The 57528-nt window shown below is 36.9% G+C and carries 62 protein-coding genes (2 of these 62 running past the window's edge); 30 read left to right on the forward strand and 32 right to left on the reverse strand.

The genetic code is table 11. The annotated features are described in order from the left end of the window. Nucleotides 1-252 carry the end of a tetratricopeptide repeat-containing sulfotransferase family protein gene (locus Q4496_RS04900; RefSeq protein ID WP_303610010.1) on the forward strand. It extends 1215 nt beyond the left edge of the window, so only the last 252 of its 1467 coding nucleotides appear in the window; its start codon lies beyond the left edge, outside the window; it ends in the stop codon at nucleotides 250-252. A gap of 125 nt (nucleotides 253-377) precedes the next feature. On the opposite strand, the gene Q4496_RS04905 is transcribed toward Q4496_RS04900, so the two are convergent. The 6 genes from Q4496_RS04905 to Q4496_RS04930 form a co-directional block, all read right to left on the reverse strand. After that, nucleotides 378-2396 carry a methyl-accepting chemotaxis protein gene (locus Q4496_RS04905; protein WP_215973117.1) on the reverse strand — a complete coding sequence of 673 codons (2019 nt, stop codon included), beginning with the start codon at nucleotides 2394-2396 and terminating at the stop codon, nucleotides 378-380. 262 nt (nucleotides 2397-2658) lie between these two features. Next, entirely contained in the window at nucleotides 2659-3510 is an 852-nt protein-coding gene (locus Q4496_RS04910) for a symmetrical bis(5'-nucleosyl)-tetraphosphatase (protein ID WP_303610011.1), read from the reverse strand. A 21-nt stretch (nucleotides 3511-3531) separates the two neighbouring features. Next, entirely contained in the window at nucleotides 3532-4419 is an 888-nt protein-coding gene (gene rsmA / locus Q4496_RS04915; RefSeq protein ID WP_303610012.1) for a 16S rRNA (adenine(1518)-N(6)/adenine(1519)-N(6))-dimethyltransferase RsmA, read from the reverse strand. A gap of 21 nt (nucleotides 4420-4440) precedes the next feature. Beyond that, complete coding sequence (gene pdxA, locus Q4496_RS04920; RefSeq protein ID WP_303610013.1) at nucleotides 4441-5433, reverse strand: 4-hydroxythreonine-4-phosphate dehydrogenase PdxA; 993 nt, start codon at nucleotides 5431-5433, stop codon at nucleotides 4441-4443. A gap of 2 nt (nucleotides 5434-5435) precedes the next feature. Then, on the reverse strand, nucleotides 5436-6743 hold the full coding sequence (gene surA, locus Q4496_RS04925; protein ID WP_215973121.1) for a peptidylprolyl isomerase SurA: 1308 nt from the start codon (nucleotides 6741-6743) through the stop codon (nucleotides 5436-5438). Nucleotides 6744-6789: 46 nt separating this feature from the next. After that, on the reverse strand, nucleotides 6790-9189 hold the full coding sequence (locus tag Q4496_RS04930) for an LPS-assembly protein LptD (RefSeq protein ID WP_215973122.1): 2400 nt from the start codon (nucleotides 9187-9189) through the stop codon (nucleotides 6790-6792). A gap of 118 nt (nucleotides 9190-9307) precedes the next feature. Between Q4496_RS04930 and djlA the strand changes: the two genes are divergently transcribed. Further along, nucleotides 9308-10129 carry a co-chaperone DjlA gene (gene djlA, locus Q4496_RS04935; RefSeq protein WP_215973123.1) on the forward strand — a complete coding sequence of 274 codons (822 nt, stop codon included), beginning with the start codon at nucleotides 9308-9310 and terminating at the stop codon, nucleotides 10127-10129. Nucleotides 10130-10259: 130 nt separating this feature from the next. Here djlA and Q4496_RS04940 read toward each other — a convergent pair whose 3' ends face one another. From Q4496_RS04940 to Q4496_RS04955, 4 genes are all read right to left on the reverse strand, one after another. Beyond that, nucleotides 10260-11252 (reverse strand): DUF3530 family protein, encoded by a 993-nt coding sequence (locus Q4496_RS04940; RefSeq protein ID WP_303495263.1) that lies wholly within the window; start codon nucleotides 11250-11252, stop codon nucleotides 10260-10262. A gap of 119 nt (nucleotides 11253-11371) precedes the next feature. Beyond that, entirely contained in the window at nucleotides 11372-12055 is a 684-nt protein-coding gene (gene rluA / locus Q4496_RS04945; protein WP_215973124.1) for a bifunctional tRNA pseudouridine(32) synthase/23S rRNA pseudouridine(746) synthase RluA, read from the reverse strand. Beyond that, nucleotides 12055-14973 carry an RNA polymerase-associated protein RapA gene (rapA, locus tag Q4496_RS04950; protein ID WP_215973125.1) on the reverse strand — a complete coding sequence of 973 codons (2919 nt, stop codon included), beginning with the start codon at nucleotides 14971-14973 and terminating at the stop codon, nucleotides 12055-12057. The genes rluA and rapA overlap by 1 nt, the downstream gene beginning before the upstream one ends. A gap of 276 nt (nucleotides 14974-15249) precedes the next feature. Then, nucleotides 15250-16161, reverse strand: coding sequence for a LysR family transcriptional regulator (locus tag Q4496_RS04955; RefSeq protein WP_303601262.1), 912 nt, complete (start codon nucleotides 16159-16161; stop codon nucleotides 15250-15252). Between the two features lie 163 nt (nucleotides 16162-16324). Here Q4496_RS04955 and Q4496_RS04960 point away from each other — a divergent pair, with 163 nt between their 5' ends. From Q4496_RS04960 to Q4496_RS04970, 3 genes are all read left to right on the forward strand, one after another. Continuing rightward, nucleotides 16325-17497 carry an MFS transporter gene (locus tag Q4496_RS04960; RefSeq protein WP_303610014.1) on the forward strand — a complete coding sequence of 391 codons (1173 nt, stop codon included), beginning with the start codon at nucleotides 16325-16327 and terminating at the stop codon, nucleotides 17495-17497. Nucleotides 17498-17609: 112 nt separating this feature from the next. Continuing rightward, complete coding sequence (locus Q4496_RS04965) at nucleotides 17610-18146, forward strand: redoxin domain-containing protein (RefSeq protein ID WP_215973128.1); 537 nt, start codon at nucleotides 17610-17612, stop codon at nucleotides 18144-18146. Nucleotides 18147-18304: 158 nt separating this feature from the next. Next, nucleotides 18305-18814 (forward strand): DUF3016 domain-containing protein, encoded by a 510-nt coding sequence (locus Q4496_RS04970; RefSeq protein WP_303601264.1) that lies wholly within the window; start codon nucleotides 18305-18307, stop codon nucleotides 18812-18814. Here Q4496_RS04970 and Q4496_RS04975 read toward each other — a convergent pair. Beyond that, nucleotides 18807-19688, reverse strand: coding sequence for a LysR substrate-binding domain-containing protein (locus Q4496_RS04975; protein WP_215973130.1), 882 nt, complete (start codon nucleotides 19686-19688; stop codon nucleotides 18807-18809). The two genes, Q4496_RS04970 and Q4496_RS04975, sit on opposite strands and share 8 nt — an antisense overlap. 129 nt (nucleotides 19689-19817) lie before the next feature. Between Q4496_RS04975 and Q4496_RS04980 the strand changes: the two genes are divergently transcribed. Beyond that, complete coding sequence (locus Q4496_RS04980) at nucleotides 19818-20885, forward strand: YeiH family protein (RefSeq protein ID WP_303610015.1); 1068 nt, start codon at nucleotides 19818-19820, stop codon at nucleotides 20883-20885. 15 nt (nucleotides 20886-20900) lie between these two features. Here the strand turns inward: Q4496_RS04980 and Q4496_RS04985 are convergent, their stop codons facing one another. Beyond that, a complete protein-coding gene (locus Q4496_RS04985; protein WP_215973132.1) occupies nucleotides 20901-21212 on the reverse strand; it encodes a hypothetical protein in 312 nt (103 codons plus the stop codon). Between the two features lie 76 nt (nucleotides 21213-21288). Beyond that, nucleotides 21289-22317, reverse strand: coding sequence for an EF-P beta-lysylation protein EpmB (gene epmB / locus Q4496_RS04990; protein WP_303610016.1), 1029 nt, complete (start codon nucleotides 22315-22317; stop codon nucleotides 21289-21291). Nucleotides 22318-22405: 88 nt separating this feature from the next. Here epmB and efp point away from each other — a divergent pair, with 88 nt between their 5' ends. Beyond that, nucleotides 22406-22978, forward strand: coding sequence for an elongation factor P (efp, locus tag Q4496_RS04995; RefSeq protein WP_215973134.1), 573 nt, complete (start codon nucleotides 22406-22408; stop codon nucleotides 22976-22978). A gap of 156 nt (nucleotides 22979-23134) precedes the next feature. Here efp and Q4496_RS05000 read toward each other — a convergent pair whose 3' ends face one another. Then, a complete protein-coding gene (locus Q4496_RS05000; protein WP_215973135.1) occupies nucleotides 23135-24121 on the reverse strand; it encodes a glucokinase in 987 nt (328 codons plus the stop codon). 425 nt (nucleotides 24122-24546) lie between these two features. Between Q4496_RS05000 and Q4496_RS05005 the strand changes: the two genes are divergently transcribed. Next, on the forward strand, nucleotides 24547-25080 hold the full coding sequence (locus tag Q4496_RS05005; RefSeq protein ID WP_215973136.1) for a DUF2780 domain-containing protein: 534 nt from the start codon (nucleotides 24547-24549) through the stop codon (nucleotides 25078-25080). 96 nt (nucleotides 25081-25176) lie between these two features. Here Q4496_RS05005 and Q4496_RS05010 read toward each other — a convergent pair whose 3' ends face one another. The 3 genes from Q4496_RS05010 to Q4496_RS05020 form a co-directional block, all read right to left on the reverse strand. Next, nucleotides 25177-26073, reverse strand: coding sequence for a mechanosensitive ion channel family protein (locus tag Q4496_RS05010; protein ID WP_303495262.1), 897 nt, complete (start codon nucleotides 26071-26073; stop codon nucleotides 25177-25179). Nucleotides 26074-26220: 147 nt separating this feature from the next. Continuing rightward, nucleotides 26221-27120, reverse strand: a complete 900-nt coding sequence (locus Q4496_RS05015; RefSeq protein WP_303610017.1) for an aldo/keto reductase family oxidoreductase — start codon at nucleotides 27118-27120, stop codon at nucleotides 26221-26223. Between the two features lie 5 nt (nucleotides 27121-27125). Further along, entirely contained in the window at nucleotides 27126-27995 is an 870-nt protein-coding gene (locus Q4496_RS05020; RefSeq protein WP_215973138.1) for a 1-acyl-sn-glycerol-3-phosphate acyltransferase, read from the reverse strand. Nucleotides 27996-28155: 160 nt separating this feature from the next. On the opposite strand from Q4496_RS05020, the gene Q4496_RS05025 reads away from it, so the two are divergent. The 4 genes from Q4496_RS05025 to panP all read left to right on the forward strand — a co-directional run bounded on the left by Q4496_RS05025 (nucleotide 28156) and on the right by panP (nucleotide 32599). Then, nucleotides 28156-29103: an ABC transporter ATP-binding protein gene (locus Q4496_RS05025; RefSeq protein WP_215973139.1), complete on the forward strand. Its 948-nt coding sequence runs from the start codon at nucleotides 28156-28158 to the stop codon at nucleotides 29101-29103. Between the two features lies 1 nt (nucleotide 29104). Beyond that, the gene (locus Q4496_RS05030) at nucleotides 29105-29869 is read left to right on the forward strand and encodes an ABC transporter permease (RefSeq protein ID WP_215973140.1); all 765 of its coding nucleotides are present in this window, start codon (nucleotides 29105-29107) and stop codon (nucleotides 29867-29869) included. Nucleotides 29870-29886: 17 nt separating this feature from the next. After that, nucleotides 29887-30603 carry a tRNA (guanosine(46)-N(7))-methyltransferase TrmB gene (locus tag Q4496_RS05035; RefSeq protein ID WP_303610018.1) on the forward strand — a complete coding sequence of 239 codons (717 nt, stop codon included), beginning with the start codon at nucleotides 29887-29889 and terminating at the stop codon, nucleotides 30601-30603. Between the two features lie 355 nt (nucleotides 30604-30958). Then, on the forward strand, nucleotides 30959-32599 hold the full coding sequence (panP, locus tag Q4496_RS05040; protein ID WP_215973142.1) for a pyridoxal-dependent aspartate 1-decarboxylase PanP: 1641 nt from the start codon (nucleotides 30959-30961) through the stop codon (nucleotides 32597-32599). 64 nt (nucleotides 32600-32663) lie between these two features. Here panP and panC read toward each other — a convergent pair whose 3' ends face one another. From panC to dksA, 7 genes are all read right to left on the reverse strand, one after another. After that, nucleotides 32664-33521 carry a pantoate--beta-alanine ligase gene (panC, locus tag Q4496_RS05045; RefSeq protein WP_215973143.1) on the reverse strand — a complete coding sequence of 286 codons (858 nt, stop codon included), beginning with the start codon at nucleotides 33519-33521 and terminating at the stop codon, nucleotides 32664-32666. A 92-nt stretch (nucleotides 33522-33613) separates the two neighbouring features. After that, nucleotides 33614-34408 (reverse strand): 3-methyl-2-oxobutanoate hydroxymethyltransferase, encoded by a 795-nt coding sequence (gene panB, locus Q4496_RS05050; protein ID WP_215973144.1) that lies wholly within the window; start codon nucleotides 34406-34408, stop codon nucleotides 33614-33616. Nucleotides 34409-34517: 109 nt separating this feature from the next. Then, nucleotides 34518-35018 carry a 2-amino-4-hydroxy-6-hydroxymethyldihydropteridine diphosphokinase gene (folK, locus tag Q4496_RS05055; protein WP_215973145.1) on the reverse strand — a complete coding sequence of 167 codons (501 nt, stop codon included), beginning with the start codon at nucleotides 35016-35018 and terminating at the stop codon, nucleotides 34518-34520. Between the two features lie 8 nt (nucleotides 35019-35026). Then, the gene (gene pcnB, locus Q4496_RS05060; RefSeq protein ID WP_215973146.1) at nucleotides 35027-36592 is read right to left on the reverse strand and encodes a polynucleotide adenylyltransferase PcnB; all 1566 of its coding nucleotides are present in this window, start codon (nucleotides 36590-36592) and stop codon (nucleotides 35027-35029) included. A gap of 98 nt (nucleotides 36593-36690) precedes the next feature. Beyond that, nucleotides 36691-37305, reverse strand: coding sequence for a flavin reductase family protein (locus Q4496_RS05065; RefSeq protein ID WP_303601269.1), 615 nt, complete (start codon nucleotides 37303-37305; stop codon nucleotides 36691-36693). A gap of 51 nt (nucleotides 37306-37356) precedes the next feature. After that, nucleotides 37357-38319 (reverse strand): tRNA glutamyl-Q(34) synthetase GluQRS, encoded by a 963-nt coding sequence (gene gluQRS / locus Q4496_RS05070; RefSeq protein WP_215973148.1) that lies wholly within the window; start codon nucleotides 38317-38319, stop codon nucleotides 37357-37359. Between the two features lie 10 nt (nucleotides 38320-38329). Then, entirely contained in the window at nucleotides 38330-38776 is a 447-nt protein-coding gene (dksA, locus tag Q4496_RS05075) for an RNA polymerase-binding protein DksA (protein ID WP_159817693.1), read from the reverse strand. A 641-nt stretch (nucleotides 38777-39417) separates the two neighbouring features. Between dksA and rplN the strand changes: the two genes are divergently transcribed. The 18 genes from rplN to Q4496_RS05165 all read left to right on the forward strand — a co-directional run bounded on the left by rplN (nucleotide 39418) and on the right by Q4496_RS05165 (nucleotide 49074). Continuing rightward, on the forward strand, nucleotides 39418-39786 hold the full coding sequence (rplN, locus tag Q4496_RS05080; RefSeq protein ID WP_159817695.1) for a 50S ribosomal protein L14: 369 nt from the start codon (nucleotides 39418-39420) through the stop codon (nucleotides 39784-39786). Between the two features lie 12 nt (nucleotides 39787-39798). Further along, nucleotides 39799-40113, forward strand: coding sequence for a 50S ribosomal protein L24 (gene rplX, locus Q4496_RS05085; RefSeq protein WP_159817697.1), 315 nt, complete (start codon nucleotides 39799-39801; stop codon nucleotides 40111-40113). Between the two features lie 12 nt (nucleotides 40114-40125). Further along, nucleotides 40126-40671, forward strand: a complete 546-nt coding sequence (gene rplE / locus Q4496_RS05090; protein WP_215973149.1) for a 50S ribosomal protein L5 — start codon at nucleotides 40126-40128, stop codon at nucleotides 40669-40671. Between the two features lie 4 nt (nucleotides 40672-40675). Then, nucleotides 40676-40981, forward strand: coding sequence for a 30S ribosomal protein S14 (rpsN, locus tag Q4496_RS05095; protein WP_215973150.1), 306 nt, complete (start codon nucleotides 40676-40678; stop codon nucleotides 40979-40981). Between the two features lie 13 nt (nucleotides 40982-40994). Next, nucleotides 40995-41390 carry a 30S ribosomal protein S8 gene (gene rpsH, locus Q4496_RS05100; RefSeq protein ID WP_215973151.1) on the forward strand — a complete coding sequence of 132 codons (396 nt, stop codon included), beginning with the start codon at nucleotides 40995-40997 and terminating at the stop codon, nucleotides 41388-41390. Nucleotides 41391-41400: 10 nt separating this feature from the next. Then, nucleotides 41401-41934 (forward strand): 50S ribosomal protein L6, encoded by a 534-nt coding sequence (rplF, locus tag Q4496_RS05105; protein ID WP_215973152.1) that lies wholly within the window; start codon nucleotides 41401-41403, stop codon nucleotides 41932-41934. A 9-nt stretch (nucleotides 41935-41943) separates the two neighbouring features. Further along, a complete protein-coding gene (gene rplR / locus Q4496_RS05110) occupies nucleotides 41944-42297 on the forward strand; it encodes a 50S ribosomal protein L18 (RefSeq protein WP_215973153.1) in 354 nt (117 codons plus the stop codon). Nucleotides 42298-42306: 9 nt separating this feature from the next. Beyond that, nucleotides 42307-42816, forward strand: a complete 510-nt coding sequence (gene rpsE / locus Q4496_RS05115) for a 30S ribosomal protein S5 (RefSeq protein WP_215973154.1) — start codon at nucleotides 42307-42309, stop codon at nucleotides 42814-42816. A 6-nt stretch (nucleotides 42817-42822) separates the two neighbouring features. Then, nucleotides 42823-43002 carry a 50S ribosomal protein L30 gene (gene rpmD / locus Q4496_RS05120; protein WP_215973155.1) on the forward strand — a complete coding sequence of 60 codons (180 nt, stop codon included), beginning with the start codon at nucleotides 42823-42825 and terminating at the stop codon, nucleotides 43000-43002. 2 nt (nucleotides 43003-43004) lie between these two features. After that, nucleotides 43005-43439: a 50S ribosomal protein L15 gene (gene rplO / locus Q4496_RS05125; RefSeq protein ID WP_215973156.1), complete on the forward strand. Its 435-nt coding sequence runs from the start codon at nucleotides 43005-43007 to the stop codon at nucleotides 43437-43439. A gap of 8 nt (nucleotides 43440-43447) precedes the next feature. After that, complete coding sequence (gene secY, locus Q4496_RS05130) at nucleotides 43448-44788, forward strand: preprotein translocase subunit SecY (RefSeq protein ID WP_215973157.1); 1341 nt, start codon at nucleotides 43448-43450, stop codon at nucleotides 44786-44788. A 30-nt stretch (nucleotides 44789-44818) separates the two neighbouring features. Then, a complete protein-coding gene (gene rpmJ / locus Q4496_RS05135; RefSeq protein WP_130603190.1) occupies nucleotides 44819-44932 on the forward strand; it encodes a 50S ribosomal protein L36 in 114 nt (37 codons plus the stop codon). A gap of 193 nt (nucleotides 44933-45125) precedes the next feature. Further along, a complete protein-coding gene (gene rpsM / locus Q4496_RS05140; RefSeq protein WP_159817717.1) occupies nucleotides 45126-45482 on the forward strand; it encodes a 30S ribosomal protein S13 in 357 nt (118 codons plus the stop codon). A gap of 13 nt (nucleotides 45483-45495) precedes the next feature. Then, entirely contained in the window at nucleotides 45496-45885 is a 390-nt protein-coding gene (rpsK, locus tag Q4496_RS05145) for a 30S ribosomal protein S11 (RefSeq protein ID WP_159817719.1), read from the forward strand. 30 nt (nucleotides 45886-45915) lie between these two features. Beyond that, on the forward strand, nucleotides 45916-46536 hold the full coding sequence (gene rpsD / locus Q4496_RS05150) for a 30S ribosomal protein S4 (RefSeq protein WP_159817721.1): 621 nt from the start codon (nucleotides 45916-45918) through the stop codon (nucleotides 46534-46536). Between the two features lie 28 nt (nucleotides 46537-46564). Beyond that, complete coding sequence (gene rpoA, locus Q4496_RS05155) at nucleotides 46565-47554, forward strand: DNA-directed RNA polymerase subunit alpha (RefSeq protein ID WP_159817723.1); 990 nt, start codon at nucleotides 46565-46567, stop codon at nucleotides 47552-47554. A 44-nt stretch (nucleotides 47555-47598) separates the two neighbouring features. Then, complete coding sequence (gene rplQ / locus Q4496_RS05160; protein ID WP_159817725.1) at nucleotides 47599-48003, forward strand: 50S ribosomal protein L17; 405 nt, start codon at nucleotides 47599-47601, stop codon at nucleotides 48001-48003. Nucleotides 48004-48174: 171 nt separating this feature from the next. After that, nucleotides 48175-49074 carry a phosphoribulokinase gene (locus tag Q4496_RS05165; protein ID WP_215973158.1) on the forward strand — a complete coding sequence of 300 codons (900 nt, stop codon included), beginning with the start codon at nucleotides 48175-48177 and terminating at the stop codon, nucleotides 49072-49074. 108 nt (nucleotides 49075-49182) lie between these two features. Here Q4496_RS05165 and Q4496_RS05170 read toward each other — a convergent pair whose 3' ends face one another. From Q4496_RS05170 to Q4496_RS05205, 8 genes are all read right to left on the reverse strand, one after another. Then, nucleotides 49183-49533, reverse strand: coding sequence for a DUF3802 family protein (locus Q4496_RS05170; RefSeq protein WP_215973159.1), 351 nt, complete (start codon nucleotides 49531-49533; stop codon nucleotides 49183-49185). A gap of 173 nt (nucleotides 49534-49706) precedes the next feature. After that, the gene (locus Q4496_RS05175; protein ID WP_215973160.1) at nucleotides 49707-50504 is read right to left on the reverse strand and encodes a DUF1338 domain-containing protein; all 798 of its coding nucleotides are present in this window, start codon (nucleotides 50502-50504) and stop codon (nucleotides 49707-49709) included. Nucleotides 50505-50716: 212 nt separating this feature from the next. Further along, complete coding sequence (astD, locus tag Q4496_RS05180) at nucleotides 50717-52186, reverse strand: succinylglutamate-semialdehyde dehydrogenase (RefSeq protein ID WP_215973161.1); 1470 nt, start codon at nucleotides 52184-52186, stop codon at nucleotides 50717-50719. Between the two features lie 26 nt (nucleotides 52187-52212). Next, complete coding sequence (gene astA, locus Q4496_RS05185) at nucleotides 52213-53238, reverse strand: arginine N-succinyltransferase (protein ID WP_215973162.1); 1026 nt, start codon at nucleotides 53236-53238, stop codon at nucleotides 52213-52215. A gap of 76 nt (nucleotides 53239-53314) precedes the next feature. Beyond that, on the reverse strand, nucleotides 53315-54529 hold the full coding sequence (locus Q4496_RS05190) for an aspartate aminotransferase family protein (RefSeq protein WP_215973163.1): 1215 nt from the start codon (nucleotides 54527-54529) through the stop codon (nucleotides 53315-53317). Nucleotides 54530-54863: 334 nt separating this feature from the next. Beyond that, nucleotides 54864-56009: an HDOD domain-containing protein gene (locus tag Q4496_RS05195; protein ID WP_215973164.1), complete on the reverse strand. Its 1146-nt coding sequence runs from the start codon at nucleotides 56007-56009 to the stop codon at nucleotides 54864-54866. 132 nt (nucleotides 56010-56141) lie between these two features. Next, nucleotides 56142-56735 carry an aminodeoxychorismate/anthranilate synthase component II gene (locus Q4496_RS05200; protein ID WP_215973165.1) on the reverse strand — a complete coding sequence of 198 codons (594 nt, stop codon included), beginning with the start codon at nucleotides 56733-56735 and terminating at the stop codon, nucleotides 56142-56144. Between the two features lie 192 nt (nucleotides 56736-56927). Further along, nucleotides 56928-57528, reverse strand: the 3' end of a protein-coding gene (locus Q4496_RS05205; protein WP_215973166.1) for a YcbX family protein. Its footprint extends 638 nt past the window's final position; the window shows 601 of its 1239 coding nt (coding positions 639-1239); its start codon lies beyond the right edge, outside the window — the gene reads right to left on this strand; the stop codon is at nucleotides 56928-56930.

Raw genomic sequence — 57528 nt, forward strand, 5'->3', positions numbered from 1 at the left:
CAGGTGTTGCCAGAGTTTATTTATAATATAAGTTATGAAAGTCTTGTCGCATCTCCTAAAGAATCGCTGACCAAGCTTTTGGGCTTTTGCTCATTAAGTTATCAAGAAGAGTGCTTAAGCTTTGAACACAAATCGCGTCATATTGATACGCTGAGTGATATACAATTACGTAATGGTTTAAAGAATAATATAGCTAAGGCGTGGTTACCTTACCAAAAATACCTTCCTGCTTGTTTTAATGAATTGTGTTAATTTCTGAGTGCCATTGGCGAAGAAGATGAGCATTGATATGTTAGTTGAGCACGTTTGTGCAGCATTTTAAAATAAAAAAGCCTGCATTATTTCCACAATGCAGGCTTTTTACTAATAAGCTTTGTTTATAATTTAAATTCTTGTACTGATTGTTGTAATTCTTCCGAAAGACGTGCAACTTCACTACTTGAGGCGGCTGTTTGTTGTGAGCCTGCAGTCGTTTGTTCAGCAATAGCAACGATTGACTCAAGGTTTTCACTGATTTCATGTGCAACAACATTTTGCTCTTCTGCAGCTGTCGCTATTTGTGAACTACGATCATAAGCCTCATGTACCGCATGCGTAATTGTTTCTAGTGCTCGATCCGCTTCTTTAGATTGCGTTACACAATCACTCGCTTTAGCTTTACCTGTATCCATAACAGATACTGCTTTTTCTGCACCTGACTGCAAAGATTCAATCATAGTGTGAATTTCTGCAGTAGACTCTTGTGTTCTACTCGCAAGCGTTCTAACTTCATCAGCAACAACAGCAAAGCCTCGACCATGCTCACCGGCACGTGCAGCTTCAATAGCCGCATTTAAAGCAAGTAAGTTAGTTTGGTCGGCAATGGCACGAATTACATCTAATATACCGCCAATAGAAGCGCTATCTTGTTGTAATTGGTTAATTACATGCGCAGCAGAGTCAACTTCTGTCGCCAGTTGTTCAATGGTTTCACGATTACGACCAGAAATTGTTTTGACTCGCTCTGCTTCATCATCGGCATGCTTAATTTCGTTAAGGGCATCATTAGCGCTAGATAAAACACTTTTAGCGGTGCTGCTCATTTCTGTGGTTGCTGTTGCGGCTTGTTCTACTTGGTTACGTTGCTCTTCTATTGCAACGGTACTTTCTGCTGTTACTGTTGATGTTTCTTCAGCTGCGGCAGCAAGTTGTGCTGAGCGGTTTACAATACCTTCGATAAGACTACGTAAACTATCAATAAGTACATTACAGTTTTTTGCTAAGAGCGCAAATTCGTCTTTACCTGTTTCATCTAGTTTTCGTGAAAGATCACCAGAAGATACTATATTTAGCATGTCATTTACACGACTTAGTGGGCGAGTAATACTTAGTAAGGTAAAGCGTGCGATAACAAAAGCAATGATTATTGACACTATTGCAATAATAATAGTTTGTTTATTACCACTCTCTACCGAGCTTTTAACTAATTTCCCTGAGGCTAGGGTTGCTTGATTTGCTAGTTCTACTTGCGTATCTAAAATCTTATTTGCGTGAATCGTGTCTTGCTCTAAAGCTGCTAACATGGCTTTGGCTTCGTGATTTGCAGTTAACTGAGATTTTTTATGAAATATAGTGCCTGCATCGGAGGAGAGTAATTCTTCTAGCTCACTAAAAGCATCTGATAACTCTTCTGCAATACTCTCCATATTGTTCATTGTTAACTCAGCTATAATTTCGTTTACTGAAGATTGAGCCCCTTCTAAACTAAACGAAATTTCACTTTCTATTAGGTCAGCAGTACTGTCTGAATTAATATCTCGATACTCTAAAGATGAAGATACAATAGCATTGAATTGATTTTCTAATTGTTCGCTTAAACTAATAGCGCGTTGTAATTTAGTTTCAGCTAACCGGTGGTCAGCTAAGTCAAGTAATAATGTGACAGCATCATCAGCTTTGTCTTCTAAGTCACTGACTTTTTCTTTTAATAACATGCTTTGTTCAATAGAAATTTTACGATTGCTGAAAACTGAAAGAGCATTTTTTTCAAGACTGCTAAATACCTGGGATACTTGATTTAAATTTCCCATTAACTCATTTTCATTTTGCACTAATGCTTCTAATTGTTTAAATTCTGGCATGAATTGCGCATTTATCGCTCTATAGCGATTTAAGTTCTCTGCTAATAAATCAAGATCTGTTTGATAAAAACCTCTTAGTGTAGAGCTTTCCATTTTTTCTAATGCTAAAGCAAGTTTATTACTTCCTTTTAAGGTAGGAATAGCTAATTGGTTTTGTTGTTGAGTAGAGTCGCTAATCGTATTCAAGTTAAGTAAGGAAATTACGCTGGTTAAAATCAGTAGAATTGAAATGATGGTAAAACCACCAATTATTTTCATTGCTACAGTTAAATTCATATATACCACCAATTAGTTTGAATAAAATCATTAGTTAAAGATTAGGAAGCTCTCTATCTAACAATGATTATGTTGTATTATTTCACTTCATTATTTTGAGTTAATGTTAAATTAGTACGGCTTCGGTATAAACTTTTAAGCAGAGCATTTTGTTTATAGAGACCGTAATTCTTGCTCATTTTTAAAAGGCATATTGATAATAAGCATCATCAATTAATTCAGTATATCAAGGTATTAAACTTTTTCACCCCTAAAATGAGTTTTATTTAGCTGATTTTAGGTGAGATTGCTCTATAAAGGTTTTTTTATCGTGCCAACGTAGCATTGTTAAATGTTTTCCCCAAACACAACCCGTATCTAATGCATAAACATTAGGTACTGAGCAGTTGCCCATAAGTGCAGCCCAATGGCCAAAAACCCAAGTGCTTTTTTTTATTGTTGGTGATATTTCGTACCAAGGTAATAAAGTTTCTTGTTTTTTTTCAGTCGAGTCAAGTTTTGAAGTGAGTGTTGCTGGTGCCGATTTATTATGAAATTCTAATCGCTTATCGGGATAGCAGTACCGCATTCGGGTAAATGAATTTATAGTATAGCGAAATTTTTCTTCTGCTGTTTTTGCCTGTTGCCAATCATCAGGCTGCTCACCATACATAGCAGACAGCCAGTAATTTCTTGTGACAGCACTAAGTTTCATTTGAGCTAAATTTGCTTGTGTTATTGCTTGCTGTAAGTTCCACTGAGGAGAAATGCCAGCGTGGCTCATATAAGCATTATCATTACCAATTTGTTGTAGCAGTGGTTGTTGGGCTAGCCAGTTCATTAAATCATCAACATCATCAGCAGCGAGTAATGAAGTAAGTTTATCTTGTTCTTTTACTTTCTTAATACCAGCATATACGGCAAGCAGGTGTAGATCATGGTTACCCAGTACTACTTTTGCAGAATGTTTAAGTGACTTGACAAAACGAAGGGTTGCTAAAGAATCTGGGCCTCTAGCAACAAGGTCACCCGCTAAATAGAGTTGGTCAACTTCTTGATTAAAAGCAACTTTCTTTAATAGTGCCTTAAGTTCACTATAACATCCTTGAATGTCGCCAACTAAGTAAATTGCCATTTAACGGGTTCTCTTTAATAATTAAACTTGTTGATTCTCTCTATTTATTGCACGCCTAGACTGTTTTTTATTAGTTTTTTCAATCTCTTTCTCGGGAGGATTGTCCACAATGAAGTTAGCAAGCATAATAAAGTCATCTAGTGTTAAATTCTCAGGACGAAGATTAGCGTCAATATTAAGGCTATCTAACTGTTCAACGCTAATTAATTTTTTAAAGCCGTTACGTATGGTTTTTCTACGCTGGTTAAAGGCTGCTAAACATACAGTGTTAAGTGCCGTGATGTCTTTAACAGGATTTTTTATGGTTTTGTGTGGTATTAAACGCACAATAGCAGAGTCCACTTTAGGTGCAGGCTTAAAAGCCTCAGGACCTATTTCCATCACAGGAATAACTTGGCATTGATATTGTGTCATAATTGATAAACGGCCATACGCCTTACTATGAGGCTCTGCCGCCATACGCTCGACCACTTCTTTTTGTAGCATGAAGTGCATATCTTTAACCTTATCTTTAAAGGTTAAAAGATGAAAGATTAATGGCGTAGAGATATTGTAGGGCAGGTTACCAAAAATCCGTAATGGGTTTTCTATTCCACTTTCACTTTGTGCTAACTGTGCAAAATCAAAATTTAATGCATCAGTTTCATATATGGTTAAATGCGGTGCTAAGAAAGGATGATGGCGTAATCGATGCGCAAGATCTCTATCTAATTCTACTACAGATAATTTTTTGGCTCGCTCAACTACAGGCTCTGTTAGTGCGCCAAGCCCTGGACCAATTTCAATTAAATTCTCACCCGGCTCAGGGTTAATTGCATCAATTATGTCGCTGATTACGGCGTCGTTATGAAGAAAATTTTGACCAAAGCGCTTTTTAGCTTGATGACCTAAGTGGGTTTTACTGTTCATAAATATTCTCTAGTTGTCAGGCTATCCAGCACGGCTTGCTACTTCGACTAAATGAATAGCCGTTTTCATTGCTTCCATCATACTACCGGCATCAGCATCGCCTGTACCTGCAAGCTCAAGTGCGGTACCGTGATCAACAGAAGTACGAATAAAAGGTAAACCTAACGTTATATTCACCGATGAGCCAAAACCTTTGTACTTTAATACAGGTAAGCCTTGATCATGGTACATGGTTAAAATGGCATCAGCATCATTTAGGTATTTTTCATGGAAAATAGTATCAGCGGGTAAAGGCCCAATAATATTCATACCTTCCTCTCTAAGCTCAGCAAAAGCAGGCTCCATTACGTCAATTTCTTCACGCCCTAAATGTCCGTCTTCACCTGCATGAGGGTTTATACCACAGGCATAGATTTTTGGTGATGCGATACCAAATTTACTTTTTAAATCTTGATGAAGAATACGAGTTACTTTCTGCAAACGTTCAAATGTGATTGCTTTAGATACATAGGCTAAAGGAATATGTGTTGTTACTAAAGCGACACGTAGACCCTCAGTTGCCAGCATCATTACCACGTCAGTACAATTAGCTTGGTTGGCAAAGTACTCTGTGTGGCCACTAAAAGGTACGCCAGCTTTATTAATCAAGCCTTTGTGGACAGGGCCGGTAACAATAGCATCAAATTCACCTGATATGTTTTTCTCGCTTGCTATCCTTAAAGTCTCGACAACATAAGCACCATTTTCTGTATCAAGAGTACCTGCAATTGCAGGAGCTCCTAAGGGGATATCTACAATAGTTAAGGTACTTTTAGCTTGAGGTGCTGCTTTTGCGTTAGCATCATAATCAATCAGTGTAATAGGTAAATTAAGCTGTTTAGCACGTTGTTCCATTAATGCTTTCGACGCAATAACAACAACTTGTGTAGGCCAAGGTTGCTGAGCAATTTTAAGCACTAAATCAGGACCAATACCAGCAGGTTCACCGGGTGTAATAGCAATGCGTTTAGTCATGCTTATTTATCCTGTTCAAAAATTTCAATGTAAGCTTCATCGCGAGTTTCTTTCATCCAACGCGCTTCTTCAAGGGCAAATTTACGACTATGAAGAATTTGATAGGCTCGGTTTTGATTCATTTGTGAAGTAGCATCAACCATACGACGATCATTTAATTGAATAATATGCCAACCAAATGAAGAGCGAAATGGTTTGTGGTATTCACCAGGTTGCATAGTAGCGAGTGCTTCTTTAAATGCAGGGTCATAGCTTTTTGGATCAGCCCAACCTAGATCACCGCCACGAACTGAGGTTGGCCCCTCAGAAAATTCTTTAGCTGCTTCAGCAAAGGTTTGTTCACCCGCTTTAATTTTATCTAGTATTGCTTGAAGTTGTGCTTCTGCTTTTTCTTCACTTAAAATAATAGATGGTTTTATTAATATATGGCTAGCTTTAACTTCTTCAACTTCTACTATTTGACGACCACGAATATCAAGTATTTTAACAATACTAAAACCTAAACCTGTACGAATAGGGCCCACAACTGTGCCTTTATCTTTTCCTGCGATTAATTCAGAAAAAAGTGTTGGCATTTCATTAATGTTTTTCCAACCTAAATCACCACCGGCGAGGGCATTAGCACCACCTGATGAAGCAATAGCAATTTTTTTGAAATCAGAGCCATTGTTTAGTAATTCAATTACTTTATCGGCACGTTCTTTATTTGAATTCAACTCTGCCTGAGTTGGATCAGAAGGGAATTCTATTAATATATGTCCAAGATTATATTCAACATCATTGGTGGTTTGCTCTTTCATTAATTCTAATAAGTTAGCAACTTCTTGCGGAGCTATATGAATACGACGTTGCACACTATTACGACGGACTTCACCAGAAATTAATTCAGTACGAACGCTTTCACGATATTTTTCATAGTCAGTACCATCATTAATAAGCGATTGACGAAATTGAGATAAGGTAAGTTTATTTTCCATCGCCATATTTGTGATTGTTTGATCTAATTGAGCATCACTGACTTGTACGCCCATACGTTCACCAATTTGTAAGGTTAAGCTATCATTGATTAGCTTATCCATCACTTGTGTGCGTAACGCATTGTTTGATGGGAGTGCTTGATTATTTTTTATTGCCTGCTGTTTAATATTCTCTAATAAACTTTGTACTTCAGATTCAAGTACAACACTACTGTTAACAATAGCAGCAACTTTGTCTAGTTGTTTTTCTTCGGCTTGTGCTATTGGTAAACTAGAATGAAGAACAGTGGTTAATATTAACGTTTTAAGTAAAAAAGTAGCTAAATTTTTCATGAATTATTACATCTTGGTTATGGTGCATTATAAATTGTAATTATGTTTAGTTTTGTAAATAGTAAGGACGTTTATAGCCAAAAATACTTGAATTAAACATATCTTGTGTGCCAATGGTATCTTGCTTACCATCTAGCCCTTTTATGATGAACTGTAGCTCTAAACCACTATTAAATTCATCTCGATTTTCATTAGAAAATCCATCGTTTAAGTTTGAGTTTATATGCCTATGGTACGCTATACGTACAGCCCAGCAACAACTTTCATATTGTATGCCTGTATAGCTTTCTATACTACGCTGCTCTTTTAAATCTTGTGTAACACGTCCGACAAAAGCCCAATCTCGATTAATTGCAACGTTTGCCAGTAATGACATTTGCTCTAAACTACTACCTGAGACATTACGAGTGTACCTATGGTTCAATTGAACTGAATTATATTTATCAATTTGATAATTTACAGCCGCTTGACTCTTATTCGTGAAGTTATCAATCGTATTGTATTGTATATCACTACTCATTTGCCACTTATGATTTAATCGATAAAATAAATTTGCAGCAACAGAAGATTGTTGCACACTTGGATCATTATCGCTATTAACGAGTATCTCATCGAAAGAATCACTCGTATTAATAGAGCTCAGATAGTCTAAAGAGTTAAGAGAATTAATAAAGTTAGCAGAGTTTTTACTTGATAAATATTGAATGCGACCAAGACTTAAACGAAAGACTTCTAAGTTTGACTCATTCAGAATTCGTGTAGTAATACCCCAAGTATATTGGTTCGCACTAGCGACTCGATCTAAACCACTATAACTTCTATCTCGGAACAAGCCATTAAAGTCGTCTTGTAAATTCGAGGTGTCATATAACCCAATATCTGATTGATCTTTTTCTGGAATATACAAATACTGGATTTGAGGCTCTATTGTTTGAGTATAACTGCTGTTAAACAGTGATAATGTTCTATCAAAGTTCACACCGCCGTGGAAGCGTATTTTCGGCAATGTTCGGCTAACTGTTTCGCTTAACTCACTTCCCGCTTGAATATTATCTTGCTGGTAATAAGTATGCATTAACTTAAATTCTGAATTTAGGAACCAAGCAGGTGTCGAGTAAGGAAAACTAACTCCGGCTTCAACATGATAGCGGTTTGCGTTTACTTGGTCATTGGTATCACTTTCAAAACTGGTTAACTCTGAGTATAACTCTAGTTGGCCAGATAAGCCTTGTTCAGAAAATAAAGTAAAGGGGTCTTGGGCTGAAATTTCAATATGTGGTAACGTTTTATAACTTGCTTGGTGATTACCTAATACTTCAAAATCTTGTAATTTCATTGTGGTTTGCCATTGCTCACCAAAATAAGATAATTCACCTATTTGATATAAGTAGGCATCATTTGAATTGTATTGATTAGAGCCAATATCAATTAAATAATTTTCATCACTGATAGTGGTATAATCTACGTAAGCACGGAAATTATTAGAAAATGTTCCCACATGTTGGAATCTGGCAAGGTAGCGGGCAGAATTATCTGATTTAAGCTCGTTATCTCGGTGAAGATATTCTATATCAATATTGCCACTTTGCAGCCCTGATAAATAACGGAACTCTGTTTTTAATTGCGTACCACGCTTTGACATATAGCGAGGGGTAATAGTGGCATCCATATTAGGAGCAATATTCCAATAATATGGAGTTTCAATCTCTATTCCAGAGTTAGTTGTACTGCCAATTCTCGGGTATAAAAGGCCACTTTTTCGCTGGTCAGATACTGGAAATGTGAAATAAGGTAAGTATAAAACGGGTGTATCAAACAGTCTTACTTGCGCATGATAAGCTTGACCTTCATTACCATCAGCAGATATTTTTATTTCTGAGGCTTTTATTTGCCAAGCAGGGCTATCCCCTATACAGGTTGTATAAGTTGAGCCAGCTAAACTTAGCCCTTCTTTTGAGCTTATTTGTAATTCGTTAGCACTACCATGACCAGGATTACCATAAAGTTGATACGCAGCATCAAGCATTGTACTTTTTTGTTCTTTCTTGCTGGCATAAAGTTCACTTGCATGAATATCGATATTTTGATTTTGGTAGTGTATGTTGCCGGTGGCATTAAATGTCATTAATAAACGATCAAAGTTAAGTTGATCTGCTTGTATCATTTGATTCTTATCAACAAGCGTAACGCCACCGCTGAAATTGGCAATTTGATCTTTCTCAATACTGGCATAGCTAGATGTAATATTAATACTATCGTCAGTTATCTTTGGTCCATTGGTAACCATAGGAATATAAATTGGAATAGGACACTGGAGCTGAAATAACTCATCTGTTTCGGAATCTACTTCACTATTTTTTTCAATAGTTGTTTCAGCTAACGTAGACATAGAAAATGTCATAGAAACAGAAGCAATAAAAATAAGGGATAATTGGAGAAAATGCATTTATTTGTAAATGTTATCTTAAATATGCGCAATGAAACGTATATGATATAGGAAATATACGTTTCTAGCTACGAGAAGCAAGCAAATAGCACATAAAGTGTAGGAGAATGATTAAAAAATGCGTATTTGGGGCAAAGTTTTAGGGTTTTTGTTTGGCTTTATGTTAAGTAAAAACTTATTTGGTGCGTTATTAGGTGTCTGGCTAGGGCATATGTTTGACCGTGGACGCGGATTTGATTTTGATGGTGTTACAGGTGGAAAAGAAGATGACGTTGCTCGGCAAGCTGCTTTTTTTTACACAACATTTTCGGTTATGGGGCATGTTGCGAAGGCAAAAGGTAAGGTAACCAATCATGAAATAGCTTTTGCAAGTGCTTACATGGATAAACTTAATTTAACCAGTGAGTTACGTCAACAAGCACAAGATGCGTTTCGAGAAGGGAAAACCACAGGGTTTCCATTAGAAGATCGCCTAAGAAAGTTTAAGCGTATTTGTGGTAATCGTCATGATTTACGCTTGATGTTTTTAGAGATCCAAATTCAAGTCGCTTTCTCTGATGGTGATTTAGACGCCAAAGAACGTGAAGTTTTACATACTACCGCTAAATTTTTAGGTTACTCAGCTCGTCAATTAGATAATTTACTTGAGATGATTATCGCCAGTGCCGCTTTTAATCAGCAATCAGGGCAAAGTTATCAGCAATTTAATGGTGAAAATGCACCAACTAGCGCAGGACAGTTAGATAATGCTTATAAAATTTTAGGAGTAAGTAAAGACGACTCTAAAGGTGATATTAAAAAAGCTTATCGTAAGCTTATGTCTCAACATCACCCAGATAAGTTAATTGCTAAAGGATTGCCACCTGCAATGATGGAGGCAGCAAAAGAGAAGACGCAAGATATTCAAGCTGCGTACGATTTGATTTCAAAGCAGGCATAGTGAATTACTTATAGAACGCTTAGTCATCTGAACTCGATTTAAGCTATTTATGCAGCGGTCAGCTGTTTCTTGAGCAAATAAAGAAGTGCTCTCTGTTGGTCGTTTGAAGGAGAGTATTCTTTAGTTAACCCTACCATCCAATGGATCTTAACCAACTATTCACTTGAGTAAGTAGCTCTGTTTCAGGGTAATATCCCATGGCACTATTGTTTAATTGGCGCTGACGATAGTAGGCTTTCATCTCTTGCTTAGACAATAACAAACGTTCTTTAGCTTTATATAGCGCAATGTGATTATCTTTTTTTAGGTATAAGTCTAGAACAGGGTATTCACTAGCCGCTAACCTTTTTGCAAAACGAGTGTTAGCCTCATCAATTAATGGCTGGTTTGTTAACATATAACTACTTAATAATATAAGTGCGTTAGGTGCTTGGCTTATACTGGGCTGCCCATTTTTTTGACTCAACAGATCTACCAGTAGTGCACCATTATTACCTTGAGCTATAATCATGAGAATGCCAGGGTAATTTTTTGCTTTGTCGAGCACAGCATTGAGCATTATGGCGAGTTTTATTTTATAGTCATCAATAATGCGTTGATTTTCTTCTTGTTGAGTATCAATTCTTATCGCGCTAGAAGGATAGCTTTTGGGTTTGTCCATTGGCTGAATACTAATGGTAGTCCAGCCATGTTGAGGTAATTGGTTTCGTAAAAAATTGATAGCTTTGGGGTTAGTCGCACCTTGCTGCCAATCAGGTAATAAAATTGCAACACCTTTATCATTTACAGTGGTGTTTTCAGTTATTAAAGTAATGTAATCGTCAGCACCAGCTAATAATGGCTTTACATTTTTGTTAGGTAAATAGTGTGTTAGATCGTCTTTGTATTGTTGTGCAATAGAAATTGGTGGTGGTATGGGAATAATTTCAGGCGCTGGCGCCTGAGTATCTTTTGCTGCAGTGGCATCTGCATTTGCTTCTTTCGCTGCTATATCCTCTGACATTTGTTTGGCATTATCATTTGTTGCAGTTGCAGCGTCTTGCTGTGCGACAGCATTAATATTTAACCAGGGTAGTAATAAAAAAAATATAATTAGCTTGGGTAACGTTAATGATGCTCGCACAGTGTTCCTTAATTTTAAGCCGTATCGAATAATGATTGAAATATTAGTTTAAAAGTTAGTTTACCTAATGATCAATAAATATATATCGGCCTATAAGTTAAAAGTATTAACTCAATGTATTAAGTAAATGGACAAGGGGCAACAAAATTGAGTAATTCTCCTGTTACAGGATGCGCTAAGCTTAAGTTTCTTGCATGTAATGTTAACCGTGAACTCGCGGCTAAAGCTTGCTTATGCGCATACAATCTATCACCTAAAATAGGGTGCCCTAACGCTAGCATATGCACTCTTAATTGATGAGAACGCCCTGTAACAGGCGTTAATTCAACTAAACTACTTTCTTCACCAGAACTTAAGTCGTTGTAGCTTAGTACTTGATAGTGCGTTAATGATTGTTTGCCATTTTCATGATCCACTTTTTGCTTTGGCCTATTTGGCCAATCACATATTAATGGTAAATCTACACTACCTGCTTGATCTTTTACCTGACCATAGACACGAGCAATATAGCTTTTTTTAGTTTTTCGTTGTTCAAACTGTCGACTAATAGAAACATGGGCAGGTTTATTTAGCGCCATAATCATAATACCAGAAGTTGCCATATCTAAACGGTGCACCACAGTTGCTGTGGGTAGTACGCGTTGCACTCTATTTTGTAAGCAATCTTGATGTTCAGGTAAGCGCCCTGGAACACTTAATAGTCCGCTACTTTTATTTAGTACAACAATGTCCTCATCCTGAAAAATAATATCAAGATAAGGTGTCATTGGTGGTGTATAAATAAAGTCTGGATTAGCAGCCATTAATGGGTCACTACTATCATACGTACGGCTTCAAAAGTGAGCTGGGCTTTATCAATATAATGCGTTAATTGACTTTGTTGGTGAGCAATAAAGTCAATTTCGGCTTGTCGAACACTTGGGTTAACCGCTTTTAATGCCGTTAATCTTTGCTGCTCTTGTTCAAGCTTAGTTTGCATATTTTCTAATGCCTTTGTTTGAATAGCTTTAATTTGTTGCTTACCATGACTTTCAGCTTTAGTGACTAGCGGTCCAATTTGAGATTTTAACGCTTTAATTAATTGTAAAGCTATTTGTTTTTTAACTGGTGCTAATTGGTTATCTAAAACAGATTCACTTACTTTATCAGCAAGATTATTACCTGTTTTATCGACTAAAATTCGAATCGGTGTGGTTGGTAAATAACGGCCTAATTGTAAGTGCGCTGGTGCCGTTGCTTCGACAGTGAATAAACATTCTAAAAAGAAAGTACCTACAGGTAAGGCTTCATTTTTTAATAGCCCTATACTTGCATTACCAATTTCGTCGCTAAGTACTAAATCTAGTACACCTCTAACCATTGGATGATCCCAAGTTAGTAATTGGTAGTTTTCGTTAATTAAGGCGGTATTACGATCAAAAGTAACAGTCGTTCCGTCTTCTGGTAAGCATGGAAAATTACTATTAAGCATGTGTTCGCTTTGATTTAATGCGATTGAATTGTCTGCTTTATCATCTTGCTGCACACCAAACACGTCTAACGCTTGAAACATAAATTGCGGTAAATGAATTTGTTTGTCATTCTTCTCTATTTTTTCAACTAACTCATAAGCACGGCCTTGGCCTGATGAGTTTAATTCGAGTAACTTATCACGGCCAGACTCTAATTCTGCTTTTAACTGGCAGTGCTTTTTCCAACTATCACTAACGAGTAGCTCGGCTTGACTAGAAACTTGTTGGTCACTTAATGCTAAAGCCAATAACTGTTCACCATATGTTTCATAAACTACGCGGCCAGTAATACAGGTATGTTCAAAGGCTTGCATTCCTTGCTGATACCAGTCAAGTAATAAGTGTTGTGCCGAGTCTTGAAAATAAGGAATATGCAAACGAATAATTTCGGTTTGCCCTATGCGGTCAAGGCGACCAATACGTTGTTCTAATAAGTCAGGATTACTTGGTAAATCAAATAATACTAAGTGATGCGCAAATTGAAAATTGCGTCCTTCGCTGCCTATTTCTGAGCAAAGCAATAATTGTGCACTGTCTTCATCTTGGGCAAAATATGCGGCAGCTTTGTCGCGTTCAAATATCGATAGACCTTCATGAAATACTGCTGAGCGAATACCTTCTTTAATACGAAGAGCGGCTTCTAGGTCAATCGCTGTTTGTGCATGTGCACAAATCACTAATACCTTTTCTTTTTTTAATGATTGTAGTAAATCAATTAAATAATCAACACGTGGATCAAAGTCGGTCCATACTTCGTTTTGATGATCTAAGCTGTATAGCATTTCAGGTGTGAAAACGAACTTAGCTTGTTTTGAGTTAGCCAATGTTTCAGGGCAACCGCTTAGCATAAATTCATTCAATGACTCTTGATATTGCTCAGGCATAATTAACGGTGCTGGGTGTGCTTCACGCGCAGGGAAACCTTTAATTGTATTACGCGAGTTTCTAAATAAAATACGACCGGTGCCGTGCCTATCAAGTAATTGAGATAGTAATTGCTTACGAACTTTTTGTTGGACATCAGCATTGCTATCGTTTAGCTGCGTTAGCTGTTGACTAATATTTGATTCTTTTAGTAATGCTGATAAGGTCTTTTCTTGATCAGACGAAAGTTTTTCGCCTTCAACTAAAGCATTGGCTGCGTCTGCTATTTCGCTATAACGAGACTCTTCTTCTATAAACTTGTCGTAATCAAAAAACCTATCAGGATCAAGTAACCGTAAGCGAGCAAAATGACTTTCATGGCCTAATTGATCGGGGGTTGCGGTAAGTAATAATACACCTGGAATTACTCGTGCTAATTGTTCAATGCATTGATATTCAATACTTGGATTTTCTTTGTGATAATTTAAATGATGGGCTTCATCTACCACCATTAAATCCCAGTCTTCACTAATTAGTTCTTCGTACCATTTAGGATTTTTAGTGACAAAACCTAAATTAACTAACACTAATTGTTCACTGCTAAATGGGTTTACATTATCTTCACCTGCGACTTCATCACAACGATCTTCATCAAAAATACTGAAGCTTAAATTGAAGCGACGTAGCATTTCTACTAACCATTGATGCATTAGTGACTCAGGGACTATAATCAAAATACGTTTTGCGCGCCCACTAACAAGCTGTTGATGTATTATCAAACCTGCTTCGATGGTTTTACCTAAACCTACTTCATCGGCAAGTAAAACACGAGGAGCAAAGCGATTACCCACTTCGTCAGCAATATAAAGTTGATGAGGAATAAGGCTAACGCGGGCACCAGTTAGGCCCATTAATTCAGATTGTTGTTGCTCATACTGATGGCGTAAACAGTCTTTACGCAAGCGAAACCAGTCGAGTCTATCAACTTGGCTGTTAAGTAAGCGGTCGTGCGGTTTATTAAATTTTATAAAGTGATCTATCATCACTTCTTTTAACGAAATTTCTTCGTTTAGATCATTACCTTGTTTTATGCCGTGGTAAGTAATAATACCGTGTTCTTCAGAGCTTGATGTTACTTTTAATGTCCAGCCTTCGTGGCTTGGAATTATGTCACCCTGATTAAAAATAACACGTGTTAAAGGAGCATTCGCTTTGGCATATTGACGTGATTCACCAGTGGCAGTAAAGACGATTGTAACGAACCTGTGCTCTATATTTGTAACTGTCCCTAACCCTTGATCTGACTCACTGTCACTTATCCAACGCTGACCTACCTGAAATGGCATAAAAAAGAACTCCAAAAACTATAAATTTAACAAAAATTACGATGCTGCATGAACAGCATTAAAAAAAGGCGCTATAGTACCTTTTCGCTATTCATAATCATAGTTAGCTTTAATAAAGTTTAGTGTTTTTTTCTCGTTATTTGTTAAATCAATGCTCATTATCGATGTGTAAATACTTATATTATTAATAGAAAAATAATATATATTCTTGATACTAAATAATATTCTGGAGGGAACAGTCTTGTTTATTTAAAAAACATATCCTTGTGTCTAAGGTTATCTAGTCATATTGTGTTTTATTTCCTTTTTGGCGGCTAGCACTATCTGTATGAAAGCATTTACTGTTGCGTTATTATCGATTTTTTTATACTGAATGTGCAGTGGAATTTGCGTATTTACATTATTTAACTCAATAAAACTACAGCCTTCACTGTATAACTTACGAATACAGTATGGGGCAATCGCAACACCTAACCCTGCAGCTACTTCAGTTACTAAGGTTTGCATGTGCCTTGGTTGGCTGATTATGTTAGGTGAGAACCCTGCTTCTTTACAATGTATTATTGTTTCATCAAATAATCCAAGTGCTTCATCACGATTAAAAAGTATAAATTGTTCGTCTTTTAACTGCGCTAAATTGATACTTTTATTATTTGCCAAGGCATGGTTTTGATTAACGATAGCAATCAATTTATCAATGTAAATACAGTGGCTAATAAATTCGTCATTAATTGAACTAGGTAGAGGCCTTGAAAATGCAATATCTATTTTTTCATTTTTTAAGGCCTCAATTTGTTCAGTTGCGGTCATTTCAAATAAGGTGACATGTACATATGGAAATTGAGAGCGATAAGCCCGCACTAAGGTCGCCATGAAGGATAAACATGCAGAGCCTAAATAGGCAATATTCAGCGAGCCTACTTGACCATTGTGTGCAAGTTTTACTTGTGCTGTCGCTTGCTCAGTTAAGGATAAAATGGCCGTAGCATCCTTTAGTAACTGTTCACCGGCTACAGTAATTGCTACATCTCGGGAGTTACGATTAAATAAAGTTACTCCAAGCTGAGCTTCTAAGGCAGAAATATGACGACTAATAGCGGGCTGAACTGTATTTAACTCGCGAGCGGCGTCTGAGAAGCTTTTGTGCTTAGCGACGGCAATAAAGCTTTTTAGTATTTTTAATTCCATAGCTGATTCAATTTGTAGTTTCGCCTTATATTTCTGCCGTGGGCATTAAAACTTTGTCTATACAGTTTTTATATAGATTCAATAAAATACTATCATTTTTGTTATCTCTTAATAAGGCCTATTATCTATCCATAAATTATTTATTTACCTACGCAAGAAAAACATGACGAATCCTGAAGAAAATCAGTCGTTGAGCCGGTTTATATTATTATTGATGACTACTGCTATTGCTGCAACAGCGGCAAATCTGTACTACAGCCAGCCGATTTTACCGCTTATTGCTGATGAGTATAAATTAACTTATTCACAATTAGGCAGCATTCCTGCATTTACCCAATTTGGTTATGCTTTTGCGTTACTATTTATTTCCCCGTTAGGTGACTCTATTGCCCGTCGGCGTTTAATCAGTATTTTGTCGTGCATTTTAGTTGTTGCTTGTGCAGTTGCGGTAATTGCACCAAGTTTACCTATATTATTGAGTGCAGTTTTTCTTATTGGTGTTAGTGCCAATATTACTCAGCAGTTAATACCATTCGCAGCTTCTATGGTATCAACCAATAATAAAGGCGTGACCTTGGGCACGCTAATGATGGGATTAACGCTTGGCATTCTACTTTCAAGAACGATAAGTGGCTTTGTTGGTGAGCAGTTTGGCTGGCGTAGTGTCTTTATTATGTCAGCAGTTTTAGCTGCAATATTTGGTATTTTGTTACAGCTATTTTTACCAAGCAATAAACCGCAAAGTAATTTACCTTATTTAGCACTTATTAAAAGCACCGTCAGTTTATTTGTTCAGCATAAGCTATTACAAATTTATACTTTATCCGGCGCTTTCTGGTTCGCTGCTTTTAATGTACTTTGGGCAACACTAGCGATTTATGTAAGTGATATGCCCTTTAATTACAACGCACAAGAAGCTGGCTTATTTGGTGTTATTGCATTAGCGGGTGTTATCGGTGCAAAATCATCAGGTAAATGGGTTAATATCTTAGGCTCTAAAAAATTAATCATGATGGTGCTGATACTTGCGGCAATAGGTTTTGCTATCACGGGTGTCTTTACAGGAAATTTAATTGCTTTAATTATCGGTATTGTTTTAATCGATTTTGCCATTTTTAGTGCTCAAGTCGCCAACCAAGTGCGTGTATTTAGTATCGACCCAAGTGCACAAAGCCGAATTAATGGTATTTATATGTTAGGTTATTATCTTGGTGGCGCGCTTGGCTCTATTGCGGGCGTTAAAGCATTTTCGCTTTATCAATGGCCTGGTGTTGTGATAGTTAGTGTTATATTTATTGCTATTAGTGCTACGTTTAACTCATTAGCAAAAAAATAACGCATTGATGTTTAAGTTTTGTTAGTTGTTAGCATGAATAGGCTAAATGTTGCATGTATTAGACTTACCTCACTTAGTAATAACAGTAAAATTCATAAATGAAGAGATGATTATGACAAATTCAGTAAAAATAACAGCTGGTAATATTTTCCCTACTATTGAAGCAACATTGCTTAACGGTACTATTGTCGACATGAGCAAAGCACATAGCGGTGCTGATTGGCAGATGATTATTGTATATAGAGGTAAGCATTGTCCACTATGTGTTCGATACTTAAATTTATTAGAAGAACATCAAGAAGCATTAAAGGCCATAGGGGTGAGCATATCAGCTATTTCAGCTGATTCAAAAGCTCAGCTTGCAGGCACTATGGAGCAATTATCAATAACTTATCCAATTGCTTACGGTTTAACTGAGCAGCAAATGCAGCAATTAGGGCTTTATATTTCAGCTCCGCGCTCAGAGCAAGAAACTGATCATAACTTTGCTGAACCCGGACTGTTTATTGTTAATGATGAAGGCATAACTCAAGCAGTAAATATTTCTAACACACCATTTCTACGTCCAGAATTAGATGTTGTGGTAAGAGGTTTAACTTTTGTTCGTAACCAAGAAGGATATCCAATTCGTGGCACAGTGACTTATTAATATTTCGTTAATTTGACTTGTATACTACTAGCCTTAAAGCACACACAAATATTTTATTGATAGTGTTGTTTTGCTTGTTATGTTGTTACATCTTTTTACAATGTTGTAGCGGCAAATATGCTTTAATAGCCTATACCCAGTAACAATAGGATAGAGTGATGAAAATATTAACCACAATATTATTTAGTTTGTTTATTACACTATCATCTTCTGGTTTTGCTTATGCGGCGACATCAGAGGTGACTTGGACCAATTATGAAAAATATCGTGATATTCGACCAAGTAATGGTAGTCGAAAACATTTTCGTGAAAGTACCTTTTATAATTTAGAAAAACACATTGCTAAACTTGCTGAGAAACTTCCAGAAGGGCAAGTTTTAAAAATTGATGTCACTGATGTTGACTTAGCCGGCGATACAATGGCTGGAGGCATAGATCAAATTAGAATTGTTAAAGATATTTATTTCCCTAGAATTAATTTTTCTTATCAATTAGTGAGTACCGATGGTAATGTAATTGAGTCTGCTGAAGTGATTCTCAAAGATATGAGTTTTTTGATGGGAAGTCGTTTAAGATATAGAAATGAGTCATTAGGTTATGAGAAGAACATGCTTGATGAGTGGTTTTTGGAAACCTTTGACAACCATATTACTATGCAAGTCAACTAATTATCTTCGTTTGAAGAAAAGTATGAAAGGCGCTTACAAGAGGGTCATGGCAGTAATGCTCTGATTCTATAATGGATAATTGACGATTTAAATTAAGGGGCGTTTCTAGCCTCTTAAATATTCCAAGTGTTAGTTCTTCTTGTATCGACAATAATGATAATACTCCTAAACCTAAATTCGCTTTAACGGTTTGCTTAATAGCCTCTTGTCTCGCTAAGTCCATGCTGTGGTTAATTGTACCGCCTAGTTGTTGCATAGCATTAATAAACACTGCACGTGTGCCTGAACCGTGTTCTCGTAGTATCCAACGTTGTTGTGACATTTCTGTTAATGTTAATTTTTTTTGTTTGGCCAACACATTATCTTTGGCACAGAAAACAACGAGTTGATCATTACGCCAAGCTGATAAATTTAATGATTTATGTGAAAGTGGTGCCTCAATTAAACCTATATGGGCTTGTCCAGCTAATAATTTCTCGGTGACTTGCTCTGAATTGCTTATGAAGAGTTTTGGCTCTACTTGAGGATGTATTGCTATAAACTCGGCTAGCAGTTGTGGCATAACATATGAACCAATAGTAACACTGGCAGCTACTTTTAATTCTCCTTGTAACTCGGTTGTAGTGGGTTGCTGAATTTGTTCTTGCAATACTAACATCTGTGTTGCTTTACTTAATAGCATTTGCCCATGTGCGTTAATCACTAGCTTACGGCCATGGCGAGTAAATAACGGGTAGCCTAATATATTTTCTAATTCTTTTAATGATTGGCTAGCAGCAGACTGTGTCATAGATAACTCTTGCGCAGCTTTTGTTATACCACTCAGCCTTGCGGTGGTGGTAAATACGGTTAATTGTTTTAATGTTATATTCATCTGCTATTTCACAATTTACTAGGTCATCATATATTAATATTTTTAATATAATACATTAAAAACATCTGTTTTTTTTATTTAAGTTCTCCCTATATATTATGCTTAACATGAATGATGAGAGAGAATGCAATGCCGTTTTCCAAAGATAATCGAGTAAATACACTTAATGGAATTTTGTTTGTCGCGCTATTAGCAATAGCAGCGACTTATTTAGCCGAACTCTCCTTTTTTAAAGAGTTAGCTATTAGCCCGTTAATTATAGGCATTTTGGTTGGTATATTTTACGGTAATAGCTTACGTGACAAGTTTCCTAATACTTGGCACGGAGGACTTGTCTTTTCGACTAAAACCTTATTACGTGCCGGTATTGTTTTTTATGGTTTTCGTTTAGTTTTTCAAGATATTGTACAAGTTGGTTTTGCAGGCGTTTTATTGAGTATTTTTATTGTAATAAGTACTTTTATTTTTGGCTATTGGTTTGGCACAAAAATATTAAAGTTAGATCGCGATACCAGTATTTTAATTAGTGCTGGTAGTTCAATCTGTGGTGCCGCAGCTGTATTGGCAACTGAGCCAGTAATTAAAGCAGAGGCTTATAAAACCAGTATTGCAGTGGTAACGGTAGTGATTTTTGGCACTATTGCTATGTTTATTTATCCGATCTTGTATCAACAGGACTTTTTAGGGCTAAGTTTAAGGTTAACAGAACAAGCGATGGGAGCTTACGTTGGAGCTACATTACATGAAGTAGCTCATGTGGTTGGTGCCGGTGCTTCAATGAGTGATGATATTGCTAACACAGCTGTTATTGTAAAAATGTTACGCGTTATGCTGCTAGCCCCATTCTTACTAGTATTAGGTGTTTGGCTGGCAAGTTTAGCTAAGCAAGGTAATAAAGCACAATATGTTATTAACGATAACTGGCAGCAGAAAGGGGGAGTTACGATCCCTTGGTTTGCTGTAGGCTTTATTGCCATGGTTGGCTTTAATTCACTGAATATTTTACCAATAACTTGGGTGGATAATATCAATCAGCTGGATAATTTTGCCCTAACAATGGCCATGACAGCATTAGGTATAGAGACACGCTTAAATAAATTTAAAGGTGTAGGTTTTAAGCCTATTTATCTTGCGAGTGTTTTATTTTTATACCTAATGACGTCTGGATATGCCTTATCTTATTACCTTATTCGTTAGCCGAAATACGGCTTATTAAGCGCTATGAGTTTTTTCAAAGCCAGCCAATACAGTGAATAATTGTTCAATTTTTTTAACTAAAGGAATGAGTAATTTCGAATTCTCTTTGTTTGCTTGCCATTGTAATAAATCATCAGCTATCTCTTCGACATAAGGTTGAAAAGTATCAGCTGAGCATGTGAAACCAGCATCTTTTTTAAAAATAGCTTCAAACCCTGCTTTTTTATGTTCACGCAAGTCTGCCAATGTTGCATCAGCGGTTAATGATCTTTTTAGAATCAACGAAATATTTTCAATTAATTGTTGTTCAATCGCTTTAGTAGTCATATTTTTTCTTTATTTGTCTAGTCGAGAGTAATTGCTAATATCAAAAGTTGCTATTAGCAGTCGTTATTAATAGTAATTATGTCAGATTTATTGGTGTTTTGTTAGTTTGACCTGCAATTTCACGTACCAATTTAGGCATTAAAAAGCCGGGTAAACTCGCAAGCATTTCGTTAACTATTTTAACCGCCTTTTTCTCTGTTACATCAAAGTGGGCAGCGCCTTGTACAGGATCAAAAAGGTGAAGATAATAAGGTATGATACCAATATCGAACATTTTTTCACTTAATGCGATTAGCGTATCGCTTTTATCATTGACACCATTGAGTAATACACTTTGATTAAATAAGGGAATGCGAGCTTCACGCAATGGCTCTAGTGCTTGTGCAAAATTATCATCTATTTCATTAGCATGGTTTATATGTAAAACCATAGTTGCTTTTAAGCGGGTACGGATTAATAAACCGACTAAACCCTTAGTAATACGGCTAGGGATAACGACAGGTAATCTTGTATGAATACGCAGACGTTTTACATGCGTTATGGCTTCAATTTGCTCAACTAGCCAAGTTAAGTGAGAATCGTTGGCCATTAAAGGATCGCCACCACTAAAAATGACTTCTGAAATTTCTGAGTGTTCGGCAATATAGATTAATGCTTGCTGCCATCGTTGTTTGTTAGGACTATTTTCTTGATAGGGAAAATGACGGCGAAAGCAATAACGGCAGTTAATGGCGCAACCTGCTCTAACAATCATCAATACCCGATTTTTATACTTATGTAGTAAGCCTTCAGCAACCGTATCGTGTTCTTCTAAAGGATCTGTGCTAAAGCCATCAGACATAATAAACTCATTAGATAACGGCATAACTTGCTTGAGTAAAGGGTCATTAAAATCGCTTTTTTTCATACGACTGATAAAAGGCAAAGGTACTCGAACAGGAAATAATTGTTTGGCGTTGAAATGTTGTAAATACTCAGCACTATTTATATCAAGCAATGTTAAGAGCTTTTCAGGGTCAGTAATGACTTGGCGAAGGTCTTTTTGCCATGAATTTTCATCACAAAGATGCAATTTAGGGTCAATTTGGGTTATTATCTGCGACAATTCTTATTTCAACTTATGATCTTTACCTTAGATGCTGTGTAGTATATTGGGTATGAAGGTAATGGACAATTAATTAAAGAGCACACTTATGGCTAATTTCAGTACTAACCAGTTTAAAGCTGGACTTAAAATCATGCTTGATGGCGAACCATGTAATATTCTTGAAAACGAATTGGTTAAGCCGGGTAAAGGTCAAGCATTCAATCGTGTAAAAATTCGCAAACTAGTATCAGATAAAGTATTAGAGAAAACATTTAAATCAGGTGAGTCGGTTGAAGGCGCTGATGTAATGGATGTTGAACTTGCTTATTTATATGCTGATGGTGAATTTTGGCACTTTATGAATAACGAGACATTCGAACAAATTGCGGCGGATGAAAAAGCTGTATCTGATACAACTAAATGGTTAGTTGAAGGTGATATTTGTACTATTACACTATGGAATAATTCACCTATTTCAGTAACACCTCAAAACTTTGTTGAAATAGACATTACTGAAACTGATCCTGGCTTAAAGGGCGATACTGCAGGCACTGGCGGAAAACCAGCAACGTTATCAACAGGTGCAGTAGTTCGTGTTCCTTTATTTGTACAAATTGGTGAAAAAGTAAGAATAGATACACGTTCAGGAGAATATGTATCACGAGCAACAGCTAAATAATTTAACTAATATAAATGAGTTATCGGCTTCGGCTTGCAGCTGCGTTATTTAAGTAACGAGCACAATATAAATATGAAAAAGTCCAAATAATATTATTTGGACTTTTTTGCTTAGAATTTTTACTAATACTCGGTAGTGATTGGCAGGATTAACGTTTTATCTTTGAAGTAATAATGCTGCAGCACCAAGTAAACCTGGCTGTGGTTCAGTAATAATATAGGTAGGTGTTTGCTTCGGTATATTCGATAAACGTCCTTTTGCTTCAAAACGAGTTCTAAAATCACTGTTTTTAATGAAGTCAATAAAACGTGGTGCAATCCCCCCTGCAATATATACTCCTCCTTGGCAATTTAATGTTAAGGCTAAGTTACCCGCGAAGCTGCCTAAGACTTTACAAAACTGCGTTAATGCTTGTTCACACACCGAACATTTACCAGATACTGCTTGTTGGCTAATTTCAGCAGCGGAAAGGTGCACCTTATCTTGACCGTTAATTGCAATAATTGCTTGATGAATTTGCTCTAAGCCGTAACCAGATAATAACTGTTCATAAGAAACTCGTGCTAAGTTCTTTTTTAAATGTTGTAAAATTTGTATCTCAAGTTCATCAACGGCGGCAAAATCTACATGACCACCTTCACCGCTGAAACAATGCCATTGACTCTTTCCATTTGAGGATATTGGTACTATGTGCGCAACACCTAAACCTGTACCAGGTCCGCATACCGCAATAGGCATTTGAGCTACTGTTGCACCACCGCCAATTTTAACTTTTTGATTATCATTTAATAGCGGAATTGCCATGGCAATAGCTGTATAGTCATTTATCATGGTTAAACTATTTAGGTTAAGCGCTGCTATTAGCTCTTTTTGTGAAAATTCCCACGGTAAATTTGTCATTGAAATAATGTCTTTATCTGTGGGACAAGCAATTGCTAAACAAGCATTTATACAGGTGCCAGCAATATTTTTGTTTTTAATATATAGTGCAATAACATCGATTAAACTCGCAAATTTAGCGCATTGATACGTTTCTATATCTGTATATTGAGATTCACTTTGTGCATTAGCTTGTGCTAAACGAATATTAGTGCCGCCAATATCGGCAATTAAATTAACTATTTTTTTATCATTATTATTCATGTCTACTTTTGCCTAATTATCTATGATTAACGTTAACGGTTGATATATTAATTACCATTAGTGTTTTTCAATGTTTATCGAATAATACCCATTTTAATAAATTTATTTCCTATAAAAGTTTTATTACTGAGTTTAGTACAGGAAATTATAAGACATTTTGCTAACTTTAACGTGTCTAACAAATGAGAATACTATGTTATTGTTTGCGTGACCATGCCTATTTTTGCTGGTATTAGCGTGTAATGTTCCTGATAAAAAATGTACTCATGCTTGGAAGTTTTCGTTGATATATCCATATAGTTGTTGAAGTAAATTATACTATTTTATAATTGTTGCAACGAATGTATTATTACTGTTAACTTAGGTTAACAGTGTGTTAATCTAAGTTAACTATATTATCAAGTTTATCCAAGGAATTTTTAATTATGAAAGCAAGTATCATTTTATTATCTGTAGCACTAAGTAGCTTAGCCATGCCTGCTTCAGCTATTAAATTACCTGATTCGTTAACAAGTAAGTTATCGGAAAGTAATTCAGCAACTGATATCGCTAAGAATGCTGCTACAGATATGGCAAAAAATGCGTTAACAACTTATGCCGCAACTGAGCTTGGTATGTCTGAAGCAATGGTTAGTGGTGGTTTAGCGTCTATTTTTAAAGTTGCACAAGATAACTTAACAACAGAAAACTTTTCAGAGTTAAGTACAGCGATACCGGATATAAGTAGCTATATCGACCAAGCACCATCATTTTCAACCTCAGCGATTACTTCGTTATTAGGTGATAGTAAAGCGTCTAAAACAGCACAAAGTGCGAGCTATTTAGATTCAGCTTTTGAAAGTTTAGGTATTCCAAAAGAAAGCCTTCCGCTTATGATCAGTACAGTTACTAGTTATTTAGATAGTAACGGTTATGGTAATGCTGCAGGAATATTGAAACAAGGGTTAAACTTTTTATAAGCCTTGTTAATCTTTTTAGTCTACTATTTTAAAATAAAAAACCGATATTTTTGTTAAAGAATATCGGTTTTTTTATATTTTCGTGTTGCTAGTTAGCTACTTTGATTCAACTTGATGAATATGTACATCACGTTGCGGGAATGGAATGTTGATATTAGCGTCATCTAATGCGGAATATATACTCGCATAAGCTTTATATTTTGACTCGTAAAGGTTGATGGTTGGTGTCCATAAACGAATACCTAATGTAATCGCGCTGTCAGAAAATTCATCAATACCTACTTGTAGTTTGTTGCTATCGCCAATGATATCAAGTGACATCATGGTTTTTTTCAGTAATTCTGCAACTTCTAAAGGGTTATGCTCATATGAAATTCCAACTTTTAATTCAAGTAATGAGTCATTTTTGGAGTTATGTAGTATTTCGCCAACAATATGTTTATTCGGTACGGTAATGATCACATCATCTTCATTTTTTAATACAGTATAAGCTAAGAGTACTTCTTCAACGACCCCTGTAACACCGTGCACGGTTATGGTATCACCGACCACAAAAGGTCTAATAATAATAATATTAAAGCCAGCCGCGTAGTTAGCTAGTAAACCTTGTAAAGCTAAGCCAGCACCTAAAGAAACAGCACCAATAGCAGCTACAAATGGCGTCACACTAATACCAAGTTTACTTAAGGCTACAATGGTTATCATTACCACAATTATCATTTTTGAGGTATTAGATAAAAATTGGCTTAGGGTTATATCTAATTTATTTTTAAGACAGAGTTTTAATACCCATTTAGATATTTTACCCGCAAGGATATAACCAATAATAAAAACAATTAGTGCGCCAATAAGTTGAAAACTGTAATTGGTAAAGAACTCAATAATAATGTTGTATATATTCGCGACTTGATTTATTTCATCTTTTAATAAATTAGTGGGGTTAAGCGCGGTAGTGACTTTTTCTGTCGTGTCGGCAAGTTGAGTGGTAAACACAAATATTCCTTAATATATGATAGAGCAGCAATTTATCTGCATAGTATAAACAGAATAATAACGTATTTTTATATTAAGCTAAAAGAAAAGAACATAAAATTAATTATTTGGAGTAATTAAATAAGCGTATCTTAAGCCATTATTTTGTTAGGGAAGTGCTTGACCATTTCTCGCCTCGAGTAAACGATACCAGTCTATATGACTGTAATCTAATTCCTGTGAATTTTGTGCAACAATGATACGTTCAGCTGTGGTGGAGCCTATAATAGGATAAATACTAGCAGGATGTTTTAATAGCCAAGCTAAAATAAGTTGCCATGGTTGGCAGTTATATTTTAAAGCTTGTTGTGATAATTCAGCTTTGATTCGTTGCTCGTCAGCAGTTGAAAATGTATTTCCCCATGCAGGATAAGCAACACCTCCAAGAGGGCACCATGCAATAGGTGTTATGCCTAATTGTTGGCATTGATCTAAGGTGCCATCTGAAAAACTGCTAATATTATGAATATTGATTTCTATTTGATTCACTAATAAAGGGTCATCTAACGCTGATTGTAATAAAGCTACTTGCGAAGGCGAGAAGTTACTAACACCAAAATGCTTTACTTTACCGCTAGATTTTAATTGGATAAACGTTTCAGCTACATCTTGAGCGTTAAACAAATAATCAGGACGATGTAGTAGAAAGAGATCTAAATAGTCAGTATTAAGGCGTTTTAACGAGTTTTCTACACTGTTCGTAAGATAGTTTGACGAGAAGTCATAACGTTGAGGGTTTCGTCTAATACCTGCCTTTGAAGTGATTATTATATTATTACGTAAGTTTGGCGATTCTTTTAATACCTCGCCAAATAAACTTTCGCATTCACCATCACCATATATATCGGCATGGTCAAAGTGATTGTAGTTATTGTCAATGGCGGTATGAATAGCTAATTTACCTTTTGCACGATCATTAGCTGAGTTGTCACCGGCAATACGCATGCAACCGTAAATAAGACGAGAAGAGCCCGTTGTTGATAATTTTGATATTTGTTGAATTTTCATCTTTATTAGTGGTGAACGTTTGGTGTTAAGTGTAAAAAATATCCCTTACCAGCAAAAGTCAGTTGATAAGTGCTTTCATCGTTTACCAATTGTTTTTCTAATAATCCTTTTTCTACCAATAAGGCAAACATAGTTTTTGAAAGTTCAGTTAATTTGGCCTTAGTATTAATTTCCATTTCAGTCGCTACGCCTTTAAGTGAGTATAATGCTCGAATAATAGCAATTTCAGATTCAGAAATTAGCGGCAGTTGCCCGCTATATGGCGGGTACTGATCTTTAATAAACTTTCCATGGATACTTTTATAGGATGCTTGTATTGCTTGAATATCATCATCTTTATTATCGGTTAATTGAAAAGTATGAAAAACACCCGTCTCTTTAGTTTGATAATCTACTTTAGCGAGAAAAATAGGTAAATTACACCCTTGAGCAACATGATAAAAACCTGTTTTCCATTTAGTTACCGTGCCACGAGTACCTTCTGGTGTGAAAAGAAAAAATACTCTATTGCCTTTTTGAGAATCAATAAATGCTTTTATTTGATCAACTTGCCCTTGACCTTGTGACGTTCTATTTATTGGCATCGCACCTAACCACATTAATAAGGTGCCTAAAATAGGTGTTTTACATAAACTGTCTTTTATTGAAAAGTAGATTTTTACATCTTGTAATATAGCGGCCCCAAGCGCATAAACAAAATCCCAATTTGACGTGTGCGGTGCAGCTATTGCTACCCCTGCACCTTCTGGCGCTACTTTACATATTTTCCAACCCGCTAATGTAAACCATAATTTAAATAAATATTTTAAAAAGTATTTAGTAAATATGCCGTCAAAAATAGTTTTTTTGCGAATTGATAGAGCTTTGTTAGTCATGGAGTCACATCAGAAGGATGTATGAAAATAGTGAATATTATTATAGCATTGATTTTTTATTTTCTAATAGATTTATGCCACGGTTGAATTTACGATTATTAACACCATATTTAGTGTCTTTATCTATTTACGTTTCATCATTAATCCTTAAGGTATTACCATGACCAATGCAGTAGAAACTAATGCTTTGCAAATAAGCTCCCTTGTAAAAACCTATAAAGGCGGTTTTCAAGCGTTAAAAGGGATTGATTTAACGGTTAAACAAGGCGATTTTTTTGCACTACTTGGCCCTAATGGTGCTGGTAAATCTACCACCATAGGTGTGATCACTTCTTTGGTGAATAAAACTCAAGGCCAAGTAAAAGTATATGGGTATGATATAGATACCGACCTAGAAAAAGCAAAGTCATTTATTGGCTTAGTACCGCAAGAATTTAATTTTAACCAGTTTGAGCCACTTATTAATATTTTAGTTAACCAAGCAGGTTATTATGGTGTTGATAAAAAAACGGCTTTAGTTCGTGCTGAAAAATATTTGAAGCAATTAGAATTATGGGATAAACGTAACTCTGCTGGGCGTGAGTTATCTGGCGGTATGAAACGACGATTGATGATTGTTCGTGCTTTAATGCATGAGCCACAAATGCTGATCTTAGATGAGCCAACCGCTGGTGTAGATATAGAAATTCGTCGAGGCATGTGGGATTTCTTGCAGCAACTTAATGAGCAAGGCATTACGATTATTTTAACGACTCATTATTTGGAAGAAGCCGAAAGTTTGTGCCGTAATATCGCGATTATTGATGGTGGAAAAATTGTTGAAAATACCAGTATGAAAAGCTTGTTAGCACAATTAGATGGTGAAACCTTTGTGTTAGATTTACTCCCCTTTAAAAGTGAGATTGCCCTTAACGGTATTAGCTCTCGCAGGATTGATGATAGTACGTTAGAAATTGATTTACAGAAAAAACAAACGTTGAATTCAGTTTTTGAGCAATTATCTGCTCAAAATGTGGAAGTATTAAGTATGCGCAATAAGAGTAATCGATTAGAAGCTTTATTTGTTAACTTAATTACGAATAATAGCACCAAGAAAGAGGCTAAATAACATGAACAACTCTATTGCCTTAAAAAGCATTTTGAATAAAGAAACTCAACGCTTTATGCGTATTTGGGTACAAACTTTAGTACCACCAGCAATCACCATTAGCCTTTATTTTATTATTTTTGGTTCGCTTATAGGATCTCGTATAGGTGATATGGGCGGCGTTGATTATATGTCATTTATTGTACCAGGCTTGATTATGATGAGTGTCATTACAAACTCATATTCGAATGTAGCATCATCTTTTTTTAGTGCTAAATGGCAGCGTAATGTTGAAGAAATGTTAGTCGCTCCTGTACCTAATTGGGTTATTGTTGCTGGATATGTTGGCGGCGGTATGGCTCGTGGCATTTTGGTTGGCTTAATTGTTACCTTAGTATCATTATTATTTGTTGATATACAAATTCACAATGTGTGGGTAATTGTTGCAACGGTTACGCTAACATCGGCAACCTTTGCTTTAGGTGGCTTAATTAATGCTATTTTTGCTAGAACGTTTGATGATATTTCGATTATTCCAACTTTTATTTTAACGCCGTTGACATATCTTGGCGGTGTGTTTTATTCCATTAGTTTACTGCCTGAATTTTGGCAAGGTGTTTCTCAAGTTAACCCCATTGTTTATATGGTAAATGCTTTTAGATATGGATTTTTAGGTGTTACTGATGTGAGCATAGGTACCGCTTTTATGGTCATCGGTTTTTTTATCGTTACTTTATTTGCTATTGCAATGACGTTAATTAATAAAGGTATAGGCTTAAGAAGTTAAAGAGCATAGTTATTATTATGAAAGAAAATACAAAAATAGATGAGCTTGCTGGTGACTCTAAAGCGATTACCACTAATCAAAGTGGTATACATGAAAAGCTTGATGAAGTGGTGCAAAGGCATTTGACTCATCCTTTTCAAAAACCGTATCAAGTTCATACTCAAAAAGCCTTTGATGATATTAATGAACGAGTTAAAGCTTATATTGAAGGTAATCCTGATGGCAAAGTGATTCTTGATTCTTGTTGTGGTGTTGGACAAAGTACGCGTCTACTTGCATCATTAAATCCTGATGCATTAGTGATTGGCGTCGATAAGTCATCGAGTCGTATAGAGCGTAATGTTAAGGGGTTTGATGCTATAAATGGCTATCAAGCAGAGAACTTTCAGTTGGTAAGAGCTGATTTAAATGATTTCTATCGTTTGGTGAAAACGGCTAATTGGCCTATCAGCAAACATTATATTTTGTATCCTAATCCTTGGCCAAAATCAAAGCATTTGCAACGCCGTTGGCATGGTAGTGCGGTATTTCCAACCTTGATTAGCCTTGGTAAAGAAATTATTTTACGTAGTAATTGGCGATTATATTTAGAAGAGTTCCAACAAGCAGCTAATCATGTGGACTTAATTGGAGATATTTCTGCTTTGGAAATAGATGAGCAACCATTGACTCCATTTGAAGCTAAATATCAAGCAAGTGGTCAAATTTGCTGGCAATTATCTTTTACTCGTTAAGTATTAAAATAACTATTTTATGGCTTTTTTCACTATTATTTTATGTAGTAGATAATCATAATATTTATAATTCCTTTTAAATCAATTACTTGTTTTTATGGCATAACAATTGATTGCTCTTATGAATATAAAGGCATTTTAAGGAAGTAATGATGAAAGCGATGAAAAATAAAATCTTAATGATAATAACGATGTTAGTTATATTGGTACAGGTTGGATTAATTTATGTGAGTACATTAATTAGTTAACTGGTAATCGCTACTGCTGCTTTGCATTATTCAGAAAAAAGAAGACATTTAGCCATTTTTTTATTAAAGTTCACCACTTAAATATCTATACTTTTGAATGAACTCGTATGACTACGACGCCCAAGCGTACCGCCCAAGCTACACCAGCAGCCTTACATCGGATTTTTACCCTTGCGGAGAAACCCGATTCTACTTTAGGGCGCATTGAGCAAGAAATATCTCAAAACCTGCTCGGCTTTTTGAATAACCATATAGTGGCGAGTAAAAATGCGTTAACGGATATTGAGCAAGATTTTGTCTGCCCGCTTATTCCTGAGCAGCCAGAGTTCGTTTCTGATCATATGCACCACTTATTAGATAAGTTAGTGTCACAATCAGTTCATACTGCTAGTCCGACTTTTATCGGTCATATGACTTCAGCTTTACCTTCTTTTATTTTACCTTTATCTAAGTTGATGGTGGGTCTTAATCAGAACTTAGTAAAAGTAGAAACATCTAAAGCCTTCACGCCGTTAGAGCGACAAGTCGTCGGTATGATGCACAATTTAGTGTACAAAGAAAGTGAAAGCTTTTATCAAGCTTGGATGCATAGCGCAGAACATTCGCTAGGCGCTTTTTGCTCTGGTGGTACTGTTGCTAATATTACAGCACTCTGGGTCGCTCGTAATAAGTTACTTAAGGCTGAGGGTAGTTTTAAAGGAATTACTCGTTCAGGCTTATTTGCAGGCCTACAACATTATGGCTATCAAGGTTTAGTTATTCTTGTCTCAGAACGTGGTCATTATTCTTTGAAAAAGTCGGCCGATATACTCGGTATTGGGCAAGATAGCGTTATTGCCATTGAAACTGATGAAAATAATAAAATAAATTGTCAAAAACTAGCAGAAAAATGCGAAGAACTACAGAAGCTGAATATTAAAGTACTAGCCATCGTTGGTATTGCGGGCACAACTGAAACTGGTAATGTAGATCCTTTAAATGAAATGGCTGCAATTGCTAAACAACACGGATGCTATTTTCATGTGGATGCCGCGTGGGGTGGCGCAACCTTATTATCGAATAAACATCGACATATCCTTGCTGGTATTGAACATGCCGATTCAGTTACGATTGATGCGCATAAGCAAATGTATGTACCTATGGGAGTAGGGATGGTGTTATTTAAAGATCCTTCATCTGTTGAAGAAATCGAACATCATGCGGAGTATATTTTACGAAAAGGTTCAAAAGATTTAGGTAGTCACACCTTAGAAGGCTCTCGGGCAGGAATGGCGATGCTTGTTTATTCAAGCTTACATATTATTAGTCGACCAGGCTATGAAATGTTGATCAATCAGGCCATTGAAAAAGCAGAATATTTTGCCGAGATTATTCATCAGCATGATGACTTCGAATTGATTACAAAACCAGAATTATGTTTATTAACTTATCGTTATGTACCTAAATCAGTACAGCTTTTGCTATCTCAAGTTGATGAAACTAAGCAGAAAGAAATTAATGTTATTTTAGGTGAGCTGACACAGTTTATTCAAAAACGTCAACGTGAAGATGGTCACTCCTTTGTGTCAAGAACGCGTATTCAAGTCGCTCGTTATGGCGGCGAAAAAGTGATTGTTTTTCGTGTTGTCCTAGCTAACCCATTAACAAGAAAAAGCAATTTACGTGATATTCTTGCAGAGCAATGTAAATTGGCGCAAGAAAGTGAAATATTATTACCTAAATTATTTGATTTAGTAAAAGACAACTAATCTCTGGCTTGATATTGATGAGCTGATATCGGTTGTCTTGTTACTGTAAATGATTGTAGTTTTTTTATGATAGTTTAACCGGTAAATTATCAATTAGTCTTGCTTTACCTAAATAGGCCGCAGCTAAAATAACAATATTTTTATCGTTTGGTGAGGCTGGTGCTAATGTTTGTGCATGACATAAATTAATATAGTCAGTTTTTAAGCCAGCTTTATCAAGTTTTTCACTTGCTTGCATTAGCAATACGGCATAGTCTCTAGCTTGATGTCCGGCTTGTAATGCTTCGCTTAACCATAATAAGGTTTTGTATAATACCGGTGCTATTATGAGCTCTTCTGGTGTTAGGTAACCATTGCGTGAACTCATTGCTAGACCAGACTTCTCACGAATTATTTCCACAGGAATAATGTCAACAGGCATAGATAAATCTTCAACCATTGTTTGAATCACTTGCAGTTGTTGATAATCTTTAGAGCCAAAACAGGCAACATCAGGTTGGACTAAATTAAACAGCTTACAAACAACGGTGGCTACGCCACGGAAATGTCCTGGACGGCTGGCACCACAATATAAATCTGAGATATTAGGGACTTCTACATAGCTATTTTCACCAAAACCTTTAGGATAAATAACATCAGCTGTAGGTGTGAACAATAAGTCAGTATTTACCTTGAGTAAGCTTTCTTTATCTTGTGCCAAAGTTCTAGGATAATTATCAATATCCTCACTTAAACCAAACTGCATAGGATTAACAAAAATACTAACAATGACTTTGTCAGCATGTTTATGAGCGGCTTTTACTAAAGCTAGGTGGCCGTCATGCAAATTCCCCATTGTTGGTACAAATGCTATCGTTAAACCTTGCATGCGCCACGCTTTGACTTGTTCTCTTAAATCTTTAATATTTTCAACAGTGTTCATGGTATTCTCTTAAATATCAGTATGGAAATTTTGAATTACGCCAACATTTGGATTGTAATTCTTTCGCTTTGATACCTGTCTATATCGACTAGTTATTTAAAAATATGTTCTTCGCCTGGAAAATTTCCATTAGATACTTCGCTGATATAAAGCTCAATCGCTTTTTTAATATCGCCAGTTTCTTTGATGAAATTTCGAGAGAATTTAGGCATATAACTACAAGAAATACCTAAAGCATCATGCATAACTAATATTTGTCCATCGGTATCTTTACCTGCTCCAATACCAATAGTGGGAATTGATACAGCCGCAGAAATGGCTTTGCCAAGTGGGGCAGGGATGCATTCTAGTACTAATAATTGTGCACCCGCGGCTTCAAGCGCCAAAGCGTCTTCAATCATTATCTTTGCGTGTTCATCACTACGACCTTGTACTTTAAAGCCACCAAAAACATTGACAGATTGTGGTGTTAAGCCTAAATGAGCACAAACAGGAATACCACGTTCAACTAAAGCTTTTATAGTGCTGGCTAACCAAGTGCCACCTTCCATTTTTACCATACTAGCGCCAGCTTGCATTAACTTTGTTGCATTGGTTAATGCTTGCTCTGTGGTGGCGTAGGTCATAAAAGGCATATCACCAATAATAAGTGTATTTTCTGCACCTCGTTTAACACATTCAGTATGGTAAACCATGTGGTCAATAGTGACAGGCAGAGTATCATCTCGTCCTTGAAGGACCATGCCCAATGAATCGCCAATTAAGATAGCGTGAATACCTGCTTGATCGAAAAGCTGAGCAAAACTTGCATCATAAGCGGTGATAGTTGAAATTTTTTCGCCTTGTTGTTTCATTTTTAACAAGGTAGATGTGGTTATTTTAGCCATATAGTTCTCAATTCATCTGTTGAGTTAATTGGTTTGGGTTGTTAGTTAAGCTGAGCCTTGACTCAATCGCGCTACTTTCGCACAAATATTTTTCAACTGCAATGATCCGCTAGTATTCGCTTAGTTTTATCATTGAATTGACAGAAATGTTTTGACTTAGAGAAGATATGTTTTGGCCATTAGGTAATTGTAATAAAGGGGAAATTTCAGCTAATGGTATTAAAACAAATTCACGTTCGGTCATACCATAGTGAGGTATGACTAAGCGTTCAGAATTGATAACTTGATTGCCAAATAACAGGATGTCTAGATCTAAAATGCGGGCACCCCAACGGTTTTCTTTACGTACTCTGCCAAATTCATTTTCAATAGCTTGTAAAGCGTCTAATAATTCAATAGGCGATAGTGACGTTTCAAGGCTTAAAACAGCATTAATATAGTTATCTTGATCTTGAGGGCCCATCGGTTTACTAAGGTATAAAGAAGAAACCGAAAGAATACTGCTTTGTGTTATTTTTCTAATTGCTTTAATTGCATTTTTAACTTGTTCTATTGGCTCAGATAAATTACTACCTAAGCCAATATAAGCAATAGTTGATGTCGTTGTCATGAGTATTATTAGTCAACAGTAGCTTGGTTAGTCGGTTTACGTCGTTTTCTTGGCGTACGTCTTTTCGCTCCTGGTGAGCTTTTGATTCCTTTAACCATTTGTTCTTGAGCTTCATGACTAACATTTTGAAAGTCAGTCCACCATTTTGATAACTCGGTTAGGTGCCCATTGTCTTTTTCAACTTCAGCACGTAACAAGAGAAAGTCGTATCCTGCTCTAAACTTAGGGTGTTCAAAAGTTTTGAATGCTTTTTTACCTTCTCGACGTTCTAATTTCTCTTGTAAAATCCAGATGTCTTTCATGACACTTTGAAAACGCTTAGGAATAGCGATGCTTTGCTGCTGCTCAGGCATTATTTCGCTTAAAGCAGCAAAAAATGCATCTTGAGGTGATAATTGGCGATTAGCATTTATCTGACGAATATAGTTCTGTAATGAATACCAAAGCATGGCTGCAAATAAAAATGCAGGTGTTACACGTTGATCATTATTAATACGGTTATCTGTATTTGTCATTGCTTGAATAATGAAGCGTTCTAGTTGCTCGCTATTGCCTTCTGAGTGATTATCTAATGCTAGATTAACTGCAGGAAAGAAAAAACCAAATAATTGGTATTTACGTAATTGTTTATAGTTAGCAACGGCTTTGCCCGAAATAAACATTTTTAAAAACTCTTCAAACATTCTAGCAGCAGGAATATTTGCCATTAATGGTGCCAGCTCTGTAATTGGTTGCTGAGTTTCTTTAGCTATTTTCATATCTAGCTTAGTGGCAAAACGGATAGCACGAAGCATGCGTACTGGATCTTCTCTGTAACGAGTTTCTGGATCGCCAATTAAACGGATAACTTTGTCTTCTACATCTTTTACACCATTCGCGAAATCTAAGACTTTAAAATCTTTAGATGAGTAATAAAGTGCGTTGATGGTGAAATCTCTACGTTCAGCATCTTCATCAATGGTGCCGTAAATATTGTCACGTAATAACATACCATCATCGTTTTGTTTCGAGGTTTTGGTACTGTCCTTTCCTTTTTGACCTTCACTGTCGTGGTGCCCTCGAAAGGTGGCGACCTCAATGATTTCTCGACCAAAAACAATATGCGCTAGTCGAAACCGGCGACCTATTAAACGACAGTTTCTAAATAAGCCTTTAATTTCGTCAGGCGTAGCATTGGTTGCAATATCAAAGTCTTTAGGTTTTTGACCCAATAAAATATCGCGAACACCACCACCAACAAGATAAGCATCAAAACCGCCTTTGTTTAGCCGATATAATACTTTAAGCGCATTTGGGCTAATTAATTGGCGAGATACTGGATGTTGATCACGTGTAAGTACAATGGGTTGTTCGAGTGTTGTGACGTGATTGTTAACGATAGCTTTTTTACTGGTATTTTTAGTAAAAACCTTTTTACATAAATTAATGACGCGTTTGATAATCGCAAACCTTTTATTAAGAGTAGGAAGTATATGAAAAATTATCTTGTTAGATACATGTAATGATATAACAAACTTGTAACAAAGAGAATGAAAAAGCAGCTGTTTTTTATTTACAACTGCTTTAACTATCATATCAATGCTACCTTAAGTGATAATATTAATGCCAAAGGCATAGGTAATAAGGTAGCACTTAGATATTTATTATCGCTATATCAATTACTACATTAATATTATTTGGGTCTACTAATCTCAAAAGGATTATTAATCGTTGCGTATTCAGCACCACCAAGACGAGCTAATGGCTGAATTTTATCGGCATGTACTTTGATTCGTTGCTTTTCATCAACATCAACGACGTTATCATTAATATAGACTTGCTTAACTTCAACAAAAATTAAGCTTTGTGGTACATCACCTAACGGTTTTATTTCATATAACTCACAACCGTAAGCAATGTCGCATTGTGCAATTCTTGGTAGGGAAAAATTAGCAAACTCAGTAGTTTTTATTCCTGCATCAGTAAGCTCCGATTCACCATGCGCTAATGTTTGTGCGGTTTGTGTAACTAAGCTAGCATGTTGTTCTGAAGCAATGTGAATCACGACTTTTTTATTTTTAATAATGTTAGTTAAAGTATCTTTATCATCGCCATTAGGTTTTTTACCTACTGATAACATTAAAATAGGAGGTGCACTAGATACTGCAGTAAAGTAAGAAAATGGCGCTAGATTAAATGAACCATTACCTGAATCAGTTAAGGCCCACGCAATCGGGCGAGGAATGATGGTTTGTGTCATTAAATGATAGCGTTGGTTTGCGCTGAAAGCTGAAAAGTCAAAATTCATATATGAGTCCATGTTTTTATTAAGGTAAATATTCGTTGTATCAGTTGATAATTATTCGTCATTGTCGCTAAGGTCAATGTTTATTGCTTTGACCTTAGCTACTTTTTCTCTATTCCAGTGTTTAATTGCCCAATTGATAATGTTAGGGACTTGTTCATGAGTTAAATCCGGATCAGGAATTTGTCCTAAAAAATTTAGTGCAGCGATTAATGCTGGTTGAGGATTATTATTATCAATAGCTGTGGCTTTATTTTGCTTGCTAAGTTTAAAGCCTTGCTTAGTTATAGCCAGTGGTATATGCCCGTATTGAGGCGGTTTTTTATTAAGTGTGGCATACAAGGTTAGTTGCCTCGCTGTCGGCTCAAGTAAATCACAGCCTCGAATAACATGACTTATATTTTGGTAAATATCATCGTGAACAACTGCAAGTTGGTAAGCAAATAGATTATCTTTTCGGTGTATTATGAAGTCTTCTTCAGCCAATCTTTTATCACAAGATATATTACCCTGAAAAATATCTTTAAATTGATACAAACCATATTGATTAATAAGGCGAGTAGCACTATTTTCTTTTGCATTGTTTAGGGGACGACAATGTCCTTGATATATACCACCAAGCTTTTTAATTTCATTTCGTGTGCATTGACAATAATAACTTAGGTGTTGTTGCTGTAGTTCATTTAAAATATGCTTATATCGGTCAGTTTGTTGGCTTTGGTAGAGAATATCTTCATCCCAATGTAAGCCAAATGCTTCTAGCGTTTTTAAAATCGCGGTACTAGCGCCAACTTTTTCTCGGGGAGGATCGATGTCTTCTATTCGAACTAACCATTTACCTGGGTTACCGTTTGAGTCAACGGATGCTTTAGCATCTAAAAAACTTGCTAATGCGGCGATCAATGAACCAAAGTGTAATAAGCCAGAAGGTGAAGGAGCAAAACGACCACGATAACTATCTTGCGATAATAACGATGGTCGCTTTATATCTTGAGGGTTTTTCTGTAAAGCTTGCAAAACGAATGGCTTAGCCAGCCATTTGACGTTCTTTTATTTCTGCTAGAGTTTTACATTCTATGCAAAGATCAGCAGTAGGTCTTGCTTCTAAACGGCGAATACCGATATCAATACCACAAGACTTACAGAAGCCAAACTCATCTTCTTCTATTAACTGTAACGTTTTCTCAATTTTCTTAATGAGTTTACGTTCACGATCTCGAGTACGTAATTCTAGACTAAACTCTTCTTCTTGTGCTGCTCTATCAACCGGATCAGGGAAGTTTGCGGCTTCATCTTGCATGTGAGTTACGGTACGGTCTACTTCTTCACGTAATTGTACACGCCACGCATCTAAAATCTTTTTAAAATGTACTTTTTGGGGCTCACCCATATATTCTTCATTAGCTTTTTCTTGGTATGGCTCTACGCCTGCTAATGCTAAAATACCTAATGCTTTATTTTTACCTGTTGGCATGCTGAATCTCCTAATACTACAAAGACCAAGGTTGTTTGGCTGTAACACCATTTAACATTTATTCTTGGTTGTAATTGCCAATATCAATGATGTAACTTATTTAATATAGACTTAAAATATCAGGTCTATATTGTATCACACATGATGAAAATCAATGTTTTCGATTAATAAAAGCAAAAATAAAATTATTAACCTTATTTATCAATATGTTGTTTATCAAAAAAGTTTGAATTTAACTTAATGAAAAGCGTCGAACTTAATGTGTTATATATAGTACTTCTTTTTTGCGCAAGCATTATTAGCAAGTTTTACAGGTGTTCGTCAATAACTATTACAGCTTAATAAACATAATTTTTTATTTAATAACCTATAAATTCAGGGCAAATAAATAAACTATAATAATATTGTTCATTTTTTAGTTAATTAAACTATCACTTTGTAATTAGCGGTGGTATAATCTCGCGCCCATTAACTTTGAGTGTTTGACTTCTGTCAGTGCTTTAATGTGTTTGGGAAGTCTTTTTAGGCAGTGACGGGTCAAATTTCTGGCCTTGAATTTTAATTTATCTTAATGATTTATATTTATTTTTCTATATATTGGGAAGTAAGTGGGTTAAAAGATAACAGCGGAGCAAAAATCAATGATCCAAATGCAATCACAGCTTAATGTTGCTGATAACAGTGGCGCTAAGCGTGTTCAATGTATAAAGGTTCTTGGTGGCTCGCACCGTCGCTATGCACGCATTGGTGATATCATCAAAGTTGCCGTAAAGGAAGCAAGTCCTCGCGGTAAAGTAAAAAAAGGTGATGTTCACACTGCGGTAGTGGTGCGCACTAAGAAAGGTGTTCGTCGTACAGATGGTTCTGCTATCCGTTTCGATGAAAACGCGGCTGTAATGCTTAATGCAAGCTTACAACCAATTGGTACTCGTATTTTTGGGCCAGTGACACGTGAACTTCGTAATGAAAAATTTATGAAGATCGTATCATTAGCACCAGAAGTACTATAAGGAGTCACGATAATGGCATCTAAGATTCGTCGTGATGATGAAGTAGTTATACTTGCAGGTAAAGACAAGGGCAAAACTGGTAAAGTTACTAAAGTTCTTGTTGAAAGCGGCAAAGTATTCGTAGAAGGCGTAAACTTAATCAAAAAACACACTAAGCCTGTACCTCAGTTACAGCAGCCTGGTGGGATTATTGAAAAAGAAGCACCTTTACAAGTATCTAACGTAGCTATCCTTAACCCTAAATCGGGCAAGGCTGACCGCGTTGGTTTTAGATTTGAAGACGGCAAAAAAGTACGTTTCTTTAAATCTGATAACGAATTAATTTAATTGGAGTAAACGATGGCGAAACTGCATGATTTTTATAAAGATACAGTTGTAGCTGACCTTCAAGCGAAGTTCGGTTATAAAAGTGTCATGCAAGTCCCTCGGATTGAAAAGATCACCCTTAACATGGGTGTTGGTGAGGCAATTTCTGATAAGAAAGTGCTAGAACACGCCACGAATGATCTTACTGCAATCTCAGGTCAAAAGCCGGTCACGACAGTAGCACGCAAATCAGTTGCGGGCTTCAAAATTCGTGAAGGCTATCCTATAGGCACAAAAGTAACTCTACGCGGCGAGCGTATGTGGGAATTTTTAGAGCGTTTAATCTCTATTTCTATTCCTCGTATCCGTGACTTCCGTGGCTTAAACCCTAAGTCATTTGATGGTCGTGGTAATTACAGCATGGGCGTTCGTGAGCAAATCATCTTCCCTGAAATCAATTATGATAAAATTGATAAAATTCGCGGATTAGATATCACTATTACTACTAGCGCGAAAGATAACGAAGAAGGACATGCATTATTGTCTGCCTTCAACTTCCCGTTCAAGAAGAAGGTGTAGAGTTATGGCTAAATCGTCAATGAAAGCTCGTGAAGATAAAAGAACTAAGTTAGTAGCACAATACGCTGAAAAGCGTGCTGCGTTAAAAGCAATCATCTCTGGTGTTAATTCTTCTGAAGAAGAACGCTGGGATGCTGTATTGAAACTTCAAAGTTTACCTCGTGATTCATCAAGTAGCCGTCAACGTAATCGTTGTAATGTTACTGGACGTCCACATGGTTACTTACGCAAATTTGGTTTAAGCCGTATTAAATTACGCGAAACTATGATGCGTGGTGAAGTTCCAGGTCTTAAGAAAGCTAGTTGGTAATTCACGGGAGTAAATGGTTATGATGACTGATCCTATCGCGGACATGTTTACACGCATCCGCAACGGTCAATCTGCAGCAAAAGTTGCAGTAAAAATGCCATCTTCAAAAGTTAAAGTTGCAATTGCTAACTTACTTAAAGAAGAAGGCTATATTTCAGATTATTCAGTTACTGGTGATGTTAAACCAGAATTAGCTGTAACGTTGAAGTATTTTGAAGGTAAAGAAGTAATTGAAGTGATCAAACGTGTTTCACGTCCTGGTCTTCGTGTATACAAAAACTGTAATGAACTTCCTAAAGTTCTTGCAGGAATGGGTATTGCGATAATTTCGACTTCTAAAGGTTTGATGACGGATCGTGCTGCTCGCTCTGCGGGTATTGGCGGTGAAGTTCTTGGTTTCGTAGAGTAAGGAGAATAATATGTCTCGTGTTGCAAAAGCACCTGTCGATGTTCCTGCTGGCGTTACCGTTACGTTATCAGGTCAAAATATCACAGTTAAAGGTCCAGTAGGTGAATTATCACGTACGATTCATAGTTTTGTTGCGGTTTCTCAAGAAGAGAACCAAATCATTACTAACATCGCGTGTGATGAAAGAAATGCATGGGCACAAGCCGGTACTGCTCGCGCTTTAATCAATAATATGGTTGAAGGTGTTAGTAAAGGTTTTGAAAAGAAATTGGTTTTACAGGGTGTTGGTTACCGTGCAAAAGCCGCTGGTAAATCTGTAGATTTATCATTAGGTTTTTCACACCCAATCAATCACGCAATTCCTGATGGAATTACTGTTGAAACTCCTAGCCAAACTGAAATCATACTGAAAGGTTGTGATAAGCATTTAGTTGGTCAAACCGCAGCGAACATTCGTGCATACCGTAAGCCAGAGCCTTATAAAGGTAAAGGTGTACGTTATTCTGATGAACACGTTCGTCGTAAAGAAGCTAAGAAGAAGTAGGGTAATACTATGGATAAGAAAACATCTCGTTTGCGCCGCGCTAAACGCGCACGCGCAAAAATTAGCGAGTTGGGTGCGAATCGTTTAGTTATATTCCGTACTCCTCGTCACATTTACGCTCAATTGATCGCGCCAACTGGCTCTGAGGTTATCGCATCTGCGTCAACTTTAGACAAAGAAGTTAGTGCACAAGTTGAAAACACAGGTAATGTTGCAGCAGCAACTGCAGTAGGTAAAGCAATCGCTGAACGTGCTGTAGCAAAAGGTATCTCTAAGATAGCTTTTGATCGCTCTGGTTTCCTTTATCATGGTCGCGTTAAAGCATTAGCAGAAGCAGCTCGCGAAGCTGGTCTTCAGTTCTAGGGGTTGATAATGGCTAATCATAATCAAGAAAACTCACAACAAAGTGATATGGCTGAAAAGCTAATCGCAGTTAACCGCGTATCTAAAGTGGTTAAAGGTGGTCGTATTTTCAGTTTCACTGCACTAACAGTAGTTGGTGACGGTAATGGTCGTGTTGGTTTTGGCTACGGTAAAGCACGTGAAGTGCCTGCTGCAATCCAAAAAGCAATGGAAAAAGCACACCGTAACATAGTAAACGTTGACCTGAAGGGTACTACTCTTCAGCATGTCATTATTGGCAAGCACTCTGGCTCTAAAGTTTACATGCAACCAGCTTCTGAAGGTACAGGTATCATCGCCGGTGGCGCGATGCGTGCAGTACTTGAAGTTGCAGGCGTTCAGAACGTATTGTCAAAAGCATACGGCTCTACTAACCCAATCAACGTAGTTCGTGCTACTGTTTCTGCTTTGACGAATATGCATTCGCCAGAAAGCATGGCAGCTAAACGCGGCAAAAGCGTTGCAGACATTTTGGGGTAATTGAACATGGCTAAAACAGTTAAAGTAACTCAAATAAAAAGTTCTATCGGTCGTTTACCGAAGCATAGAGCTACATTAAAAGGCCTTGGTCTACGTCGTATCAATCATACAGTTGAGTTAGAAGATACTCCATCTGTACGTGGTATGATTAACAAGGTTATTTACATGATTAAGGTGGAGGATTAATAATGCATTTAAATACTTTATCCCCTGCACCGGGATCTAATAAAACTAAAAAGCGCTGTGGTCGTGGTATTGGTTCAGGTATCGGAAAAACTGGTGGTCGTGGTCACAAAGGTCAGAAGTCACGTTCTGGCGGTAGTGTACGTCCTGGTTTCGAAGGTGGACAAATGCCATTGAAACAACGTTTACCTAAATTTGGTTTTACTTCACGTAAATCTTTAGTTCGCGCTGAAGTTCGTTTACATGAATTAAACCTTATCAAAGGTGATGTTGTTGATATTCACGCGTTAAAAGATGCTGGTCTAATCAACCGTAACATTGAAACAGCAAAAATTATGCTGTCTGGCGAGATTACTCGTAAGATCACTGTTCGCGGTTTAGGCGTAACTAAAGGTGCTCGTGTAGCTATTGAAGCTGCCGGTGGTAACATCGAGGAATAATACAGATTATGGCTACACCAGGAATGGACGCTTCTCAAAAGGGAAGCAAAGGCGCAGGCGGTTTGTCTGAGCTTAAACAAAGATTATGGTTCGTATTCATTGCATTAGTAGTGCTACGCTTAGGATCATTTGTACCAATCCCTGGTATTGACGCCGCTGTATTAGCTCAGTTCTTTGAACAACAAAAGGGCACCATTGTAGAAATGTTTAACATGTTCTCTGGTGGTGCACTTGAGCGAGCCTCGGTATTGGCATTAGGTATTATGCCGTACATCTCGGCTTCAATTATTATGCAACTGTTAACTGTGGTTAGTCCAAAGTTTGCAGAGCTTAAGAAAGAAGGTGAAGCTGGACGTCGTAAAATCAGCCAATACACACGCTACGGCACATTAGTTCTAGCAACAGTACAGTCGATAGCGATTGCAAGAAGTTTACCGGATATGATGCAAGGACTAGTAATTAATGCTGGTTTTAGTTTCTATTTTACTGCAGTAGTTAGTTTGGTTACTGGTACCATGTTTTTAATGTGGTTAGGTGAGCAAATTACTGAACGTGGTATTGGTAATGGTATTTCAATCATTATATTTGCAGGTATTGTTGCTGGCATGCCATCGGCTGTTGGTCAAACAGCTGAGATGGCGCGTCAAGGTGAATTGCACTTATTAGTATTATTGCTTATTGGCGCTGTGGTATTTGCAGTGACTTTCTTAGTAGTGTTTGTAGAGCGTGGTCAACGACGTATTGTTGTTAACTATGCTAAACGTCAGCAGGGCCGTAAGGTTTTTGCGGCGCAAAGCACGCATTTACCATTGAAAGTGAATATGGCGGGTGTAATCCCACCAATTTTCGCCTCTAGCCTTATTTTGTTCCCTGGCACGCTTGCGAGCTGGTTTGGACAAGGTGAAGGCCCTGTAGCTGATTTCTTACAAGGTGTATCTCAGGCGATGTCGCCAGGGCAACCTTTGTATGTATTAATGTTAGCAGCAGCAATTATATTTTTCTGTTTCTTTTACACGGCATTGGTTTTCAATCCGCGTGAAACAGCAGATAACTTGAAAAAGTCAGGTGCGTTCATACCAGGGATTCGTCCGGGTGAACAAACGTCCAAATATATAGATAAAGTAATGACTCGTTTAACCCTAGCGGGCGCGTTGTATATTACCTTTGTCTGTTTGGTTCCACAGTTTATGATCATAGCATGGGACGTTCAGTTCTATTTTGGCGGTACATCATTATTGATTATCGTGGTTGTGATTATGGACTTTATGGCACAAGTACAAACACATATGATGTCTCATCAATATGACAATGTACTTAAAAAAGCAAACTTGAAAGGTCACGGTCGTTAGGCCGGGCTATTTTAGTTAACGGAGTATAAAATGAAAGTACGTGCATCCGTAAAAAAGATTTGTCGTAATTGTAAAGTGGTTAAGCGTAAAGGCGTTATACGCGTTCTTTGTTCTGAACCAAAGCACAAACAAAGACAAGGTTAGTCTGTTTATTGACCAGGATTCGTCAAATTTACTTTGTCTAATTCTCAATAATAACTAGTGAAATCTTTTAGCAGTGGCATTGTGCAGATAATTCTGTATAATGCCGCTTCGATTTGCGAAAAACGAGAATGGTTGGGTATCCTAACGGGCTTTCCAACCAATGTAATTTTAATTATTTAAAGGAGATGTGTTAGTGGCCCGTATCGCTGGCATTAACATCCCTGATCGTAAGCATGCAGTAATCGCCATTACTGCGATTTACGGTATCGGCGCTACCCGTGCAAAAGCTATTTGTGCGGCAGCAGGTATCGAAGAATCAACGAAGATCAGTGAATTAGACGAAGCAAAAATTGATTTGCTACGCGCTGAAGTGGATAAATTTACCGTAGAAGGTGATTTACGCCGTGAAGTTTCAATGAACATTAAACGTCTTATGGATTTAGGTTGTTTCCGTGGCATTCGCCACCGTCGCAGTCTTCCTCTACGTGGTCAACGCACTAAAACAAATGCGCGTACCCGTAAAGGTCCTCGTAAGCCAATTAAGAAGTAAGAGGGACTAGACAATGGCTAAAACACCCGTACGTACGCGTAAACGCGTAAAAAAACAAGTTGCTGATGGCATGGCTCATATTCATGCTTCTTTCAACAACACAATCGTGACTCTTACAGATCGTCAAGGTAATGCTTTATCTTGGGCGACTGCAGGTGGTTCAGGTTTCCGTGGTTCACGTAAATCTACCCCTTTTGCTGCGCAAGTAGCTGCAGATCGCGCAGGCGCTACTGCAAAAGAGTTTGGCTTGAAGAATATTGAAGTGTTCGTTAAAGGTCCAGGTCCAGGTCGTGAATCTGCTATCCGTGCCTTAAATGCTGCTGGTTTTAAAATCACCAACATTACTGACGTTACACCTATTCCTCATAATGGTTGTCGTCCTCCTAAGAAACGTCGCGTTTAATCGTTTTTTTAGGATAGTTGGAGAAAGAAAATGGCTAGATATTTAGGTCCTAAGTTAAAACTTAGTCGCCGCGAAGGTACAGATTTGTTCCTTAAAAGCGGTGTTAGAGCAATTGACACTAAATGTAAAATCGAAACAATACCAGGTCAACATGGCGCCCGTCGCGGTCGTTTGTCAGACTACGGTGTTCAACTTCGTGAAAAACAAAAGGTTCGTCGTATTTTTGGCGTACTTGAAAAACAATTCAGTAATTACTACAAAGAAGCAGCACGTTTAAAAGGTAATACAGGTGAAAACTTGTTACAACTTTTAGAAACACGCTTAGATAACGTAGTTTACCGTATGGGCTATGCAAGCACTCGTGCTGAAGCTCGTCAATTAGTTAGCCATAAGGCTATCGTGGTAAACGGCGTAGTAGTAAATATTCCATCTTTCACTGTTAAAGCTGAAGATGTGGTTTCTGTTCGTGAGAAATCTAAAACTCAAGCGCGTATTATTGCCGCTTTAGATTTAGCCGACCAACGTGAAAAACCACTTTGGGTTGAAGTTGATAACAAAAAACTTGAAGGTACGTTCAAACGTGTTCCTGATAGAGCTGACTTATCTGCTGAAATTAATGAACAGTTGATTGTTGAACTTTACTCTAAGTAGTAAAGTTACACTTTAAGAGAGGACATATATGCAGGGTTCTGTAACCGAATTCCTTAGACCACGCATGGTTGGTATTGAAAATATTAGCCCTCGTCGTGCTAAGGTAACTTTAGAGCCATTAGAACGTGGTTTTGGTCACACTTTAGGTAATGCGTTACGCCGCATTCTATTATCTTCAATGCCAGGTTGTGCTGTAACTGAAGTAGAAATTGATGGTGTATTACATGAGTACAGTAGTAAAGAAGGTGTTCAAGAGGACATCATCGAAATATTGTTAAACCTTAAAGGGCTTGCTGTTTTATTAGAAGGCAAAAATGAAGCCGTTCTGACTTTAACTAAGTCTGGTGAAGGCCCTGTAACGGCAGCTGATATACAACATGATGGCGATGTTACTATTGTAAATCAAGACCATGTTATCTGTAATTTAACAGGTGAAGGTTCTATCAGCATGCGCATCAAAATTGAAATGGGTCGTGGTTACGTACCTGCTTCAGCGCGCCGTGATGCCGAGGAAGAAGATCGAGCTATTGGTCGTTTGTTGGTTGATGCCTCATTCAGTCCTGTAGTTAGAATTGCTTATGATGTTGATTCTGCACGTGTTGAACAACGTACAGATTTAGACAAATTAGTTTTAGATATGGAAACCAATGGTACATTGGATCCGGAAGAAGCTATCCGTCGTGCTTCAACTATTCTTGCTGAACAGCTTGATGCGTTTGTTGAACTTCGCGATATTAAAGAAGTTGAACAAGTGGAAGAAAAACCATTGTTTGACCCAATTTTGCTTCGTCCTGTTGATGATTTAGAATTAACTGTTCGTTCAGCTAACTGTTTAAAAGCAGAAGCAATTCAATATATTGGTGATTTAGTACAACGTGCTGAAGTTGAGCTTCTTAAAACGCCTAATTTAGGTAAGAAGTCATTAACTGAAATTAAAGACGTGTTAGCATCTCGTGGTTTGTCTCTAGGTATGCGCCTAGAAAACTGGCCGCCAGAAAGCATTGTTGACAACGACTAGTTCGATCATCGTTTTTTTAATAGTTTTTTAAGAAGGATTAACACATGCGTCATCGTCAAAGTGGTCGCCAGTTAAACCGTAATAGCAGTCATCGCCAAGCGATGTTCCGCAATATGGCAAGCTCTCTAGTTAAGCACGGCGTTATCAAAACGACTGTAGCTAAAGCTAAAGAACTACGTCGCGTTGTAGAGCCTTTGATTACATTGGCTAAAACCGACAGTGTTGCAAATCGTCGTTTAGCATTTGCTCGTACACAAGACAAAGAAGTAGTAGGTATTTTATTTAACGAACTTGGTGCTCGTTACCAAGAACGTCCAGGTGGTTACACTCGCATTTTAAAATGTGGTTTCCGTACTGGTGATAAAGCTCCTATGGCTTATGTTGAATTAGTAGACCGCCCAGCAGTTGAAGACGCTGTTGAAGAAGTTGAAGAATCAGCAGAAGCTTAAGCATTAGTTTAAGTTTCATTCTTTTATAAGAATTAAAAAACCGAGCCTTGGCTCGGTTTTTTGTTTCTTGACGTTCGCTATTTTTCCCCGTATAAAATACCCTACTTTTTAGCTTATACTAATTGAAATGATTAATAGCATCATTTAGTACTAATATGTGAGTCAGTATAAATGTCATCACGAAATCCAATTATTGCTGTAACTGGCTCATCTGGTGCGGGAACTTCCACAACTACCGCTGCTTTTGAGCATATGTTTAGAACCTTAGGGATCAACTCTGTTAATGTTGAAGGCGATAGCTTTCATCGTTTTTCGCGTCCTGAAATGGATCTAGAAAAGCGTAAAGCGAAAGAAACGCATTCTAATATCAGTTACTTTGGTGATTTGGCTAATGATTTTGGTGCATTAGAAAAGTTATTTAGTAATTATGGTGAAACTGGACGTGGAATGACACGTCGCTATCTCCATACATTCGACGAGGCGGTGCCTTACAATCAAATGCCTGGTACTTTTACTCCATGGGAAGAGATAGGTGAGGGAACAGATTTACTCTTTTATGAAGGGCTTCATGGCGGTGTAGTGACTCCTGAGAACGATGTTGCAAAACATGTCGATTTACTTATTGGCATGGTACCTATTGTCAATCTGGAATGGATCCAAAAAATTGTGCGTGATACGAAAAAGCGAGGGCATACTCGAGAAGCTGTTACAGCAAGTATAGTGCGGAGTATGGAAGATTATATATCCTTTATTACCCCCCAATTTTCCCGTACACATATTAACTTTCAGCGGGTTCCTACGGTTGATACGTCAAATCCATTTAGTGCAAAGGGCATTCCAAGCTTAGATGAAAGCTTTGTTGTTATACGTTTTCGAGAAATGAAAAATGTCGACTTCCAATATTATTTACGCATGATTGATGGATCTTTTATGTCAAGAGTGAGCACATTAGTAGTACCTGGGGGGAAAATGGGATTAGCGATGGAGTTAATCTTAACGCCATTAATTCGAGATTTAATGGAAAGAAAAACACAGGCAAATAAACAACTCGATTGGATGAGTGATCTATAATGTAGTTGCAGTAACTAGATTTTAATATACTAGGTAATGCTATCTTCACTAAGCTGTATTATTAATGATCGTTCAATTAAGTAAATGACACTGGCATCTATTTTATTTTTAGGCGAGCAATTTATTAATTTCTGTATCAAATAAATTTTTGATTAACATTGCAAACTCTTTAATAAATCGAGCTTGTTGTCCCGTAACTGGATTGTTGACCACACCAGAAAAGACTTCTTCTAGATCATATACAATAGCATCAACTTCACGAATAATAGCATTGCGTTGATTGAAAGATAGCGCACTGTTTTGACTACATACCGCTATTATTTGTTCGCTTAATTCAAGCTCTATTACTTCCATAATAGTCTCAGTATTACTATCTTCATTAAGCCTGCTTTCAAATAAGCTTAGGTGCTCTGTTAAATACTCAATTAAATGGATGTAACCTTCATTGTCTGTAACCATGATAATGTTATTAACCTTTATTGTGATAGCTTTAACTCTACAATTTTATTATTAAAACATAAATAGTAACTTAATGAAAATAAGGTTAATTTATATTTAAAGCTTAGTCATCTTTTAGGGGAAGTTAGCACTAAGTGATTATGAACTTAGTGCTAATAATTGAGTAACTGTGCTTAAGAGGCGTTAGTACTTTCAAAGATTTTATCTGCAGAGGCTGCAACAAAGCCTGTATAAAGTTCGCCATCAGCTTTTGGGTAGCGTTTAGCAAACTCATAGAAACAGCTCGGGATTTCCATAGTGGTATCGCTAAAGTTAACTAAAGCTTTATCTGCTAATGTTGATGATTGCTCTAACATAACTGTTGGATCACCTTTAATTTCACCACCAGTGGTGTTTAATTTATATCCTGCTGCTTTTAACGTGTCATTAACAGCCATAATACAATCATAACCTTTGAGGTGATTGATGCTAACGGTAAAGTGATTAGCACGGTATCCCCATGCTGCTAACCAAGCAGCATACTCACTTTCAGCTAATAAAGTTTGATAGTCTGTTGAATTGATTTTCCATGGGCGACCAGAATATAAAAAGTTTTCTTGCTCGCTGATGTCATCTGGTAATTGATCAACTAATGAGTGGATGATCGCTTGTATAGCCTCTGGGAATTCTTTAACGCGTAGCTCACTGATAAATACTTTAGGCATAGTGCTATCACTATGTTCATAATGTTTAGCGGTTAATTTTTTTGCTGCAAAATCGTATTGACCACATTCTGTATAACCAATAGCTAATAAATGATTAGCAAGTTTTTTTAAGTTCACTTTTTCTATATCAAAAGTACGGTAAGCAACATGATCGTTGATTACATCTTTTCCATCACCTAACAGTTGGTGAATTTTATCTGCAGAAGGTGTTACCGCGATATATTGTTGCCAAATATTGTCAAAGAGTTTAGTTACTGTAGCTGTCATCATTTTTCCTTTTTTATCATGGTAGTAGATATAAATTAAACAAAAAGGTAGTCGTAACAGTTAAGATTTTCATAAGAAAATCAGGTGATAACTGACGCTACCACCTAAATTTATAGTTGATCGATACTTTTAAAGAAGCAGGGACGTACCCCATCTTCTCTTTTATTAGCGAAAATATAAGTATCTTTAATTTGCATAGTTAAGTTACGTCGTTATAGTTTAATACCAGGGCTTAACGTTGCCGGTAAACTTACTTTTTCTGCTTCAACAGAGGCAACGGGGTATGCACAGTAATCAGCAGCGTAGAAAGCACTTGCTCTATGATTACCACTTGCGCCAATACCACCAAAAGGAGCGGCACTGCTTGCACCAGTAATTGGCTTGTTCCAATTAACAATACCTGCTCTGATACGAGTAAAGAAGTGGTTGTATAATGCTTCACTATCACTCAATAAGCCTGCAGATAAACCAAAACCAGTATTATTGCCTTCGTTGATTGCTTCATCAAAATCGGTATAGCGATATACTTTTAGTAAAGGACCAAAGTATTCTTCATCTGGTACTTCAGCAACTATATCTGTTACATCAATGATGCCTGGAGAAATAAAACCAGTATTAGCTTCTAAATGCTTCAATTCAAGTAATGAGGTTGCACCTAAATCAACTAATTTTTGTTGAGCAGCAACTAAACCTAACGCAGCTTTTTCAGAAATCATAGAACCAATGAAAGGTTGCTCATTATCATCATAATAACCAATCGTTAATGCTTTAGTCGCTTCAATTAGCTTAGCCATAATCGCATCGCCTTGTTCGCCTTGTTCAATGAATAAACGACGAGCACAAGTACAACGTTGACCTGTAGTAACAAAAGCAGACTGAATTATATCGTGCACAACGGCGGTTATATCACTAACATCTTTAACAATTAACGGGTTATTTCCACCCATCTCTAACGCTAATATTTTGCCCGGTTGACCACCAAATTGCTCATGTAATAAATGACCTGTAGTGGAGCTGCCTGTAAAGAACAAGCCATCAATCATTTTATTACTTGCTAATGCTTTACCTGTTTCCACTTCACCTTGCACAAGGTTAATAACACCAGCAGGAAGGCCTGCTGCTTGCCATAGCTTTATTACTTCTTCAGCAACTTTAGGTGTTAATTCACTTGGTTTAAATACCACAGTATTGCCTGCAATAAGCGCAGGAACAATATGACCATTTGGAAGATGGCCAGGGAAATTATAAGGACCAAACACAGCAACAACACCATGAGGTTTATGGCGAATAAAGGCTTTAGCACCAGGCATAGGGTTTTCAACAGTCCCTGTGCGTTCATTATATGCATTAAGTGAGATATTTATTTTACCTACCATAGCACCAACTTCACCTAGCGTTTCCCAGCGAGGTTTGCCTGTTTCTAGTGCTATGGTGTTAGCTAATTGTTCTTTATTTTCCGTTAGCAGTTCAGCAAATTTAGTGATGATAGCGACACGCTCATCAAAGCTGAGTATAGACCAGCTTTCAAAGGCAACACGTGCACTACTAATTGCTTGTTCAACTTGTGCCGGTGATGCAGTTTTACCTTGCCAGATAACTTCGTTTCTAGCTGGGTTTAGTGAGGTGACATCATGACCTAAGCCAGGTTGCCATTGACCATTAATAAATTGAACGTTTGACATATTTATTCCTATTTTAAATTAGGGTACTAATTAGGTAAAAGACGAACCCAGTCATCTTTCTGTACTTGTAACGCTTGAGCGACTTTATTGGTGATTACTACTTGGTTAGCGGTTTCACGCAGTGTCAAATTAACTTGTGTCGCTCTAAAGTTTTCAACTTGAGTGTTGCAAACAATGTATTTTTGGTTACTTTCTTCTCCGCAATTGTCATCAATTAGTACTTGGTATTTATTACTTTCTCGAATAGCTCTTATTTGACTTCGCTCTGCTTCAACTGTTGGACCGGCATCAAAAATGTCAATATAGCCACGACGAGAAAACCCCTCTGCCTCAAGTAAACGTAAGGCTGGTATTGTATTATCGTGTACTTTGTTAATAACTTTTTGCGCTTCTTTACTGAGTAAGTTGACATACACAGGGTATTTAGGCATTAATTCAGCGATAAAACCTTTATTACCTATTCCTGTTAAGTAATCAGCTTTGGTGAACTCAATAGATAAAAAATGTTCTTCAAGCCAACTATAAAATGGCGATTGGCCATTCTCGTCACTAACTCCTCGCATTTCGGCAATAATACAATCGGAAAATCGCTCTTTATGTTCGGCAATGAATAAGAATCGACAGCGAGATAAGAATCGACCATTACTGTTTTTTCTATGACTTTCTTGTAAGAACAGAGTACAAATTTCAGTTGCACCAGAGTAGTCGTTACAAAGTGCAAGTGTTTCAACAGTATTGTGGATATTTAATTCACGTGAACTATGGACTACTTTGCCTAAATGATAATGATAAAAAGCATTATCTAAGCCGACAGCGGCTTCAATTCCTGTCGTACCTACAACTTGCCCAGTTTCAAGATCTTCCATCACAAATAAGTAGCCTTGATTACCAGGTTGGTTCACTTGAGTTTTAAAAGACTCTTCTGAGTGACTAATACGCTTTTTAAGTATCTCTTCGTTAACAGGTAATGAGGTAAAGCCATGGCCAGACTCAATAGCTATACGATGTAAGTCGTCATAATCAGTCATTTTAATAGGACGGATGATAATCATAAGTAATTCTCGATGATTAAAAGAAGTGCTTGCTAGCGTTAAATAAGCTAGCAAGCGTATTGAATAGCAATGTGGATTATGCCGTTATTTTGGCGATAGCTTTTTCAAAACGGGCTAAACCTTCAGTGATATCTTCATCAGGGATAATGAGTGAAGGGGCAAAACGGACAATACTAGCACCGGCAACTAAGGTCATAACACCTTCACTCATAGCAGCAACTAAAAAGTCTTTTGCTTTACCTTGATATTCATCATTTAATACCGCACCAATTAATAAGCCTTTACCACGTATTTCTTTAAATACGTTGTATTTAGTATTAATTGCTTGTAAACCATCAGCGAAAATTTTTGCTTTCGCTTTTACACCATTAAGTACTTCTGGTGTATTAATTACATCAATAACCGCTTCACTTACAGCACAAGCTAATGGGTTACCACCATAAGTGCTACCATGAGTTCCTATTTTCAAATGCTTAGCAATGTCAGTTGTTGTTAACATAGCGCCGATAGGGAAACCGCCACCTAAACCTTTGGCTGTGGTTAAAATATCAGGTGTTACGCCAAGATCCATATAGGCATAAAGTGAGCCTAAACGACCAGCACCAGTTTGCACTTCATCAAATATTAATAAAGCATTGTGCTCATCACATAGTTGACGAACGCCTTTAATAAATTCATCAGTTGGAGAAACAATACCACCTTCGCCTTGTAATGGTTCAATCATAATAGCGCAAGTTTTATCTGAAATAAGCGCTTTAACGCTGTCTAAATTATTATATTCAGCGTGTACAATATCACCAGGTTTTGGTCCAAAACCATCAGAATACGCTGCTTGCCCGCCTACCGTTACGGTAAAAAAAGTCCGTCCGTGGAAACCTTGGTTAAAAGCTATAATTTGCGTTTTATCGCTACCGTGAACATCAATAGCCCAACGACGAGCTAATTTTAAAGCTGCTTCATTTGACTCAGCACCTGAATTGGCAAAGTATACTTTTTCCGCAAAGGTATTATCGACTAGCTTTTTTGCTAAACGTAATGCTGGTTCATTAGTCATTACATTGGATAAATGCCAAATTTTCTCGCTTTGTTCTTGTATTGCGCCAACAAGTGCTGGGTGACAATGACCTAAACAATTTACTGCGATACCACCTGCAAGATCAACATACTCTTTGTCTTGTTGATCCCATACTCGAGAGCCTTGACCGCGTACTGGTATAACAGCTGAAGGTGCGTAGTTAGGCACCATGACATCATCAAATAACTCGCGATTAACAGAAAACTGTTCTGACATTTTTAACTCCTCAAAATTGGATGGATAACTTGTTTGTTTAGCACTCATTTTAGTATATAAGTAAACTGATTTTTTGTGCTAATAATATTGTTCGGTGTTTCAAAAACAGAAGGTTATTATGACAGGAAAAATTAACGCTGTCTTGCTAGTGAATGCCGCAAGCCATTAAAAACAAAGGCCTACCGTGTTTTATTCAAATATAATGAATATTTATTGCATGAAATAAAACGATTAAAAGATAGCTTTGTATAAGACAGGGAGTTGACTTACTGAAAAAGGATTCTTAATGTTTTTAATAAATAATCAAAAATAAATTAATAAAAAAGAGAGAGAACTAGTTAAATTTTAACTTTATATGGTCAATATCACTTTTTTTAAGCAAGATAAGTTCAGCTTTATTGAGTTTTGCAGACTCAAAAAGCGCTAACGCTTCCTTCGTATTGATTAAATTATCTTTGGCGAGATTACGGTAACAAACATACGCTTTAGCTTTAGTCACTATTTGTGCTATTGGGCACATTTTGTCAATAGCGTCAGCATAAGCTAAGTCAAACATTGGCTCTGTTATTGGCAAGCGATCAAAGTTCATAAATTCAATTAATTCAGCTGAAAGTTGGCTACTACGTAAAGTTAATTGTTCGAGTAACAGCTCGGGTGGATTTTCAATTTTAACCAGGATGTCATGCAAAGGTTTATCTTTGGCATCAAAAGCATCTCGTAACTCTTGTTTATACATCCGGTTGTAAGTACTTAAAAAGCATCGAGTTACGGCAAGTTGTCCCAGGTTCGATAACATGCCAGTTGTAAAGGCAACATAGGCATTAGCACCAACTTGTTCAGCAAGGAAGCTCGAAGCTAAGGCAATAGATAAACTATCATTCCACAGTTTGCGTTTCATTAAGTTAAAAGGAGCTGAGCTTTTAGGTAGCCAATGCTTAAGTATAAATGTTGGCATTACCAGTTTTAAATTATCTAAGCCTATGTAACTCAGTGCAAGTTTAGCATCGTTGACTTGAACATCGGCTCGTTTCCGATATTGAGGTTTATTAACTAAACTGATTAGATCTGTGGCAAGCCAGGGTAATGAAGTGGCTAGAGGTTTAATTTTATTAATAGAAGTGGCTCGCAAAGAGAGTAACTCTAAAATTATAGGGGCTTCTTCTTCAATATTAAGTACACTGGCATATAAATAAGCTTTGTTATCAAATTCTGCATTTACTTGCTTGTTTACTTGCGCAAAAAATGTCGCCATGACTTGCTGGCGAAAATGTTCTTTGCCATGATCGGCAACCATTTTTTCTTGTCGTGCAGTTTCTTCAACAGATAATAGTTGTCTACGGCGATTTTTTTGTTCACTCCCTTGAAAATCTACAAGATTAACTTTCCCCCTGCGTTGCTCAGCAAAGCTCTTACTAATAGATAAGCTAATGGCTTGCTGATATATAGAATAAATTATGTCATTGTTTTCAAAGAAGTGCATAGCGTTTAGTTCATGTGTAACAAGTTACTCTTTTACTTTAAAAGAGTATAACGTAAGCGTTGATTCTAAGGTGATTAGTTTGTGTTATCAAAGTATTAATGTGATAAAAGGCAGTTTCTTTAATTTCTAGAATTAATACTGTGTAGCGTACATAGTTAAAAAGTTACTCAACAAGGCTTGGCCTTGTTGAGTTAATACTGATTCAGGATGAAATTGAACACTGCATAAGGCGAGTTCTTTATGCTGTAATGCCATAATCTCATCTTTATTTCCTTGTTCATCAAGACTCCATGCAGTCACAACGAGTTCACTAGGTAAGGATGCTTGTTCAACTATCAGTGAATGATATCGTGTAACTTGTAAAGAGGGGGTAAGCTGTTTAAATAAACCCGCTGCATTATGACTAATAATACTTGTTTTACCATGCATCAACTTCTTTGCTTTTATTATTTTAGCGCCATAGTGTTGGGCAATGCATTGATGCCCTAAACAAACACCGAGTAAAGGAATTTTACCGGCAAAGTTTTCGACTACCGCTAACGATATGCCAGCATTGTCTGGATCACAGGGACCAGGGGAGATGACTAAATAATCAGGTTTGAGACGAGTAATTTCCTCGATACTAATTTCATCATGGCGAAAAACTTTTACTTCTTGCCCTAGTGCTTGAAAGTAATGCACTAAATTAAAAGTAAATGAGTCGTAATTATCTATCATTAATAACAAAATGGATGAGCCTAACCATGGAAACCGCGGCTATTCTAATATTTTTAACTTAAAGTTGGAAGTGAGAAAGTTACCTAGCACTACCTTTATCTATTGTTTGTGAATAAGGCTTTGATGCTATTAAAAAAACCTTATTGTTGTTACTTTTAAATAAACTAGCGAAGCTAGAGTGTCAATATCATCTATCGAAGGTTAGGTATGATCAATAACCACATCACTCATGGCAACTGATATACAGCATAATATATAGCCTTCTTGCTGTTCTAAAGCCGTTAAGCCGCCGTTATCATCCATTGATGTTGGTCTTACTTCTCCGCTGATAAGTTTTGCTCGACAACGGCCACACATACCTGCACGGCATGAGTAAGGTAAAATTAGTCCAGCATCTTCACCATGTTCTAGTAGTGTTTTTGCTTGCTCGTTGGTTTCTTGGTCTAAAGCCGATACTTTGATGCTTTTATTCCATTTTTCAAAAGCGATGGTCAATTTTTTATTTACAGAGGGAACAACAATATCGTTAATGGCATCAGCCTTTGGTAAATCATCTATCGGCAAATTATCTACCTCCTGTGTAGCTTGAGGGCTAATGAATGTTGGCGGTTTTTGTGTATTTAAAACGGTTAAGGTATCACCTTGGCTTATGGTCCCTTTATTCAGAGCTATTAAATTTTGACCAAATAACACTTCACCATTATGATCTTGCCGAAATGATTTTAACATTTTTAGTGGTTGTTGCTGTGGGTGTTTCTCGCCATTGCTTGGATTAACTGTAGTAAATATACAGCGTTCACAT

This window comes from Colwellia sp. 5_MG-2023 (assembly GCF_030547795.1).
Taxonomy (GTDB): domain Bacteria; phylum Pseudomonadota; class Gammaproteobacteria; order Enterobacterales; family Alteromonadaceae; genus Colwellia.

Excerpts from the sequence above, each read along its gene's own strand:
- Q4496_RS05170 (WP_215973159.1), bottom strand. The coding sequence starts at position 49,533 with ATGGTTACAGACAATGAAGGTTACATCCATTTAATTGAGTATTTAACA.
- astA (WP_215973162.1), bottom strand. The coding sequence starts at position 53,238 with ATGATTATCATCCGTCCTATTAAAATGACTGATTATGACGACTTACAT.
- rpsH (WP_215973151.1), top strand. The coding sequence starts at position 40,995 with ATGGTTATGATGACTGATCCTATCGCGGACATGTTTACACGCATCCGC.
- Q4496_RS05005 (WP_215973136.1), top strand. The coding sequence starts at position 24,547 with ATGAAAGCAAGTATCATTTTATTATCTGTAGCACTAAGTAGCTTAGCC.
- pdxA (WP_303610013.1), bottom strand. The coding sequence starts at position 5,433 with ATGACTAAACGCATTGCTATTACACCCGGTGAACCTGCTGGTATTGGT.
- rplX (WP_159817697.1), top strand. The coding sequence starts at position 39,799 with ATGGCATCTAAGATTCGTCGTGATGATGAAGTAGTTATACTTGCAGGT.
- folK (WP_215973145.1), bottom strand. The coding sequence starts at position 35,018 with ATGACAACGACATCAACTATTGCTTATATTGGCTTAGGTAGTAATTTA.
- rsmA (WP_303610012.1), bottom strand. The coding sequence starts at position 4,419 with ATGAACAGTAAAACCCACTTAGGTCATCAAGCTAAAAAGCGCTTTGGT.
- rplN (WP_159817695.1), top strand. The coding sequence starts at position 39,418 with ATGATCCAAATGCAATCACAGCTTAATGTTGCTGATAACAGTGGCGCT.
- rpsE (WP_215973154.1), top strand. The coding sequence starts at position 42,307 with ATGGCTAATCATAATCAAGAAAACTCACAACAAAGTGATATGGCTGAA.
- rpmD (WP_215973155.1), top strand. The coding sequence starts at position 42,823 with ATGGCTAAAACAGTTAAAGTAACTCAAATAAAAAGTTCTATCGGTCGT.
- Q4496_RS05030 (WP_215973140.1), top strand. The coding sequence starts at position 29,105 with ATGAACAACTCTATTGCCTTAAAAAGCATTTTGAATAAAGAAACTCAA.
- secY (WP_215973157.1), top strand. The coding sequence starts at position 43,448 with ATGGCTACACCAGGAATGGACGCTTCTCAAAAGGGAAGCAAAGGCGCA.
- Q4496_RS05015 (WP_303610017.1), bottom strand. The coding sequence starts at position 27,120 with ATGAAAATTCAACAAATATCAAAATTATCAACAACGGGCTCTTCTCGT.
- pcnB (WP_215973146.1), bottom strand. The coding sequence starts at position 36,592 with ATGATAGTTAAAGCAGTTGTAAATAAAAAACAGCTGCTTTTTCATTCT.
- Q4496_RS05000 (WP_215973135.1), bottom strand. The coding sequence starts at position 24,121 with ATGAATAATAATGATAAAAAAATAGTTAATTTAATTGCCGATATTGGC.
- Q4496_RS04960 (WP_303610014.1), top strand. The coding sequence starts at position 16,325 with ATGACGAATCCTGAAGAAAATCAGTCGTTGAGCCGGTTTATATTATTA.
- astD (WP_215973161.1), bottom strand. The coding sequence starts at position 52,186 with ATGTCAAACGTTCAATTTATTAATGGTCAATGGCAACCTGGCTTAGGT.
- Q4496_RS05065 (WP_303601269.1), bottom strand. The coding sequence starts at position 37,305 with ATGAATTTTGACTTTTCAGCTTTCAGCGCAAACCAACGCTATCATTTA.
- Q4496_RS05190 (WP_215973163.1), bottom strand. The coding sequence starts at position 54,529 with ATGTCAGAACAGTTTTCTGTTAATCGCGAGTTATTTGATGATGTCATG.
- rpsK (WP_159817719.1), top strand. The coding sequence starts at position 45,496 with ATGGCTAAAACACCCGTACGTACGCGTAAACGCGTAAAAAAACAAGTT.
- Q4496_RS05020 (WP_215973138.1), bottom strand. The coding sequence starts at position 27,995 with ATGACTAACAAAGCTCTATCAATTCGCAAAAAAACTATTTTTGACGGC.
- panP (WP_215973142.1), top strand. The coding sequence starts at position 30,959 with ATGACTACGACGCCCAAGCGTACCGCCCAAGCTACACCAGCAGCCTTA.
- Q4496_RS04975 (WP_215973130.1), bottom strand. The coding sequence starts at position 19,688 with ATGAATATAACATTAAAACAATTAACCGTATTTACCACCACCGCAAGG.
- rpsD (WP_159817721.1), top strand. The coding sequence starts at position 45,916 with ATGGCTAGATATTTAGGTCCTAAGTTAAAACTTAGTCGCCGCGAAGGT.
- Q4496_RS05175 (WP_215973160.1), bottom strand. The coding sequence starts at position 50,504 with ATGACAGCTACAGTAACTAAACTCTTTGACAATATTTGGCAACAATAT.
- Q4496_RS05195 (WP_215973164.1), bottom strand. The coding sequence starts at position 56,009 with ATGCACTTCTTTGAAAACAATGACATAATTTATTCTATATATCAGCAA.
- Q4496_RS04905 (WP_215973117.1), bottom strand. The coding sequence starts at position 2,396 with ATGAATTTAACTGTAGCAATGAAAATAATTGGTGGTTTTACCATCATT.
- Q4496_RS05025 (WP_215973139.1), top strand. The coding sequence starts at position 28,156 with ATGACCAATGCAGTAGAAACTAATGCTTTGCAAATAAGCTCCCTTGTA.
- rplQ (WP_159817725.1), top strand. The coding sequence starts at position 47,599 with ATGCGTCATCGTCAAAGTGGTCGCCAGTTAAACCGTAATAGCAGTCAT.
- dksA (WP_159817693.1), bottom strand. The coding sequence starts at position 38,776 with ATGCCAACAGGTAAAAATAAAGCATTAGGTATTTTAGCATTAGCAGGC.
- surA (WP_215973121.1), bottom strand. The coding sequence starts at position 6,743 with ATGAAAAATTTAGCTACTTTTTTACTTAAAACGTTAATATTAACCACT.
- rplF (WP_215973152.1), top strand. The coding sequence starts at position 41,401 with ATGTCTCGTGTTGCAAAAGCACCTGTCGATGTTCCTGCTGGCGTTACC.
- panC (WP_215973143.1), bottom strand. The coding sequence starts at position 33,521 with ATGAACACTGTTGAAAATATTAAAGATTTAAGAGAACAAGTCAAAGCG.
- rpoA (WP_159817723.1), top strand. The coding sequence starts at position 46,565 with ATGCAGGGTTCTGTAACCGAATTCCTTAGACCACGCATGGTTGGTATT.
- Q4496_RS04910 (WP_303610011.1), bottom strand. The coding sequence starts at position 3,510 with ATGGCAATTTACTTAGTTGGCGACATTCAAGGATGTTATAGTGAACTT.
- rplR (WP_215973153.1), top strand. The coding sequence starts at position 41,944 with ATGGATAAGAAAACATCTCGTTTGCGCCGCGCTAAACGCGCACGCGCA.
- Q4496_RS04980 (WP_303610015.1), top strand. The coding sequence starts at position 19,818 with ATGCCGTTTTCCAAAGATAATCGAGTAAATACACTTAATGGAATTTTG.
- Q4496_RS04985 (WP_215973132.1), bottom strand. The coding sequence starts at position 21,212 with ATGACTACTAAAGCGATTGAACAACAATTAATTGAAAATATTTCGTTG.
- rpsN (WP_215973150.1), top strand. The coding sequence starts at position 40,676 with ATGGCTAAATCGTCAATGAAAGCTCGTGAAGATAAAAGAACTAAGTTA.
- panB (WP_215973144.1), bottom strand. The coding sequence starts at position 34,408 with ATGGCTAAAATAACCACATCTACCTTGTTAAAAATGAAACAACAAGGC.
- Q4496_RS05165 (WP_215973158.1), top strand. The coding sequence starts at position 48,175 with ATGTCATCACGAAATCCAATTATTGCTGTAACTGGCTCATCTGGTGCG.
- Q4496_RS04965 (WP_215973128.1), top strand. The coding sequence starts at position 17,610 with ATGACAAATTCAGTAAAAATAACAGCTGGTAATATTTTCCCTACTATT.
- rapA (WP_215973125.1), bottom strand. The coding sequence starts at position 14,973 with ATGCCATTTCAGGTAGGTCAGCGTTGGATAAGTGACAGTGAGTCAGAT.
- rpmJ (WP_130603190.1), top strand. The coding sequence starts at position 44,819 with ATGAAAGTACGTGCATCCGTAAAAAAGATTTGTCGTAATTGTAAAGTG.
- djlA (WP_215973123.1), top strand. The coding sequence starts at position 9,308 with ATGCGTATTTGGGGCAAAGTTTTAGGGTTTTTGTTTGGCTTTATGTTA.
- efp (WP_215973134.1), top strand. The coding sequence starts at position 22,406 with ATGGCTAATTTCAGTACTAACCAGTTTAAAGCTGGACTTAAAATCATG.
- rplO (WP_215973156.1), top strand. The coding sequence starts at position 43,005 with ATGCATTTAAATACTTTATCCCCTGCACCGGGATCTAATAAAACTAAA.
- rplE (WP_215973149.1), top strand. The coding sequence starts at position 40,126 with ATGGCGAAACTGCATGATTTTTATAAAGATACAGTTGTAGCTGACCTT.
- Q4496_RS04955 (WP_303601262.1), bottom strand. The coding sequence starts at position 16,161 with ATGGAATTAAAAATACTAAAAAGCTTTATTGCCGTCGCTAAGCACAAA.
- Q4496_RS05035 (WP_303610018.1), top strand. The coding sequence starts at position 29,887 with ATGAAAGAAAATACAAAAATAGATGAGCTTGCTGGTGACTCTAAAGCG.
- Q4496_RS04930 (WP_215973122.1), bottom strand. The coding sequence starts at position 9,189 with ATGCATTTTCTCCAATTATCCCTTATTTTTATTGCTTCTGTTTCTATG.
- rluA (WP_215973124.1), bottom strand. The coding sequence starts at position 12,055 with ATGGCTGCTAATCCAGACTTTATTTATACACCACCAATGACACCTTAT.
- Q4496_RS04970 (WP_303601264.1), top strand. The coding sequence starts at position 18,305 with ATGAAAATATTAACCACAATATTATTTAGTTTGTTTATTACACTATCA.